The organism is Microcoleus sp. N3A4 (assembly GCF_036701805.1).
Taxonomy (GTDB): Bacteria; Cyanobacteriota; Cyanobacteriia; order Cyanobacteriales; family Microcoleaceae; genus Microcoleus.
Window position 1 is genome coordinate 1 of the sequence record NZ_JAUBRJ010000022.1, and the last position, 57,671, is coordinate 57,671.

Below are 57,671 nucleotides of genomic sequence, written 5' to 3' on the forward strand. Positions count from 1 at the left end.
ATCAGAATAATATATTTGGATCGTATTCAGTGCGAGCGTCTCGCTCGCGACCTATGCCGCGAGCGAGACGCTCGCACTCGTAAAAAACGCTTTTTACCAAATTGGGATGCTCCCTATAAACTTGGCAACTTCTCAAAAGTAAAAATCAAATGCCTGCATTAAATGCCGTTGTTTTTGATTCTGATGTCGAGCCTGGGTCAAAGCATTTGAACGCAGGGAAAGTCCGGTGGTTCCGCCGCCGGCTGAAAGCTTGGGCCGAGCAAAATTTCCGTGATTTTCCTTGGCGGCGCACCTGCGACCCCTACGCGATTTTAGTGGCTGAGTTCCTGCTGCAAAAAACTACTGCCGCTACAGTGGCTCCGATTTATCAAGAATTTGTCGATCGATATCCGACTCTCTCCGATCTAGCGGCCGCGCCTGCGGAGGAAGTTGCTAGTTTGTTGCAGCCTTTGGGTCTTTTTTTTCGGGCGCAAAAGCTGCGGGAATCGGTGCTGGTTATCCTAGAAAATTATCAGGGAAACGTTCCCCGCACGGAAGCTCAGTTGCTGGAACTTCCCGGAGTTGGCAAGTATATTGCGCGATCGGTTTGCGCTAATGCTTTCGGACAGCCGAAAGCGGTGCTCGATACGAATGTTGCTCGGATTTTGCAGCGTTTTTTTGGGATTGACGGCGGTAAGGTAAAATCGCGATCGCCCGAACTTTGGGAAGCCGCAGAACGAGTTGCTCCCAAACAGCAAGTCGGGCCGTGGAATCTAGGAATGCTGGACTTTGGGGCGGCAGTTTGCACTGCAAGAAACCCCCGCTGCGGCGAGTGTCCGCTGCAACAGCAGTGCGAGTACAAAATTAGCAGCGAAGTCATTCGATTTTAGATTTGAGATTTGAGATTTTGGATTGACCCCACGGATCGAGTCGGGGGCTTGAGGATTTTAGATTCCAGATGCTTTCGATTGATTCCACGGATCGAGCACGTGGCGGGTACCACCTTTGAAATTCGCTTGTCAATTCTCGGCTAATTGGCGAACTCAGTTGACAAATATTCTACCGCATTTGTAGGGCGGGTTCGCCAACAATCTCTGGCTAAAACCAACAATCTCAAAAACCCGCCCCCACCCAACGGTAAATACTATTAATTAACTGTGCCGCAGCGGAAGTTCTATCCTAAATCTAGTACCTTTACCCGGTTCCGAAAAACAGGTTAACTCTCCTTTGTGCTGTTCTACAATTATCCGATAACTGACAGCAAGTCCCAAGGCGAGGCTGTGTTCCACAGGTTTCGCCATCAACAATGGGTCAGAAATTTGCGCTGTGATATCTTCCCTGATTGCCATGCCGTTATCTCCAATTTCAATAGAAATCCGCCGCTCGTCAACCACCTGAGTGCTAATCCAAATCACAGGCTTAAATTTGACCGATTCCGACTCCTCAAACTCTTGAGTCAACTCTTCCAAAGTATCGATTTCGTGATTGATAATATTCAGAAAAGCTTGATTGAGCCGACCTGCATAACACTCAATCTGCGGCAAGTTGCCGAATTCTTTCATCACCTTGATGTCTCGCCTTCCCTCGCGAGCCGGCAAGCGGTGCTGCAACAACAACAGAGTATTTTCTAAACCGTCGGAAACATCGAATAACTGCCAGCCCGATCGATCGCTGCGGGAAAAATCCTGTAGCGACAAGATTATTTGGCGGATGCGATCGCTCCCGTTACGCATGGAACTCACAATTTTTAATAAATCGTCGAACACGAATTCCACATCCATATCTTGTTGTTTTTCCAGAATTTCCGAGCCTGGATTGACTAGCTCTTTTTGATACAATTGCAGCAGTTCTATTAAATCAGTAGCGTAAGTTTGGACGTGAGTGAGATTGCTGTAAATAAAAGTAATTGGGTTGTTAATTTCGTGCGCGAGACCAGACACCAATTCGCCCAAACTTGACATTTTTTCAGTTTGCAGCATTCGATCGCGCGACAGTTGCAATTCTTGCTGGGCGAGATCCAACTGTGCCCTCAACTCGCGCCCTCGCTTAGACGCGCGCACCCGCGCCAACAATTCCTGCTTAACTATCGGTTTAACCAGAAAATCGTCAAAAGGCGCATCCAATTCTTGAACTTCTTCAAATTGCTCGGGTGTTGTCAGCAGAATAAAATAGGCTGCAGCCAATTCTCGATCGGCCTTCAGCAGCCGGCACACCTCCAAAAAATTGATTTGAGGCGAAGTCCCGTCGCAAATTATCGCATCGGGGGACAATTCCCTCGCCAAGTCTAAACCCTCCCGACCGTCGGGAACGACTCTCACCTGATGTCCCTCTTGGCCGAGTAACTCTTGCACGACTTGAAAATTCACAGTATCCGCGACGATCGCCAGAATCTTTGCCATACTTCTACCAACTCCACAAATTACTTTTTAGGATACAACCGCTAGAATTGCGCCGACATATTTAAAATTCGCAAATAGTTCAATCCCACAAAAAACGGCCCGTGCCAGTTCCCTCAAACGCAAAAATAGCTCATACCATTTTAGATTTTAGATTTTAGATTTTAGAATTGGGAATGACTTACTGTATAATGGTTTGGAGCTTGCCTGCAGTTGCATATTTTTTGGGGAATGGTATCAGTAGAAGGTATAATTTTAGACGGTAATGCAAAAAAGCAAATTTTCGCCTTCGTAATTTGCGGTATAGCGGTTCTCAAGTAAGTGAGGTACGTAGTCGATGCTCTAGCCCTCTTAATTGTGCTTATGTAGTTAAGTGAGGTAAGCACCGCCATCAACTTCCATTACCAATTAATACTCATACCTCATCTACCTGAGAAAGGCTATACATCAGAGCTTTCTGCCGAAAGACTGCTGACAAGCGAATTTCAAAGGTGGTACCCGCCACGCGATCGATCCGTGGAATCAATCGAAAGCATCTGGAATCTCAAATCCTCAAGCCCCCGAATTTATCCGTGGGGTCGCCTCTAAAATCTCAAATCTAAAATCTAAAATCGAATGACGGCGATCGCAGATACTTTCTGAAGTTGCGCCAGGAAACAATAAAAAACTTTAAAATCAATTAATAGTACCGTCAAATTCACCTTCTAGGTCAGCGCCTGGAAATGCCAATTACCAACACCACCTCAACTTTGATTCAATCCGAAACACTAGAACTATTAGAATGGCCGCGCCTGTGTCAGCACTTGGCTACCTTCGCGGCCACCAAACTCGGTGTCGCCGCCGCCCTCGACTTGCAAATTCCGCCAACCATAGCTCAGACAGCAGAACTTCTAGCCCAAACTCAGGAAGCTTATCAGTTAGAAAGCCGCGCTGGCGGTGCTTTGAGTTTTGAAGGAATCCAAGACATCAACACTTCCCTGCAGCGAGCCGAACTGCAAGGTTTGCTCGGCGGCGAAGAATTGCTGGCAATTGCTACCACCCTCGCCGGAGCAAGGCAATTGCGCCGGATAATTGACTCTCAGGCAGATGTGCCGACACTCAAAGAACTGGCAGCTCAATTGCGGACTTATCCCGAACTAGAGCAAGAAATCCACCGCTGTATAGACGATCGCGCTCAAGTAGCAGATAGAGCAACTCCTAAATTAGCAGGAATTAGAGTTCAAATGCGACAGTTGCGCGATCGCATTTATCAAATATTGCAGGGGATTTTGCAGCGCCAATCCAACGCGGTACAAGAACAGCTAATTACCCAAAGAAGCTCGCGCTTTGTCATTCCCGTCAAAGCTCCCCAAAAAGATGCCATACCGGGCATCGTTCACGACTCCTCGGCCAGCGGCGCGACACTGTACGTAGAACCCCACAGCACAGTCAATCTTAACAACCAAATGCGGCAGTTGCTCAGGCAAGAACAAGCCGAAGAAGAAGCAGTCCGCCGCGCCCTCACGGAGCAAGTCGCAGCAGTCAAACCAGATTTAGACAGATTGTTGGTTGTAGTTACAACTTTAGATTTAGCTGCCGCTAAAGCCCGTTACAGTTTTTGGTTAGAAGCAAATCCGCCAAAATTTATCGAATTGGGAGAGCCTGAATTAGCACCAAAAAATAGAGAAAATTTAGATGAGCAAAAAGAAGATGAGGAAAACTCAGAAAACAGTCAATTATTAATTCGCAACCTGCGATCGCAAATTACCCTCCGCCAGTTGCGCCATCCTTTATTAGTTTGGCAGCAACAATACGAGCAAAGCTTTCCAGTCGTGCCGGTCGATTTAACCATCGCGCCGCACATCCGCGTCGTCGCCATCACCGGCCCCAACACCGGTGGCAAAACTGTCACCCTCAAAACTTTGGGATTGGCAGCTTTAATGGCGAAAGCAGGAATGTTTGTTGCCGCCCGGGAACCGGTAGAATTGCCTTGGTTTGACAATATTCTTGCCGATATCGGCGACGAACAATCTTTGCAGCAAAGTTTGTCTACTTTCTCCGGCCATATCCGCCGCATCAGCCGCATTTTAGAAGTTTTAGGCAATAAATCGGAAGGGGAAAGTGCAGGAGAAGAAGAAGAAGGAGAAGAAAATTCCCAATTCCCAATTCCCGATGCCCAATTCCCAATGCCCAATGCCCAATTCCCAATGCCCGATGCCCCATGCCCCATGCCCCATGCCCCATGCCCAATTCCCAAATCTTTAGTCTTGTTAGACGAAGTAGGAGCGGGGACAGACCCCTCAGAAGGCAGTGCATTGGCGATCGCCCTGTTGCAATATCTCGCCCAACATTCTCTATTAACAGTTGCAACTACCCACTTTGGCGAACTCAAAGCCCTCAAATATCAAGACTCGCGCTTTGAAAATGCCTCAGTAGAATTTGACGACAATTCCATGCAGCCAACCTATCGCTTGCTGTGGGGAATTCCCGGACGTTCCAACGCCCTCACCATTGCCAAAAGACTCGGTTTGCTAACAGAAATTGTCGAAGAAGCTCAAACCTATGTCGGGGGAGCGTCTCAAGATGTCAATCAAGTGATTGCCGGACTCGAAGCACAGCGCCGGAAACAGGAAACCAAGGCCAGAGAAGCAACTCAACTGCTACACCAAACCGAAAAACTGCACAGAGAAGTTTCTCAAAAAGCAGCGGCTTTGCAAGAGCGGGAGCGAGAACTGAAAATAGCTCAGGAAGTGGCAGTAAATGAGGCGATCGGGTCGGCAAAATCAGAAATTGCTCAAATCATTCGCCGCTTGCAGTCGGGCAACCAAACGGCTCAAAATGCCCAAGAGGCGACAGATACCTTAAATCAAATTTCTGAAAAACATCTGCCCTCGCGGAAACAACCGGCGAAACCGAAACCGGGTTTTATGCCGAAAACGGGCGATCGCATCCGCATTCCCAGCTTGGGCCAAACCGCCGAAGTGCTCAGCGGCCCCGATGCTAACGAAGAGTTGAGCGTCCGGTTTGGGATTATGAAAATGACTGTGAAACTGGGAGAAATTGAATCCCTCGACGGTCAAAAACCGGAAACTAAAGCTGAATTAGCCAAGGTTGCAGCCCAAGCACTCGCTACCGCTAAAGCCAAGCAAGCAGCGTCGGAACCTGCAAAACCCCATCCCGAAATCGCTATTCGCACTGCTAATAATTCGATCGACCTGCGGGGTGCGAGAGTCTCAGACGCCGAAATCGAAATAGACAGAGCTCTTTCCAAAGCCGTGGAATACGGAGTGCTGTGGATAATTCACGGTAAAGGTACGGGACAGTTGCGGCGCGGCGTTCACGAATTTCTGGCCACTCATCCCCAGGTTTCTCGCTATGAGTTGGCTACTCAAAAAGAAGGAGGTGGAGGTGTGACGATCGTATTTTTGAAGTAGTCAGGATTTACGCATTTCCGGTTGATTCGTAATTACAGCATATTCCAGGTTGATGAAGTAGGGACACGGCTCTTGGAGTGTCCCTACGGTGGGATAAATGGTTGGCACAGTTGTTTGAGGAACGAATGGGAAGCAATCTGCGTACATCAAAAACCACTGGTCAATAATTACTTGGAAACTCTACAGGAGTATGGTACTGGTCTATTTTAGACTAAAGATCGGTTCGGTGATTTTCAGTCAAATATTTTAGCTGAAACAGCAGAAGCCCCGCGCTCATCCGAAACGGATTGAGCGTCGGGATGAATGCACCAGACGCGCGTCGATTCCACCGGATGACAATCTGACAAGCTCCGCTCTGAGCAAGTCATCCGGTGGATGAGGGAGCAAACAAATCCCTTGATTGACCATTGACTTATTTGTTGTTATCATCGTTCTAAGCTGTTCGGCATTTAAATGAGGATAGTAGGGTGCGTCAGTAAATAACCGTTTCCCATGTATAGTCAGTGTTCTAGCTGACGCACCTTACCTGGAGCGTTAATGGTTTAAATGCTCCACAGCTTAATAACTACGATAAAATTCATTGTGTTGAAGGCGGTCAAAGTCAGAATTTATCCAAGCATTGAGCAACAAAGTCATTTGGCCGGGGCCTTTGGCTGTGTTCGATGGGTGTCGAATCAATCTCTGGCTACGATGTCCCAGACCTACAAAGAGACTGGAAAAGGCATCTCTGCTTTCACCATGAAGAAACAGATCCCAGTATGGAAGACCGAGCATGAATGGCTCAAAGAGTGCTACTCTCAATGTCTTCAATCGTCGGTACTTAATCTGTCTCAAGCCTTTATTAACTTCTTTGATGGTCGCGCTAGTTATCCAACCTTCAAAAAACGTCAGGGTAGACAATCGATGCAATACCCTCAGAACGTCAAAATTCTGAGCGATTCTGAAATTAAGTTCCCTGGCAATCTTGGAGTAGTTAAGGCTAAAATTCATCGGGATTGTGTTGGTACATTAAGGACTGTGACGGTATCTAAAATGCCTGATGGTCGTTACTATGCCTCGCTATTGATGGATGACGATGTTGAAAATCCGGTAGCTAGTGAAGAAGGTAAAGCCATCGGAATTGACCTTGGCTTGCTCGACTTTGTTGTCACTTCAGATGGATCGAAATACCAGAACCCTCGACACCTCAAAAAACACGAACGAAACCTTAAACGCAAACAGCGCAAGCTATCTAGGAAAAAGGATAAAACTACTAACAAGCGACGCAAAGCTAAACTAGCTGTAGCCAAAGTCCATGCAAAAATAGCTAGAGTACGTGAAGATTTCCGACACAAACTATCCCGTAAGATAGTTAACGAAAACCAAGTGATTGTGGTCGAAAATCTGGCAGTAAAGAACATGGTAAAAAATCATAATCTAGCTAAATCTATCAGTGATGCTGGTTGGTCCATGTTCTGCACTATGCTCAAATACAAAGCAGAAGCAGAAGGCAAGGTCTATCTAGAAGTAGGTCGATTTTTCCCGTCATCTCACCTATGTTCCAATACTTTACTTTCCCTGCAAAAGATGGATCTATCGGTACGTGAATTTGATTGTGCCCACTGTGGCAAACGACACGACAGAGATATCAATGCAGCTATCAACATCAAAAATGAAGGCTTACGGATATTGGCGTTGGGAACCAGCGTTACTGCCCTTGGAGGCAATGTAAGACCCAAACAGTATGGGCGTAAGTCTACTACTGTGGCGGCGGTTGCCCTTGAATTGGGAAGCCCACACTAAGAGCGCGTAGCGATGAGTGTGTGGTAGTTCACAAGGTATACAGCGTGAGAAAACCGAGGAGTTTAACGTCCATTGCACTGTAAAATCGATCGCTCTCATGAGAAAGCTGGTCGAAATATTTGTACCGCGTTTGGAAAATTCTATTCTAATCGATCCTTTCGCAGGATCGGGAACCACATTGCTGGCGGCGCAAGAATTTGGCATTAGGTATGTTGGCATTGAAATAGTACCTGACTACATAGAGATTATCAACAAGCGCCTTGATAGTTTCAGCGGTTTATCTCAATTCCGGCTGCACTGGAATGATATCGAGGACACGGCAATGCCGTTTCCCTACCCCAATTAATTGTAGGGAAACGGTACTGCCGTGTCCTGATTTCGGGTATTAATTCCGATGCTGGTTCGTAATTATAAGTACGAAGTAGTGGGCCATAAGATTTGAATTTTTTCAGTGTTCCAGAATCTCCTGAGCCAATACGATATTTTGTATCTATCGCGTACCCATCAACAATCAGATCGCACGGCTCATCGCTGCCAACTTTAAATGCTGGCTGAAAGCTACTGCAATATGTTTTACACGTTTCAGTAACTAACAATTGCCAACACATACCTAACTCACGTCCCCAATATTGCCTATTTTCTTTTTTTATTAGGGGAGAGATACCAAACACATCCATTAAAATATCGTGTTCTTCATTCTCTTCTGCATAAATTTTTTCGGTAAATGAGTTTTGGTATCTTGCTAAAATTCGCTCTAGTCTTATTTCAGTCATCATCAATTACCAGATCGGCTAGACTAACGGATAATGCCTTGGCTATTTTGCTGGCATTAAGCAGCGTTATATTCCTTTCACCTCGTTCAACTGAACCAATATAGGTGCGATGTAATTCAGATAGTTCTGCAAGCCTATCTTGGGAAAGATTTCTGAGCTTTCTGAAATGTCTAACTTTTTTACCAAATTGCTCGGTAATATCCATAGATTGCGCCAGATTAAGCAATGACAACTATAATCTGACAGACTATAAGTAGCGACAGACTATAAGTAGCATTCGAGAGCGCTAGGATCTTGGCATTGATATAAGTCCCGATAGTTTCAAAGCACTGATTTGATTTCGGTCACTTTGTGGCGTAGCATGGTTAGGGGTGAAAATTTATGGGTTTTGCTGGTTGCGACCGATCGAACTTGAAACGGCAACTTTTAACCCGCAACTCCGTCCAGCAGTTAGGATTGCCGGAATCAAAGCAACGAGCTATGGAGACAAATTAACAGATATGCTGTTGCCCAAAGGTTGCAAAGCTTTCATCACTGCATACTGTTCGATATCCTGCCTCAACCTGTCTTATTTCCTGTGCTGAAGCCATGCGCTCGACCGTAAAGTCCTCCGCTCCCACAAACGAAACGGGCCCATCTCCCAACTGGGAAGAATTGACCCAAAAAGCACCAGAACCTACCCAGTTGGACAACATTAAAGCCCAACTGGATTTAGTGCTGTTAGCCCTAGAAGCACTGGCAGAAATTGGCTCAGAGGCGATGCTCAAGGTAGCAGCCGAACTGAATTTAGAGCCAATGGTAGCCGATCGGGTAGCTTTGTGGCGGCTGCGCCAATCTAACCCGCTGCGGAAAGGCCAGGGAGGGCGCAAAAAACTCGATGTTGAGGAAGCTCGATCGCTAGTTTTGATAAGCTGTCATTTGGCAAAACAGCACCAAGCTTTAATCCGCCGCGCCGTTGCTTTGCTGGAACAAATGGCAGAGCAAAACCGCGAACCTCACACAGTCGCTTTGTTGGGAGATTATATTGACAGGTTCAGCAACACTTATGCCTCGCGCATGGAAGATGCAGAAAATTTATCGGCCCGAGAACTGACTGATTTGGCCCTCAAACTCCTGATCGATTTGCTGTTTTACAGCAGTCCCGGGGGCCACAGGCGACTCTGGCTGGCTCTTCTAGACCGTGCTAAGAATTAAACAGTCAGCAGTCAGCAGTCAGCAGTCAGCAGTCAGCAGTCAGTAGACAGTTGTCAAAAGTTAAAAGTTAACAGTCAACAGTCAACAGTCAACAGCCAACAGCCAACAGTCAACAGCCAACAGCCAACAGTCAACAGTCAACGGTCAACAGCCAACAGTCAACAGTCAACAGTCAACAGACTTTTTGCTATGGTTCTCAAACGGTTCACGCCGCCCACTTGCACGCTGGAAATTACAGCCAAAAGTTCGCCTCTATCTCGCTGGGCGGGCCAACCGGTGTTTAAATCTTTAAGTTTCGAGCTGCGACTCGACGACCCCAGGCTGCCAGATACCCAACACGTTACTCTCAGGGGCGATCGAATTCAACTCGAAACCCTCCACGAAGCTGTCAGCAACTACGTCCAAAACTTGCTCGGCGAATCCCGCGATTGGGAAAGCAACCTCAACTCTCAAACCGGCCTTACCGCAGCAGGCCCAGACTCGCCAGAAGCCGCGCATAACGCCGTCATATTCGATCGAGCCGTCAACACTTCCGAACTAGCAACTTACAACCCCTACTCTCTCCCAACTTCCTACCTTCCGGTTCCCCCCCGCTTAGAACCCCGCGGCTTGCTCGCCCACAACTTGTTTTTAGGCTCTTTGAGCGCCGCAGAATCCGGGCCGGTAGTTCCCTTAAGCACCCTGCAACTGTTTGACTTGGCCACAGCACTAGATGACAGCGCCGCCGAAGTGATGGCGCTTCCCAACCTCAACCGCGAGCCCCGACGGCCGCTGTCCTCACCCTGGCTCAAAGTGGCAGCAATGCTGGTCGCCAGCGCGGGCCTGACAGCAGGAATTATCAAAATGCTCGATCGGGCAACCACCACGCCACAAACCGCCTCCGCCCCCGCTCCAGGACAGCCCCAGCTAGCTGCCCGCGTCTCCCCCAGTCCCCTTCCCGCCCAACCTACACCCCCAGCACCAACACCCGCAGCAACACCCGCTTTACCGCCCCTGCCGCCCCCGCCCATCAACACCGCCGCCTCCCCCAGCCCCAGCTTGCCCCCCATAGCCCTCACCCCAACTCCCCCCACCAACAAACCCAGCCCCATTCAGCAGCCACCCCTGCTATTTCCCCCCAACGGCAGCGCACCCAGCTCCCCACAGAGCGCCCCAGCTTTCCCTCAAGGGCAAACAATCACCATTCCCGCCCCCGAAGAACCGCCCACTTCCGCCCCCCAATCACCCGCACCAGTACCCTACCTGCTGCCCCCCCTACCGCCGAGACTAGCTCCCGCCGTACCGCCCCCCCTGCCGCCCTCCCTGTCTGCTTCCCGATTTCCCGTTGCCGCGCCGCAACCCTTCCCCCGCTCCACCGAGCCGATTGTCCCCCCCGCCAGTACCGAACTCCCAGCCCTTGAGGACACTCAACCGCAACCCGAGTCTCAGGACAACAACCAGGCTGCGGCGAGCAAAAAAAACCGCACTTTATTTGATACAATTCCTCAAGTTTCAGAAGCTAGAACTTACTTTGAAGAACGCTGGAAGCCTCCAGAAGGAATGGAACAAACTTTGGAATACAGCGTGCTGATCGATGAAAATGGATCAATTCAAAGTATTGTGCCGATGGGAAAAGCAGCAGCAGATTATATCGATCGCACTAATATGCCATTAGTCGGCGAGCCGTTTGTTTCGGCCGTTTCTAATGGAAAGAACCCGAAAATTCGAGTTGTTTTGAGACCTAACGGTCGAGTACAAACCTTTTTGGAAGAGAGTGATTAAACGCTCTAAAACACATTGTCGAGATGGGAAATCCCGGTTAATTGCCAATGTTAAACAAGTTCAAAAAAATCAATTTTAACTGCGACAGCAGCCGCCAGCGTATTGACAGTTGCTCCTGTTTGTGCTGAAAATATCTCTTTGCCAGTGCGGTCATTCGATTTTAGATTTTAGATTTGAGATTTTGGATTGACCCCACGGATCGAGTCGGGGGCTTGAGGATTTTAGATTTGAGATTTTGGATTGATTCCACGGATCGATCGCGTGGCGGGTACCACCTTTGAAATTCTTGGTCAGAGTCGCCAGTAAACAATAGTTTAGCTACACAGGTGGGATTCTCGGGTCTCTAAAAATTCAGATATTCACCAGGGCGATCGTCTGAAAATGTAAAAATGAAAAATGACAGCTAAGATTTCGTTCTCAATTCCAATCCTAACTAAAGGTTAGGCACTGTTCACTTAAAAATTAACCGATCGGGGAGGATACCATGACATTCAAAATTCTCAGCTTAGATGGCGGCGGCATCCGGGGAGTATTATCTGCTACAATTCTCAAGCAGGTAGAGACAACCATACAAGAAAAGACTGGGCAGAAATTGCATGAATATTTTGACTTGATTTCTGGCACATCCACTGGCTCAATTCTGGTGGCGGCGATTGCCTGTCAGATGAATGTTGAGCAAATGATTGATTTCTACTTAGAAGAGGGAAAAAATATATTCCTACAGTCAGTTCGTGAGGCTCGAAAATGGAGAAAACTAAGTCAAGCTCTCGGCAGTAATCTCTTATACCCTCACGAACAGGGAGAGCAGGGTTTAGCTAAAATATTGCAGAAAAAATTGATTCACCCGGAGTTGGGTTCTCCGAAAATTAGCGAGATCTATCGACCCTATATTCTGATACCTGCTTATGACGTTTATTCCCGAAACACAACGTGGTTTGCGAATAATAAGCCTGCCGATGAAAAAACGTGGTACAACAACATTGAACTCTGGAAAATCTGCACTGCCTCAGCATCAGCACCCACGTTTTTTCCCCCTTACAAACTCCCCTATAACGAGGAGCAAAGTCTTCCCCATATCGATGGCGGTGTCTCAGCTAATAACCCGGCGTTAGTGGCGATCGCCCAGGCTTTGTTGATTGAAAAACAAAACAAATTACAATTGAGCGATATTGCTGTCCTCTCCATTGGCACTGGCAATACAACTCGTCCCTACAGCTATGAAGACATCAACAGTTGGGGACAGTTGGGCTGGGCCGAACACCTACCGGATATGTTCATGAATCCTGCTGCCCAAAATTCTGAAGCTATCTGTTACCAAATCATGGAAAGTACAGGGGGGGATTATCTGCGTTTGGATTTCGATCTAAACCAGCGCTTCCAAGGAGAACAACAGCCCGGTCGTCTGCGACGCACACTGACCAAGCGAGAAAAGCCCTACAACGAATACATTAAAACACAGAAGAATCAGTCTAAAGAAATCAGCGAAGAGATTGACAATCCTGACAATTGTGAAGAACTGAAAGATGCGGCTGAATGCTATCTCGATTGTGGAGAAGTTTACTATATGAACCAAAAGGTTCCAGTTCTAGAGGCAATTCAACAGTTTATCAAGTTGGATTAGCATTGCTGCTTTAACCACCGGGAGCATCTCACTTTGGCAGCCCAGATAGAAATCTAAGTTTTGAGGCCCGAGGCAGCGAGGCAAGAGGCAGAAGGAAGGAGGCAGAAGAAGTGTTTTTACAAATATGAGATGCTCCCGGTGGGAATCCCCACACTATACCGCAATACGCTTGGGATCTGACACTCATGGAGACAAAACCCTGTGAAAAATAGATACTCCGAAGGCGCGTGCGGGCCATTAGGGCTTATGCTTCGCCCAAAGCTCTCTTCGGACAAAAAAACATTAACCCAAGCGTATTGACATTCACAATTCAATTCTACTAATCTTCCTTCCCATTTTTCCATTAGATTCTCAAAAATTTCCTCAAGTCTTGCCAGCATTAAATCAGTCCCAGCTTGCTGTGCTGATGTTTCAGACTTTTTAACTTACCCCCGCGGGGGTAAGTTCAGTTTAGCTTTTTATGTCGGTAAAAAACCCGGTTTCTTGAGTATTGGTGCGTAAGTCCTGAATTACCAATTCCCAGCAAATTGAATTAATATCTGTTCAAAAGCTTTAGTAATTCCAGTTTGAAAACGCTGTCGGTGCTTCAGTTTCAAAACAGGTTTAATTATTTCAAGACATACATTTGAACTTGGTTGGCTATCTATAAATTTAATCGATCGCAGTGTAGATAGCTGCAATTCTTTTTTGACCATCAATTCAGGAATAGCCGCTGCACCTACGCCACTTTCTACAACGGCTTTGACCATTTCACTGCTGTTCAAAACTAAAGTTACATTCAATTCATGGGGATTAATGCCCCAACTTTGCAAAGCTTGTTCCAACATTTGCTGGACTCCAGAACCAGCTTCTCGCATCACCCAATCCGTTTTCGGAATTTCCGTTAAACTCACATCTACACGTTCAAACCAAGGGTGAGATTTGCCAACTACAATCAGCAAGCGTTCGCTGCCTACAATTTCTTCCTCCAGAGTGCTCTTAAGCGAAGCTTTGATGTCTCCCGTCACTAAACCCAAATCAAATGTTCCCGTCGCCGTCCCCGCACAAATTTCTTCGGCATTTGCGAGAGTACAATTCACGCAAATACCGGGATATTTGTGTTTGAACTTGCTAATTTTGTCCGGCAACCAATAATTGCCAATTGTCAGACTGCAACCCAAGTTTAAATCGCCCCGCTGCAAGTCGTTCAACTCCCGCAAACCTCTCTCAGTCAAAGCAACATGATCGATAATTTTCCGCGTTTCGACTTGCAGCAACTTCCCGGCTTCCGTGATTTCGATGTGGCGGCCCATGCGGTGAAATAGTTTTACTCCATATTGCGCCTCTAAGCTTTGAATTGCCGCACTGACAGCGGGTTGAGTGATGTAAAGTTCTTCCGCCGCGCGGCTGAAGTGCAGGTGTTCCGCTACAGCTAGAAAAACTCGCAGTTGGTCTAGCGTCATTCCGGCCATTCTGAGTACCTCTTTAGCAAATACAGTTATTTTTTGAGACTAAAATCTATTGCGGCTAAGCTTTGACCTGAACTTGTCGATCGACTATATTGTACAGGTTGCAATTCCCAATAAATAACGGTTTCCAGCAGTTATTTAAATTTCCTTTTAATGTCAAGGGTTTGAGCTTTTGGCGACCGCTCGCTCCCGTACCGCCAACAGTTCTTTTCCGGGGCGCTGCATCACTTGCATTTATTAATTCAATAAAAAAGAACATTTGATTCTACTCCTGAAGGGAGTTATGCTTACACTCAAGCTTTTAACGCAGAGCCCGATGCTGAAGCAGAACCAATAAGTTTAAGCCGATCGCCAAAAGTCGACCGACAAAAATAGAGAAGATAAATGACCAAGAAAACGCAAAAAAATCAGAGTGCCCACGGCTTAAAGCCGGACTGCCTCTCCTTCGGGGAGGTTTTAGCTCAATCCTTTGCCGTCATTGCACCTACAACTATACCAGCATCTAATATAGGTTTAATCGTCGCTCTTTCAGGTAACGGGGCTTGGCTGAGTTTTCTCATCGGCTTGATCGGCCTAGTATTTGTCAGCATCAATATCAACCAATTTGCGAGTCGATCGGCTTCTGCTGGTTCTCTTTATTCTTACATTGTTAAAGGACTTGGCCCTACTGCCGGCGTAATTTGCGGCTGGAGTTTGGTACTCGCTTATCTATTTACTGCGATGGCCGTTTTGTGTGGTTTTGCAAACTTTACGGGTACTTTCATCGGCCATTTAGGCATCCATCCGTCACCGATTACGCTGTTATCGATCGGGGCTGGCATTGCTTGGTATGCAGGTTACAAAGATATCCAGCTTTCAGCTATGGCGATGCTGTGGCTAGAGGGGGCATCAGTGGCGGCGATCGCACTTTTAGGAATTATCATCTGGGCCCATAAAGGTTTTGCCTTAGATATATCCCAATTAACTTTGGAAGGCGTAACTCCGGGGAACATAGCGACGGGACTTGTCTTAGTAATGTTTGGTTTCTCAGGTTTTGAAAGCGCTACATCTCTGGGCGACGAAGCGAAAAAACCCTTAAAAAATATCCCCAGGGCTGTCATGGGCAGTGCTGTCATGGCAGGCTTATTCTTCATTCTGATGACCTATATTGAGGTTTTGGGTTTTAGCGGTACGGGAGTTTCTATTACTAATAGTGAAGAACCTCTGAGTTTTCTGGCGCAGCAAGTGGGCATGGGTTGGCTGGGAGAGTTAGTGGCTTTCGGCGCTTTATTTAGCTTTTTTGCTTGCGTGCTCGGCAGCATCAATCCAGCGGCGAGAGTGTTTTTTATGATGGCGCGCCACGGTTTGTTTCACTCTTCATTAGGTGTAGCGCATTCGTCTAATAAAACTCCCCACGTTGCAGTAACGATGTGTACATTTCTGACATTTTTGGTGCCTGCTGTGATGTCTCTGTTTCATATCAAACTGTTCGATTGTATGGGTTATTTGGGGGCAATTTGCAGCTACGGATTTTTAACAGTTTACGTCTTAATTTCGATCGCGGCTCCGGTTTACCTGCACAAAATTGGTAAATTGCGCGTGCGAGATGTGCTGTTCTCGGTGGTGGCGATCGCATTTATGATGATTCCGATTGCGGGCAGCGTCGGCATTCCCGGCAGCACTATGTTCCCACCTCCAGAAGCTCCTTACGATGCGTTTCCTTACTTGTTCTTGATGTACTTGGTGGCTACTTGCGGGTGGTTTGTCTTGCAGCGGCTGCGATCTCCTGAACTTGTTGGTTCGATGGAGCAGGGTATTGACGCAATTCATGCCAAGTTCGACGAAGAAAATACAATTTACGGCGGTGTTCGGTTGAAGGCAGTATCCATTGACAGTGAGGGTTTTTGATTAGCAGTTACCAGTTCGCAGTCAGGACGAATAGTTTTTAGCAACTGGGTTTTTACTGAAATATTGCAGCATTGTCGATCGGCCTTTCAAGAGTGGGTGAGGGGCAATTGCCCACAAGAAAATTGAATTTTTGTGGAACGTGCCCCAGAGCCATTTCCTAAGATACGCTGCCAGCGAGTACAACCAAATAAAAAATATGAGGAGACACAGCAATGAATGAATTACTAACAGCAATTTCAACTGGTATGACAGCTTTTACAGCTACGAATCTTGACGATATTCTGATCCTGCTGCTGTTTTTCTCGCAGGTAAATGCAGTATTTCGGCGCAGGCATATCGTCTTCGGTAAGTATCTGGGCTTTACTGCACTGGTTTTGGCTAGCCTTCCCGGCTTTTTTGGCCGCTTAATCTTTCCGCCAGATTGGATCGGAATGCTGGGTTTGCTGCCAATTGCGATCGGGATTAGCCGCTTGCTGAATCCAGAAACTGACGATTCGGAAGTTGAGGCAGAATTAGAGCAATCTGAGAAATCTTTTTTTAGCAGTTTTCTGTCTCCTCAAACTTACAGCGTAGCAGCGGTGACGGTGGCAAATGGAGGCGATAATATCGGGATATATGTGCCGCTTTTTGCTAGCAATACTTTAGAAAATCTGGCGGTGATTCTCGCTGTATTCTTCGCGATGGTGGGCGTTTGGTGCTACGCTGCTTATCGGTTAATTCAGATGCGGGCGATCGCAGATACTCTGACTCGCTACGGCAATCAGCTTGTGCCTTTTGTTTTGATCGGATTGGGAATTGCGATTCTGGTGAAAAGCGGCACTCTGGCCAGTCCAACTTTAAGTATAATATCTTTAGTTGGTTGCGGTTTTTGTCTGATAACTATGAGCAGAAGTAACGCCAGCGAACCGGAAGTTTAGGAAAGTTGAAGGAACAGCACATGAGTTGGATTGCAGCAGCGATTATTACCGGGATTACATCTTTTGCCGCAACCAATATCGACGATATGGTGATTTCGATGCTGTTCTTCGCCCAGGTAAACGATACTTTCCGCCCCCGGCATATCTTTGTCGGTAAGTACCTCGGATTTGCAGCACTCATCGCTGCGAGTTTGCCCGGTTTTTTTGGCGGCTTAATTGTGCCGAAAGCTTGGATTGGCTTGCTGGGTTTGGTTCCGATCGCGATCGGCATCACTCACTTATTCAAGAAAGATCGTGAGGAAAATGACGTACAAGCGGTATCGGGCGAATTTAACCGCAAATCTAATTCACCTGTGTCAAAACTAGCAAATCTTTTCAACCCCCAAACTTTGAATGTAGCTGCGGTAACAGTGGCTAACGGGGGAGACAACATCGGCATTTATTTGCCGCTGTTTGCTAGCAGCGATTTGCCGAGATTGGTGGTGATTTTGGCAGTTTTCTCGGTGATGGTAGGTGTTTGGTCTTATGCCGCTTACCGGTTAACTCGCCAAAAGGCGATCGCCCGTATTTTGACTCGCTATACCAAGGCTGTTGTCCCTTTTGTGTTGATTGGTTTGGGAATATTCATCCTGATTGAAAGCGGTAGTTATCGGCTGCTCCCGCCATTTTAACATAACTAATAATTAGCAAATATTCCGCTAATTTCATCCGTCTATAGGTAGATAAATAGTCATAAGTAATAACTCCTAACTCATTACTTTCACCTCAACAATTATTTGCTTAAAAAAATCGCTAGCTCGCTTGAAATATATCAACAAATATGCTAAGGTAATAATCAAGTGAGTGACCAAGCTAAAAGCAGCTTCAAACTAATTTAGCCTCTAGTCTTTACAAAAGTTGAAGCCATCTTTTGAGCTAGCAAATTGCCAGACTTAGGCAACAATCTACCTGTGGTTTCAATAAATCCTGTAGTGGTGAATCAAACGGAGCAAAAAAATTGAGGATCGATCGATAAAATATCGCCCGAACACTTCGCCACTGCCCCACGCCGATCGACTTGGACAATAGGTATAATGCTAAAAAACCTGATTTTTCGATTCTGCAAAATTTGGTTTTTCAGGCAAAAAAGTTAAAGAGAGCTGGTTTTTGTCTAAGTCATAAAATAGCAAGCAAACAGAAAGTTGGAAAAAACCAGACAATCTAGAAAAGGAGAAAAATTGTGAAAATCTTCAAATTTGTTTTAGTGCTCTTGGTAATGGCCGCCAATTTAGTATTCGTTCCCCCCTCTTGGGCGGACGCTCCAAAAACGCCTAAATATGCGAAAAATCCCGACTACATAGAGGTGACTCAAACTCTTAACACTCTGTTATCGGCGAAAAACTCGACCGAACAAAATGAGAGTTACACGCCGGAAGAACTTCAGAAAAAAATCTCTCAATTGGAGTTTCAAAAGTATACTTTAGAAACAGGTGAAAGCTGGGGTCAGTGCCGCAATGACACTGGAAAAACACTAGCTATTTACGGCCCGAAACGTAAAAAATCTCCTGACTCTTACGAGAATGCTCTTTATTTTCTAGCGCCCGGTCAAACAACAGGGGATAGATGGGATTGTGACGGAGTTTATTTGCCTAGTGATGTCAAAGTAACAGATTTAACCGCGACCGACAAAGCTGCACAAACTTTAACTGGCGGTATAGCTGTTAAGATAGTTAACGGAACTCAATTAGTAGCGACAGCTAATCCCGATACCGGGGCTGTGGAATTCAACGTTCCTACTGCTAAAGTTTTTAAACCGGGCGAGGTTAATTGGTTTGTTCCCGACGTGTCGCAGGCCTACATAGATACGCAACTTCCCAACGTACCTACTGAGGAAAATGATTAGTTTGGGTTAATGCCCGCCGGGGTCAATTCCCCGGCTGCTCGTCGGCCAATCGAAAAACAAACTCTATTGCCATTGATAATTTATCGGGAAGATTAATATTTTATCTATGCTGTTAGGATTTAAATTAACCAAAGCAGATACGCAACAAGCCAAGCGGCAAAATCCGTCGCGGGTACGCGATCATTTAGCAAACGAGCGCACTTATTTAGCATGGATGCGAACAGCGATCGCCCTGATGGGTTTTGGCGTTGTCATCGTCCGCCTTCGGGCCTTCCATCCGCCTCTGTTGCCCACTCCCGGCGCTGGCTGGAAGTTGGGTTTGCTCTTTTCGGCGGTGGGTTTGTTAACCGTGTTATTTTCAACTAAACACTACTTTGCTGTCCGCCACGATATCGATTACGATACTTACGAGCCTACAGACAGGTGGGTACTGCTTTTTAGTTTAGCCATCACACTCTTGGGAGCTGGAGTAATTTATTTTATCTTCTCAGTTCCCGGCAGCCAAACTACTTTAATGAGTCCCGAATAATCCTAGTTTTTAGGAAAAATATTAATATCCAAGAGTTCGATCGATGCAATTATCGTTCAAACTAATGAAAGTAGATGACGAGAAACTCAAACAGAAAAATCTGTCCAGGGCGATCGATCGCTCTGCAAACGAACGCACCTTTTTATCGTGGATTAGAAGCGCGATCGCACTGATGGGTTTTGGCGTCGTCATCGTCCGGTTTCGCGTCGTGCAAATCCCCGTACAGCACCGTCACGGCACGGGTTGGAAGTTGGGTTTAGTCTTCTCTCTGGTAGGTTTAGCAACAGTGTTAATCTCAACTGGAAAATACTTTATCGTTCGCCGCCAAATTGACGAGCATACCTACGAACCGTCAGATTTGTTTATCTTCGTCTTCAGTTCGGCTGTCGGCTTATTGGGGATTGGAGTAATTTATTTTATCTTTGCAGCCGCCGTGAGCCCGAGTAGTTTTGTAATACCCGATTGATTGTCAACAGGAGTTTACCATGAACAGCGATACAGTTGCCGCGATCGCTTCCATTCTCATCTTAGGTGCTGCTATCTGGGCAGCATTCGCAGTGCTGGAGAGTGTCGCGAAAATAGTCCCTAAATTGCTCGGCGTGACAGTCGCGATCGGGCTGTTGCTCGTTTACCTGCAATATTACTGGGGGATCGATGCCGCATATCTTTGGCAAACTGTCAAGCATTTGCCAGAAGCTTTCAATTTCTCGATCGCAGCCTAAACAGACACCAGCCAGCATTCTCAACAACATCTCCCGGATAGATATTTTTGTCTCGGAAACAAAGTATATTTAGGCGATCCCCATAAAACACGGTAAGTCGATGGACTTACTAGACATAGCTCTGTTGAAATGCTAAACTACGGTAAGTCGATCGAGTTATGAGCTATTAACGTGGAAAACACCAAAAAAGTCAGTCAAGAGTACCAGCTTGCAGGACAACAGACCCAACAGTTGCCAGAAGCTAAAAGCTTTCAGGAAGTCTGGTTTAAAAAAATCAGAGGCGGGTTACTTCTGGGAATTGGATATTTGCTATCACCGCTGTGTTGGTGGAACGACATATTTTTCAATCTGCCAATTGCCTACGCCTTTGGGTATATCTGTAGTGGGCTTTCCCCAGATTTACTGTTTCCTTGCACAATTGTCGGCTACTGGCTTACCAATATTGCTGGAATTCTGTTGATGCAATTCGGGGCTGTAGATGTTTTTGCAGACAAACCCAAGGAAAAAAACCTCAAAAAAGAGTTATTGACGGGTTTAGTTTCCTCAACCGCCTTCACTATTGTCGTTGTGGCATTGATTCATTTTAATGTTCTGGATACTCCCGATTTTTTTTCCAGCCAGCAGTCGGTTAACCTCCGCTCTGTTTTACCTGTGACGCTCGTCACTTCAAGGTAGAAAGCAGAATCTAAACCATCAATGAATCGAGAATTTTCAATCAGTTGCACAGGTAGATTTAAGAAAATCAGGGAGCTTTTACACTACAAATTTTGTAGCTTTGTTTATTTGCATTTACTTCCTTTTACCAATAATTTTGTAGCTGAATGCGCGGAAAATCTCAAGCGTTGAAAAGCAAAATTTATAGCGGTAAATATTGAAATGCGAGGATCTTTGCCTGTGTTGCTGTGTTGCAGGAGCCACCAAAGTTATCTATTTGTTGGTTGGCAGCGATTAAACACACAGTTTTTGGGCATAACCGTGAACTACTTATTACTATCATTTCTCAGTTTTTTCGTGGGCATTATCGTTGGTTTGACCGGAGTTGGCGGAGCGTCGCTAATCACCCCAATGTTAATTTTTGTCTTCCAGGTTCCGGCATCAGTTGCTATTAGTTCGGATGTCGTAGCTGCTACACTGATGAAAGTTGTTGGCGGCTTCAAACACTGGCAGCAAAAAACGCTCGACTTGCAAGTAGTTAAGTGGCTGGCTTTGGGTAGCGTACCCGGTTCGCTGGCCGGCGTGGGAATTTTACACTGCATCAAATCCAGCGGAAATCAGAACTTAGATGGCATATTGCTGCGCTTTCTCGGAGTAGCGATCGCCCTAATTGTCGCTTTATCGCTGACCCAATTAGTTCTCAAAACATTTTTCCCTAATTTTAAATTGCCTGCACCCCCAGAATGGGACTTAAATACTAATTATGGCCGTATTTGTACTGTGAGTGCGGCAGCAATTTTAGGCTGCATAGTGGGAATCACTAGCGTGTCTTCCGGTTCGATGTTTGCACTGTTGCTGATTGCTTTTTTCCGCCTGGATACTTCTAAATTGGTGGGTACAGATATTTCGCAGGCGGCAATTTTGTTGATGTTTACATCTCTGGGACACCTCAGCCTCGGAACAGTAAACTGGAGTTTAGTTTTGCCAATTTGGTTGGGTTCGGTGCCGGGAGTTTTGGTAGGGGCTAAATTCTGCCAAATTATGCCTCAACGCCCGCTAAAGTTTGTGATTTACGGAATGTTGGCGATGGCTAGTTGGAAGTTGTATCAAGTCTGAAAATTAAATCGATTTTGGATTTTAGATTTTATATCAAATCCGGTAGCATCGGAGTTGATGTTACCCACAATTAGGACACGGCAGTGCCTAAGTCCCTACAATTAATCCGGGTAGGGACAGGGCACGGCGCCGTGTCCTCTTAATTGCTAATTAATGCTTCGAGTTGGCTGACTGTCGGCAATTCTAAGTCTTTGAACAAGACTGTACTGAGGTAGCGTTCGCCATAAGAAGGCTGCACAAAAACTATCAATTTTCCAGCATTTTCGGGACGCTTGCCGACTTGAATTGCAGCAAACAAAGCCGCGCCTGCTGAGATTCCTGACAACAATCCTTCTTCTCTGGCTAGTCGGCGGCTGTAGGCGATCGCATCTTCGTCGCTAACTGCGATCGTTTCATCAATTAACTCTGGTTTCAACACTTCCGGGATGAATCCTGCACCAATCCCTTGAATTTTGTGAGCACCAGATTTGCCTCCAGAAAGCACGGGGCTCCTGGCGGGTTCAACTGCGATCGCCCTAAAACTCGGTTTCCGCTGTTTAATTACCTCAGCAACTCCAGTAATCGTACCGCCGGTGCCAACTCCAGCCACGAAAAAATCTACTTTACCCTCTGTATCTTCCCAAATTTCCTCGGCCGTGGTTGCCCGGTGAATTTTTGGATTAGCGGGGTTGCGAAACTGTTGCAGCATGAAAGCATCCGGGGTTTCTTCTACAATTTCTTCCGCACGGGCGATCGCGCTTAACATCCCTTCATGTCCGGGCGTCAATTCCAACTGAGCTCCGTAAGCTTTCAGCATCGATCGGCGTTCTAAACTCATCGTATCCGGCATCGTTAAAATCAGACTGTAGCCTTTCGCCGCCGCAATCATAGCCAAAGCAATTCCAGTATTGCCTGAAGTCGGTTCAACTAAAATAGTTTTCCCCGGTTGAATTAACCCCGCATCTTCTGCCGCCTGAATCATGCTCGCCGCAATCCGATCTTTCACCGAAGCAGCGGGATTCATCCCTTCCAATTTTGCCACAATTTGAGCAACTACTCCTTCGGCTTGGGGAATTTTATTGAGCTGAACTAAAGGAGTTCTGCCAATTATTTCTGTAACATCCTTAGCAATTTTCATGGCTTAATTTCTCTCCTATTAAATGTAGTACATGGGATGTGCTTGTTTGCGAACATCCCGCTGTTCGCACAAATCTTGTAATGTGTATTTGCCCAAAACATCCCAAGATGCCTTTTGAGCTTCCTGCCAGATTTCTAGCACCGCAGTTTTTTCTATTGTTAGAGATTCCGAAACTTTTTGAGTCTGGCCGTTGCCGTCGCCTTCGAGAGTCGAAAACACCTCTAGCAAAGTAATCTGCCAAGGCTCTTTCGCCAGTAAATAACCGCCTTTAGCGCCCCGCAGACTCTGGACGATACTCGCACGCCGCAGCACGGCAAGAATTTGGTCGAGATAGCGTTCCGGTATCTCTTGAGAAGCAGTAATTTCGTTCACTGTTAGGGGCGAATCCTTCGGGTAGTGGCTCGCCAGTTCCAAGAGCGCTAACAGGGCATATTCTACTCTAGAAGATAGTTCCACATTCCCCACTCGCGATCGAATTTAAATTGTACATTATATCATAGTACACAATTCCGGTAGGTGTACAGGTGTTAGTATCTTTTTATTACAAAAACGGTTGGAGAAATCCCGTGAGCAACGTAAATGTAGGTTTAAGCTGTCGGCACTGTCGGTATTACGAGCAGCACGGGCACAGGGGCGGAAACTGCCAGATGCTCGGCGTGGCGGTACAGGGTGGGTGGAAAGCTTGCCCCTTATTGGTTCCGCCCTTTGCACCCTCTTGGGAACACCCAGAAGCGGGTAGAGCCCGAAACTCTCAAATGTTGCAGGGAGCAACTATTTTACAGGCAATACCCCCACCTTGAAGTAACTGCTAAGTAGGTAGCTGGATATACAGCATATTCGGTGGTTCGTGAAGTACACTATAAAGCTCTATTGTGTGGTACGTGTTATGTAGGGTGCGTCGCTGCTCATGTTTAATGGAACTTGCAGATTGACTGGTGGCGACGCACCTTACTTACGACCCTTGTTGTGTGTACCGCATATACATGGAATATGCTGTATGCTCTGTCATAGTTAAGTTTATTCATACTCACCTACTTGGGGACAGTCAACAGGTGCTAGATATCGCATCTGTTGGCAGTGAGAAGAAAGAAATCAAGAGAAATAAAAAAGCAAGGGCGACGATCGCACTTGCCTTTAAACTTATTGAGTAGTCGAGGAGAAAATTTAATTAACCCAATTTCGCTCTCGATTATCTCCGGCCCAGACCATTCTCAATTTGATCGAAGATTGCACCGTCAGCAAAGAACTTGCTTTGCGCCCCCTTCCAGCCACCCATATCGCTGATTGTAAACAGTTTGCCAACTCTGGCAAACTGACTGCTAAATTGTCCGGCTACCGTCGAGTTAACAGGCCGAAAACCCACTTTAGCAAATTCTTGCTGAGCTTCCGGCGTGTAAAGATATTTCACAAAAGCCTCCGCCACTTTAGTAGTTCCGTGTTTGGCTGCGTTTTTATCAACTACAGCCACGGGGTTGTCAATAGAAATATTCACTTGGGGGATGATGAAAGGTTCGGTTTCGCCCTTCTGTTTCGCCAACAGAATTTCGTTTTCATAGTTGATCAGCACATCCCCTTGGTTTTGTTTGTAGAAGACATCTGACGCTTCGCGGGCATCTTTAGGAAGCACTGGCACGTTTTTATAAACCTGAGTGACAAAGCTGCGGGCTGCTTGTTCGTTTCCTCCGTTTCGAGTTACCGAACCCCACAAAGCTAAGAAGTTCCAGCGCGCGACACCAGAGGTTTTGGGATTAGCAGTAATTACTTTGATACCCGGTTTGGCTAAATCCGCCCAGCCTTGGATTTTTTTAGGATTGCCCGATCGCGCTACTAATGCTACGACTGATTTGCTAACAATTCCGTTATTGGGTACTTCTCGTTCCCAACCCGCTTTAATTAAACCGGCTTGTTGGATGCGATCGGTATCAAAAGCTAAGGCTAAGTGTACGACATCGGCTTCCAAACCATCAATCACAGCGCGAGTTTGGGAACCGGAACCGCCGTAGCTTTGGCTAAACTTGACATTCTGGTTGTTTTCTCGTTTCCACTTCGCTACAAAGCCGGGAATGATCCTGTCGTAGGCGGATTTGGTAACAGCAAAGGAAACTAAGGTGAGTTCGACATCTTTTGGTTTTGGCTGGCTGATTGCAGGCTGAGGAATTAACCAGCTCAAGCCTAAACCTACTGCAAAAAAGAAAGTAAAAGCTTTGAACAGTGACGATTTCAGGAAGTTTGCTGACTTCAGAGAAAAACCTGCCGAACCAGTCTTTTTTTCCGAGAACCACAAAATTCTACTTTTTAGACGTTCATACCACATTAAGAAGAGTTCCTATTGTTATTTTAGTTTCAGGTGAATTGAGCGCAAAACTTAATGTCATGCGCTGGCAAGCAGTGCAAATGCAATCCAATAATATTTGCCACGAACATCTATAACATTTCGCTATGGCAGTAATTTTTGCTAATGGCAACAATGGCACTATTGAGAGAGTTTTTTCCCGCAGTTGGGCTTCGCACTCAAGGAGCGATCGCAAACGATCTCTACTTGATTTAACAGACTACACCATTAAATACTTAATGTCTATAGGTAAACAGTAGTTTTTTGGTAGCTTAATTCTGGAGTCGCAGGATCGATCGCAATTTAACTCCCGTAACACTACCCACTTCATCATCAGCAATCCACAGCCAACCGTGCAAACTGATGGAAGCAATGCCGCTAAAAAAAAGCGCCGAAGCAGCCAAAAGCTAGCAGCGCTCAATAGCCCATCACAAATACCTCACAAACTCCATCCATATAATTTTTTGTGAAACATGATACAATATCTGGAATTTAAAAGGTTAACAGTTAACAGTTAACTGTTAATATCCTTTTATATTTCGTAGTGCCACACCTCTGAAGGTTGCAGAATAATCCGGTGGAGCGGCAGACGATTAATTAAGCCTTGCTGCTGAAAATTACCGAGGGTGCGAGTGACAGTTACGCGACTTGTACCGAGAATTTCTGCAATGTCCTGATGCGTTAAAATCATATCGATCAGATGTCCTCGCTCTACCTCAGAACCAAACCTCTTAGCCAGCCAAGTTAAGAGTCGATAGAGCATAAAATCAACTCTTTTGTAACCTCGCATTACCATAAAATCTTCAGCCTGCTGAATGTGACTGAGCAAAATATCTCTATTTAGCCAGCGATCGCCAGATAGTAAAATTGCTTCGACTTTAGTGAGGCATTCAATTTGAAAAGGATCGCATTTTGATATCGGTTTGCCGATCGTATCACCAGGCCCCCACAATCCCAAGGTGATAATTGTGCCATCTTCAAGCCACGTTACAGTTCGCACTACTCCAGTTTCAATTCGCCACAGAGCATTGCTTCTGTTGGGCAAGTGCGAGCGGCGAGAAAATATATGTCGGCTCGTTTCATCAAAAGTTGTAGTGGAAAGAGAAGCAATAGTCATAGCGAGTTACTGAAGGAATCAAAGTTAGTTTGCACAATGGCAGCAGGATAGTGTTGCTGGCAAAAATCTATATAAATTAAAGCTTTACTAGATTCCTGCACCGTCTAAAAACTGTGTAATGAATAAATCGGAAGACAGGAATAATTCATGTTTTTCTGCCTCTGCTTGCTCTAATTGAGTTGTTGTGAGCGGAGATGATTGAGATTTTAAAATATTAACCTGGTCTTCTAAATCCTTAATTCGATCGAACAAAGCTCGAATCGCTTGAGCTTCCAAATCCGGTATGCCTTGAGAATTTTCAGCATCTTCTAACTGCTTTTTGCGAGGGATGATGCGGCCGGGAATTCCCACAACTGTGCAATCGCTAGGGACTTCCCGCAGCACTACCGAACCCGCACCAATCCGAACATTATTGCCAATTTGGATATTGCCTAAAACTTTAGCACCGGCTCCCACCACTACATTTTCTCCCAGCGTCGGATGCCGTTTTCCTATTTCTTTGCCCGTGCCGCCAAGGGTCGCTCCTTGATAAATTACAGCATAATCTCCAACGATCGCAGTTTCGCCAATTACCACCCCCATACCGTGGTCGATAAACACGCCCCTACCAATTTTTGCTCCTGGGTGGATCTCAATACCTGTTAAAAAGCGGCTAAGTTGGGAAATCATGCGCGGTACAAACGGCAGGCCCGCAGAATAAAGCCAGTGTGCTGTCCTGTGCAAAAAAAGTGCTTGGAGTCCGGGATAGCAAAATAATACTTCCAGCCAGTTGCGCGCCGCGGGGTCGCGTTCGTAAATAATTTGCAAGTCAGTGAACATATTTAGTCTCGCCGTGTTTTGGTTATACAGTATCGGCAGTGCCGACAGTTTAAGCTGCCTAAAGCAGTCTTGATTGTGGCATTATTACATATAATACTGTAATCCGACCTAATTACAGTAGTTTATGGAAAAAAATTTTTCTTCCCCAGCCGTTTCTAAGCTGCCTCCGATATTTTCCGCGAAACAAACGGTACAGCTTGTCTGACTTCTTGCAGCAGCGGAATCTCGATCGAGAATTCCGTCCCCAATCCCGGTGTCGAATCGCAGCGCAGCGTACCCTTGTGCTTTTCTACGATAATTTTATAGCTGATTGACAGTCCCAATCCTGTCCCTTTTCCGACTGGTTTAGTCGTAAAGAACGGGTCGAACAGCCGTTTTTTGACATTTTCTGCCATACCGGGGCCGTTGTCAGATATCCGCACAATTATTCGATCGGGGATCGAATATTCTGTGGTTATGGCGATCGCGATCGGATTGGCTTTCGCTGCTGTGGGCCCGCGATCGAGGTTGTAACTCTCAAGGGCGTCGATCGCATTAGCCAGAATATTCATAAACACCTGATTTAATTGTCCGGCATAGCACTCTACTAAAGGTAAATTGCTGTAGTTTTTAACAATCTCGATCGCCGGGCGATCGGCTGTAGCTTTTAGCCGGCTTTGCAGGATTAGCAGAGTGCTGTCAATGCCTTCATGGATGTTGACAGGTTTCATTTCGCTTTCGTCTAAGCGAGAGAAATTACGCAAAGATTTGACAATTTGAACAATGCGATCGGTTCCTATTTTCATCGAGGACAGCAGTTGCGGCAAATCTTTGCTGAGAAATTCAAAGTCAATATTTTCTAAATACTCTGAAATTTCCGAGGGAGGGTACAAATAGTGTTTTTGGTAGAGTTTTACCAACTCCAACAAATCGCTACTATATGCGCTGGCGTGTTGAATATTGCCGTAAATAAAACTAATAGGATTGTTAACTTCGTGGGCGACACCAGCAACTAATAAACCCAAACTAGACATTTTTTCCTGCTGAATCAGTTGAGTTTGAGTTTGCTGCAACTCTTGCAACGTTTGCTCTAGCTGTTGAGATTTAGCCGTGCGTTCTGCTGCTATTTTTTCAATTTTATCGGTATAATTCCACAAGCTCGTTAGATAAAGTGTCGCCGCCAAAGTTAAGATTGTCCCGCAAATTAAAACAGTCAAAGAACGCCAAAACCTTAGAGGATTAATGTACTCTGGCGTTAGTCGCAGTTGCAGCAACCACCTGCGATTTTCAATATTGAGAATGCGGGTGCAACTGCTGCCGTCCGGGCAGTAAGCTCTTTCCCCAATATCGAGTTTATTTTTAATATTTTCGTCGGTGACGATCCTTTTAGTCTTCGCTTCGTAAAAAGCGAGAAATCTTTCTGGTTCAGGAGCCATAGCATCTTGAAGATACACGTTAATAAAGTTGAGTTTAGTTTCCTGCAAAGCAGATTTAACAATAGCATCAACCAGCAAAACCCCGAGAGTAAAACCTTTCAATTTTTCTGGTTCCCTAGCAGGAAAGTTTGGCTGCAATGCTGCGGTATCACCAGCAGAAATTTGATTAAAAATTGGCATGAATACAAAGACGATGGGTTGATTTTGTGAGGGCATTTTTTGGCTGCCAGTCGCGGTAATTTCTTGTCTTTTTGCGGCTTTTTCTAACGCTAGCCGATTGGCAGTCAAATCTAAACCTAAATCTATTTCATCAGTCAGGAATTGCGGCGAGTCAGAAACACGGGGCAGCCAAGCGATCGCCTTCAGGCTCGGATGGCGGTAGAGGGCAGTACCAACAAATGTATTAATTTCTGGTTTTTTAACGCCGTCAAATACGCTGTAAAATGCTCCCGCTGCCCGAATTATTTCTAAATTGCCGCTAACATCTCTCTGAATGTCTGTAGCTATTTTGTCCAGCCGCTCTTGCAGTTCCGCTTGCATGAATTTGTATTCCCAATTGTACGCGACTGAAGAGGCGATCGCAGACAGTCCAAATCCTGCACAAAGTGTTAATCCTGCCTGGATGTAACGGCGATAACCAACTAAAGTGCTAGTTGCTAAATTCAACAATTTGTTAGCATTCATATTCTTCGCTGACCTTTTTTTATCGTTCCCAGTCACAGCCTGGGAATGAATTTCAGGAGCAAGCTCCTCCGATTTGGAGCCACGAGACAGCATTACCAGGCACGAGCCTGGTAATGATGTAGCAGCAGTGTTTTGTAGAAGCTCCCCGATAGTATTTTGAGTAAGATCCAGCCGCTGATTTTAAATTGAATAAGCAGGGAAAGTCATCGCGTGTTTGGGCTTGACGTAAACCTGCTGATCTCGCGTTAACTGTAGAGAATCGAAGCGCTCGCGACTCACGTAAGCTGTTACTACCTGATCCGATTCTAACACTAACTCGGTTTGAATTTCCCGCCCTAAATGAATGATGCGGCTGACTTTTGCTAATGCAAAACCAGACTGCGGCTTAGTTTGAATTTCCACATCGTGGGGGCGCAAAAACACTACTTCAGAATGGGCGGCTCCGTTCTTGTGAGCCGTTGTGCCGTTGCTAGCGAACAAACCCGCAGTATTCGGCAGCACATTGACAGGCCCAATAAAACTCATCACAAAAGCTGATGCGGGTTTGTCGTAAATTTCAGCAGGAGTGCCAACTTGTTCGACTTTACCTTTGTTCATCACCACAATTTCATCGGCTACTTCCATAGCTTCTTCTTGGTCGTGAGTCACAAAAACTGTGGTGATGTTAACTTCTTTGTGAAGGTTGTGCAGCCACGATCGCAATTCTTTGCGGACTTTAGCATCTAATGCTCCAAAAGGTTCGTCTAGCAGCAGCACTTTCGGTTGAACTGCTAGAGCTCTCGCCAAAGCCACCCGCTGCCGCTGCCCCCCGGAAAGTTGCGAAGGATAGCGATCGCCCAAACCTGTCAACTGCACTAAATCCAAAAGTTCATCAACCCGCCTGCTAATTGAGCCTTTAGGAGCTTTGCGAATTTCCATCGCAAAAGCAATATTTTTCTTAATAGTCATGTGTTTAAACAAAGCGTAGTGCTGAAACACAAAACCGATATGCCGTTCCTGCACCGACTGCTGGGTAGCATCCTCGCCGATCAGGTAAATATGACCCGTGTCAGGCGGTTCGAGTCCCGCAATCATCCTCAGCAGAGTCGATTTCCCGGAACCGGAAGGCCCCAATAGCGCGACTAAAGAGCCGCTTTTAATTTCCAAATTCACGTTGTCAATTGCGTGAAAGGAGCCGAAGTGTTTAGATACGTTCTGAACTGTAATGCTCATGAGTTTATTTACCTATTTTAGGAGTTTAACAAATAAACCCCACTTAGCTGACAGATTTACAGTAGTATATCCTTAAAATAATATTTTGCAAGGTCTGTAACTTTTTATATTTTATTTCCAGCCCTCCTGATGGGGACGGCGCTTGAAAGTTGACGCTGGCGGGCAGTCCGAGTTAACCCGGGAGGGTTTCCAGAGGTGGGACGATCGGTGGCGGGCGATCGTCCGAGAATAAGCAATGCTGAAAATACGCAGAAACCGGGTTTGATGGACGAAAAAACTGCATCAAAACCTTTAAAACCTTTAATCCCCCTCAAAAACCCGGTTTCTTTGCTGTCGATCTATATTTTACGGCAGCCGACAATTCCCCGACTCCCGGCGATATTGAAGATTTCAGGTAGGAATTGCTCAATCTGAACTGCGATCGCACACAATTTAGATCACAATAGTTTATTCAGAAGCCCGCCAGCTTCACCTTTGAGAAACTGACAGAATAGTAAATTCTAACAGAGACACCACTATGGGAAAACCAACAGGCTTTATCGAATTCTTGCGCGAATTGCCCTCCGAACTCTCACCAGTCGAGAGAGTCCACAACTGGGACGAATTTCACCTGCCGATGGATGAGGACAAACTCCGCACCCAAGGCGCGCGCTGCATGGACTGCGGCATCCCATTTTGCCACACCGGAAACCTGATTAGCGGCATGGCAAGCGGCTGCCCGATCAACAACCTCATCCCCGAATGGAACGACCTTGTATATCGCGGACTCTGGAAAGAAGCCCTAGACAGACTCCACAAAACCAACAACTTTCCCGAATTCACCGGCAGAGTCTGTCCCGCACCCTGCGAAGGCGCTTGCGTGCTCGGCATCAACAACCCGCCGGTGACAATCAAAAACATCGAAGTCGCAATTATCGATAAAGGCTGGGATGAAGGCTGGATTACCGCCGAACCGCCAGCCAAACGCACCGGCAAAAAAATCGCCGTCATCGGTTCCGGGCCCGCCGGTTTGTCCGCCGCCGCGCAACTCAACAAAGCCGGTCATTGGGTAACTGTATACGAAAGAGCCGATCGACCAGGCGGCCTGCTAATGTATGGCATCCCCAACATGAAGCTAGACAAAGAACAAGTCGTAATGCGCCGCCTCAAAGTCCTCGAAGACGAAGGCGTGACATTCGTTTGCAACACCGAAGTCGGCAAAGACTTGCCAGCAGAACAACTGCTAAAAGAATACGACTCCGTTGTCCTCTGTACCGGCGCCACCAAACCCCGCGACTTGGGCATCCCCGGCCGGGAATTAAAAGGCATCCACTTCGCAATGGACTTTTTGACTGCGAACACCAAAGCAGTTTTAGACAAGAGTACAAACGATAACTTCATCTCCGCCACCGACAAAGATGTCGTCATCATCGGCGGTGGCGACACAGGCACCGACTGCGTGGGCACCTCCATCCGCCACGGCTGCAACAGCCTGGTACAGCTAGAAATCCTCCCCAAACCGCCCTCGGAACGCGCGGCCAACAATCCCTGGCCCGAATGGCCGAAAGTCTACCGCTTGGATTACGGCCAAGAAGAAGCAGCAGCCAAATTCGGCGACGACCCCCGCGGCTATCTCACCACGGCGACAAAGTTCGAGGGCGACGAAAACGGCAATGTCAAAGCCGTGCACACCGTTGAGGTGGAGTGGGCGAAAAACGAAAAAGGGCAGTTCATTCCGAAGCAAATCGCAGGCACCGAAAAAGTCCTACCCGCACAGCTTGTCTTGCTGGCGATGGGCTTCCTCGGCCCGGAACAGCCCTTGCTGGATGACTTGGGATTGGAACGCGACGCGCGCAGCAACGTGAAAGCGGATCATGAAAAATATACAACCAGCATTCCGGGAGTTTTCGCGGCTGGGGACTGTCGCCGGGGACAAAGTTTGATTGTTTGGGCGATTAATGAAGGGCGCGGCGTGGCCCGGGAGTGCGACCTTTATCTGATGGGGAGCACGGATTTGCCTTAGTTTGTAGGTGTGGGTTTATTAGATTGTTGGTTTCTCACCTAAATGGTTGGTGAAACCCGCCCTTACGATGGGCTGTAGGGGCGGGTTTTACCAACAATATTTGATGCTCACAAACCATCTATATAAACCCGCCCCCACCCAACCAATAACCCAGATTAACCTGATGTTCGATCGCATAAAAAAAATGTAGATTCGGATTTACCGTTGGGCGGGGCGGGTTTATTATATTGTTTTTTTTAGGCATAGATGGTTGGTGAAACCCGCCCCTACAAATCGATCGACATAATATTACACGACGATCGACTGTATATAAGATTTGCCATTCCATTCGATCGCCAGCGGACTAAATTCATTAATTTTGACTGAATTATGAGGAGACAATTCATCTTTTCCCCACAACAAAGGATTATTAACAATATATTCACGAATGGCAACTAATGATTCTTCATTGCGGATGATATGTTCGTAATAACCCCGCTGCCACACCGAGATGCCTGTCAAAGATCGCATTTGGTTAATTCGCCGCGCCGAAGATGTTTTTAAACCCCGCACAATTTCCGACAAAGGATGGATTGTTGATTTTCTGTGCCCAAATTTATCGGATTCTGTATAATTTATTTCTGGGCTGCCTTTCAAAACAATAATTCCATGAACGTGATTTGGCATCACAATAAAATCGTCTAATGCTACGTTTTTGTAACGTTTGGGAAGAATGCTCCAATGGAATAAAACAGTTTTACCATAGGGACTCAATTGCATTTTATCATTAATAATTTCGCCGAATAAACATTCGCGCTGCCAACTGCAAATAGTGATAAAATACGCGCCGGGAGCCCTGTAATCATATCCTGGCAGGCGAATTGAGCGGCGGTGGTGTTTGTTAGGATCGTATTTCATAATTTAGTCCCCATAAAACAGTTGTTCGTTGGGCGGCGGCGGGTTTATTATATTGTTGGTTTCAGGCATAGATAGTTGATGAAACCCGCCCCGACGACGGCCGGTAGGGGCGGGTTTTACCAACAATATTGGAGGCTGATAAACAATCTATAAAAACCCGCCCCCACCCAACCAATAACCCAGATTAACCTGATTTTAGAAATCATCCAAAAAATGTAGATTCGGATTTGTCGTTGGGTGGGGGCGGGTTTATTATATTGTTTGTTTTCGACATAGATGGTTGGTGAAACCCGCCCCTACAATGGCCTGTAGCCCCACCAATCAACCAAAATTCAACGGATCGACATCAATAGTTAAACTAACAGAACGCGGCGTGCGATCGCGCAACCCGATCAAATCCGACAAATCCACCGACTCATCCAAAGGCAACTTCAGCAAAATCTGCCACCGATACCGATTTGCCACCCGCATAATCGCCGCAGGTGCAGGCCCCAACAACTCACATCCCGGTACAGACAATCGCTCAATATACTCCTGACAAACAGACGCTAATTGTACCGCCGTCACCGCAACTTCTGCCGCATCAGCACTACTCAACCGCAACAATACCAGCCGCCCCGAAGGAGGATAATTCAGCGCCGCTCTTTCTGCTAATTCTGTTTCCACAAAACCCGCATATTCGTGCCGCCTAACTGCTTGAATAACCCGATGTTCTGGAGTGTAAGTTTGAATAATTACCCGCCCCGGATCGTCGCCTCTGCCCGCACGGCCCGCGACTTGAGTTAATGTTTGAAAAGCTCGTTCGCTTGCCCGATAATCGGATAAGTTTAGCAACCCGTCAGCAGACACAACTCCCACCAATGTGACTCCCGCTAAATCTAACCCTTTAGTCAGCATTTGCGTACCCAACAAAATGTCAGCTTCCCCATTCGCAAATTGCGTTAACAATCGGCGGTGGTCGCCCTTATTTCTAGTCGTATCGCTGTCAAACCGAATTGCCCGCAATTCGGGAAACAATCTCGTTAATTCCTGTTCGACTCGCTGAGTGCCGCTACCAAAGTTTTTGAAGTAAGGAGAACTGCATTCCGGGCAGTTTTGAGGGTGTCGTTCCGTGTGGTTGCAGTAGTGACAGCGCAATATTTCTGCTGTTCCTTCACCGACGTGGTGATAAGACAGGGAAACATCGCAGTTCGGGCATTCCATCACATAGCCGCAACTCCGACAAGAGACAAAGGTACTGTGTCCTCTTCTGTGAATAAACAGGATACCTTGCTGTTGTCTTGCTCGCAATTGTTCCAGGGAGTTTTGCAGGGAAACACTGAAAATTGAACGGTTTCCTTGCCGCAGTTCTTGGCGCATATCGACTATTTCCACAGGCGGCATCGGGCGGGAATAAATGCGATCGGGCAAGGATAAATAATGGATATTTGGTAACGAGTAATAATCTCGGCGCGTCCCCACCAAAGTCTCTAAAGCTGGCGTTGCAGAACCTAAAATTAAGGGACAATTTTCTAATTCGGCGCGCCATTTGGCAACGGTGCGGGCGTGGTAGCAGGGGGCTGGTTGGTCTTGTTTGAAGCTGCTGTCGTGTTCTTCATCGAGGATAATTAAGCCGAGGTGAGGTAATGGCGCGAAAATGGCCGATCGCGTGCCGATGACAATTTGCGGGGTTCCAGTCAGCATCTGACGCCATGTATCGTAACGTTCGCCGTCGGATAGGGCGCTGTGGTATACGCAAATTTGCTCGCCAAAACGGGCTCGGAATCGATCGGTAAGTTGCGGTGTCAAACCGATTTCGGGAACGAGTACGAGGGCGGATTTGCCGCTGGCTAAGATTGGGGCGATCGCCTGCAAATACACTTCGGTTTTCCCGGAACCTGTAACGCCGTGCAGCAGCACTTGACGGAATCCCGAAAAAGTGTTAATAAACGCTAAAGCTTCAGCTTGAAAATGAGTTAAAGTTTTTGGTGCATCGGGCAATTGAGAAATTCCGCGATCGCCCCTGAGAACTTCCCTTTGGTCAATTACAACGCTACCTTTTTGTTCCAAATTTTTGACAACGGAAGAACTCGCGCTGCAAATTCTCAGCAAATCGTTCAGCCACATTTCACCGCCGCCGCGCCGCAAAACTTCCAATACTTCTTGTTGCCGCTTGGTTAAATCTGTGACAAATGCACTAGCAATTAATGTCACTGCAGGTTTGAGTTGTGGTTTGGGAGGATTGGGAGGTTCTAAATAACTTTCTACCCAACCGCGTTTCAATAAATCTTTCAATCCCCGATAACTTCCCTTGACTTGGCGCTGGAGGTATTGCCAATTGTAATCGCCGTTTTTTTGAGCTTGCAACAATTGCAAAATTTGACTGGCTGCGGGATTGAGAAATGTTTCGGCATTCGGAGAAATTGCGTGCTTAATTAAGCGAATTCGGCGCACGGAACGGCTTAACAAACCGGGCGGCAGCGAGGCTCTAATTACTTGAATTAATGGTGTGCAATAATAGGTGGCAGTGCGATCGAGCAATTCCCAGTAAGTCGGCGGGAAAAAGCCCGTACTGACAACATCTTCGACATCTTTAACCCGCGCCGGATCTAAGTCTGGCGGCAGTTGAGAAATGAACCGAATCGCGATCGCGCCTACCTGTTGACTGCCAAAGGGTACACTCAAAATATCCCCCGGTTGCACGGTAAGTTCCGCAGGTAAACCATAGGTAAATAACTTGTTTTCCTCCCCAGCGGAGTCCCCCGCAACCCTGAAAGGAGAGTCCACCAATACCTCGATCCACTCTGCCCGCACGGTAGGGCGCTGTGGCGGTTCGCTGCTGCCGTAGGATGCCCCGGGCTCTGCCGCTACAGGGGTTGACAAACCAAAAGTGACAGTAGACATAAGGTTGCACATCAAACTAGGAGGAGCCGCGGTCAAAGGGAGTTTTTATTATCCCTCAGTTTAGCTCGATCGATCGAGACTTACGCAGAACCTATATATGTAAAGTGCTTCAGGGCGCACCTTACGGCTGTAATTCTCGCGTCAAATTACTTTTTGCCTCTGGGGCTGTCAATATTAAGCTGTTCGACAGCTAAGTTGTATATAGCAATGCCGTATTCCCCAAAGAGTCAAATCCTCTCCCCATCGTACCCTCGCGCAGCAGTTTAAGTGCGGGATTTGGCGGCGATCGGAATCTCGATCGCCAACTCAGTCCCTTCTCCAACTGCGGATACGCACTGCAACTTCCCACCGTGTCGATCCACAACAATCTGATAACTAATTGACAATCCCAATCCTGTACCTTGACCTACTGGTTTCGTCGTAAAGAAAGGGTCAAAAATTTTTTCCTTCACTGCCTCATCTATTCCCGGCCCATTATCCTTAATACTAATTTTTACCCCATCGGGTTCTTGAATAGATGTACTAATTATAATCTGACTAGAATAGTTAGTTCGGGGAGTTTGTGATTCCTGCTTTTCTTGATTGTGCAAGGCATATATGGAATTACTCAAAATATGCATAAATACTTGATTGAGCTGTCCGGCATAACATTCGACAGGGGGCAAATCTCCATAATTTTTAACAATTTCAATTTCATCCAAATTAGGTTTAGCTTTTACCGCATTTTGTAAAATCAAGAGCGTGCTGTCAATTCCGTCGTGAATATTAACTGGTTTTAGATCGGATTCATCCAACCTAGAAAAATTTCGCAAACTCAGTACAATTCCACGAATGCGGTCAGTACCCACTTTCATTGAAGATAAGATTTTAGGCAAATCCTTTTTGATAAAATCTAGGTCACTATCCTCTATCAATTCTGCAATTTTAGGGTTGGTATTAGGATATTCCTGCTGGTACAAATTAGTAAATTTTACTAAAGTTTGAGTGTATTGAGTAACGTAGGCGATATTGCCGTGAATGAAATTGACTGGGTTATTAATCTCGTGAGCCACACCAGCGATCAGTTGCCCGAGCGAAGACATTTTCTCTGTTTGAATGAGTTGAGCCTGGGTTTGCTGTAAATTTTGTATAGTTTTTTCTAGTTGTTGAGCTTGAGCAGTGGCTGTGGCAGCAAGTTCATCCTTAAGTTGCAAGGTTTGATGAAGTTCTGCTTCAGCGCGCTTGCGCTTGGTGATGTCAAATATTATTCCGTCAAGCCACATAACCTCGCCGTTTTCATTGAATATGCCTTGACCTTTTTCTGACACCCACCTCACAGTTTTATCTGGTCGAATGATGCGGTACTCAATCGTATAATCTCGTTTTTTTAAAACTTTATTATGAAGAATTTCTTCTACCATTGCTGCATCTTCAGGATGGATGATTTTGTTAAAAACCAAAACTTGATTGTTAATAAAATCCGTGGCGGGATAGCCAGAAATTTCTGCGATCGCATCACTAATGAACTGGATTTTCCAGTCGGAATCGAATACCGATCGATAAACAGCACCTGGAATATTAGAAACCAAGGTTCTGAATCGTTGCTCGTTTTGTTGCAGCACCTCCGTCTGAGACTGAATTCGATCGGCCATTTGATTAAAAGCAACTGCAATCTGAGCAAGTTCGTCAGAACCTCCCAGTTGGGCGCGATCGCCCAATTTTCCTTTGCTGAAGCTGTTGCTCGCTGCTACCAACCTAGCAGCGCGCCCAGTCAAGGTTTTATCAAAAAATAACCAGACAATCACACAAAATAAAGCTAACTCAATGCTGGTTTCGAGCGATCGCTGTAAAGCATCTGCATAAGCTTGCTGCTTCACTAACAAAAGATCGTACTCTACCACAAGAATACCGACTCTCGAAGGGCGAATTTCTCCCGGCTTAGCCCCCAACAAAACCGGATAAATTGCCCTGGTACTGTCTCTATTTTGAGAAAGCTTGACTTCTCCTGACATGATTTCCCGAACTTTGGAAAATTCTGCTGGTAAGTAGTTAGGTAATGAGGTGTCGCTGACAGGGCGATTCCGCAATTCGTAACGGGTTGCCAAAATTATTCGGTTATTTTCATCACAAAGTAAGGCTAATCGGATATTTCGATCGCTCCCCAAATTACTAATGGCAATTTCGGCTTCCTCAACATCTCCTCTGCGGTACAAATATTCCAGCATTTCTGAGATTTGATTTGCGGAAAACTTTAAATTGCTAATTCCATATTCTTCTTGTCGGCGGTATGACTGCTCTACTTCCCGTTGAAAAGAAAATACACCCAGCACACTACCGCAAATCATCAGAATCACAGGAATTGAGAAACGTAGAGGAAAAGGAAATCGTTTCATATTTAGGAATGATATCAAATTTTAGTCCCTAGATTATTGTTGCTACTTGCCACAAAAAACACAAAGGTAAATGGTCAATTTTACACTGACATTTATTCATCACACACCCGAATTTTTTTCCGATCTCAAAGCTTCACATTTTTGACCAGCCTATCGTCCAACAACGGAGCGGTATCTACAGCTTTTGGCAGTAATTTATTGTCTAACATCACTTGAGACAGTCGCTTTACGCTCTTCAGCAATGAGTGGTCTGTTTTTCCTAGTAATCTTTGGTTTTCTTGCAGGTCTGGACTTCTCAGCCCTTTTAAAGATTCTAAGAATTGCTCTGGAGTAACTCCTGTACGGGGAGCAATCCTAATAGCAGCATCCTGGGGATGTTTTGTCAAGTAATCTAGGGCGCGGAACCGACCGTCAACTAAGGCTTGTAAAGCCTTTGACTGGTTGTTAATTAGATTTTCACGCACTACAATAACATCGATAACTTCACCCGGAATTTGCGAAGTGTCAAACAGTAGTTTGGCGCCGGATGCTAGCAGATTTGTCCGAGCAGAGCCAAAGGTAACAACAGCATCTACAGTTCCATTTTTAAATGCTCGTTCGTGTTCGGATACTCCTAAAGAGACAATTTTTATATCTTTAGCTGACATACCTTTTTGTTCTAAAGCGCGGGTAATTAGAAAAGCTCCTAGTGCAGTCGATTCCACGCCTACTGCTCGGCTTTTTAATGCTTGCAAATTTTGAATCTCGGGTTTTCCTATAATCACATCCCCGCCGTTAGAAAAATCCATAATAATTACAATTTTTACGTCTGGATTGGTGACTGCCAATACCAAACATTCATCGATAGATAGGGCTAGCGCTTCAATTTCTCCATTTCGATACGCTCGTACCTCTTCTGTCGCAGAAGGGTAATCTACTAATCGAATGGGGGTACGATTGTAGTAGCCTAAACTGCGAGCCAAGTACAAAGTTTCAAATCCAGCCCAAACATTGACACCGACTCGCAAAGGGGGTTCTGCTTTGCTGCAACTAGCTAATATGGCCGTACAAAGAGTTACTGCCGCAATGCCAAGGGTAAAGCTTTTTTTGAGTTTTTCGCTCAATTTTCTCCAAAATTTGAGGTCAAATACTAGAGGATTTCTCAACATATACTTAGGTACGATCGTGGTAATTTATTGGGAAATTGTACTTGTAGGTTAGCACTTAATTTAATTTGCTGCGATCGCCGATATTTACTAATCTAGTCAGTCGATTTGAGATTTGAGACGTTCGGCGAGACGTTCGGCGATCGCTCAGTCGAACGATTTGAGATTTACTTGCAGCATTGAATTTGGGAGCTTGAACAATAGCGTTGCCCGATCGCCGGTCGTTGGGTCTAAAATTTCGATCTCTCCACGACATGAGTACGTCGCACGGTATCCGTTTTTGGGCGGGGTCAATAGAAACCTCGATCGGAAACTTGTAGTTGCTGGCCCAGCACCAGACAACATTTGCACGAAACCAGCAGGCTTTGCTTGCCAAAATATTAAATGTGGCGGCGAGCGGGCGGGGGATGGGAAAAGTACGATCGGCTGGGCGCGCGATCGAGCAAGCAATCTTAAGTAGCAAGCAAATTGTTCTCTCTCAGAACGCAATCACACTATACCATTGCTGAGAAATCTCACTCCAATGTGTCGATTTTACTCACATACCCGCACCATTTTGTGCTAATAACTACTACTTGTGACAACATCGACACAGCAGTTTATATTTGGAGAGTATTGGATGTCAGGTAGCGAAGTTCGTGCAGACTTTTGGATGAGCGAGTACATTACCCCTTGGGATATTTACGTTCACGGCATCATCGCGGTGCTCGCTTACAAAAAAACTGCCTATCAGGAAATGTATGTCGTTCAAACCGGTACCTACGGCAAAGGCTTAGTTTTGGACGGTAAGTGGCAATCTTGTACAGGCGATGAGTTTCTATACCACGAACCGCTGGTGCACCCAGCCATGATTTGTCACGGTTCACCCAAAAAAGTCCTGGTTCTCGGCGGCGGAGAAGGAGCTACAATTAGAGAAGTGCTGCGCTGGAAAACAGTTGAAAAAGTCGTGATGATCGACATTGACGGCGAAGTAGTAGAAGCTTGTCGCGAACACCTGCCAGAAATGCACCAAAATGCCTTTGACGACCCCCGCTGCGAAGTAGTAATCGGCGATGCTTTGGACTATTTAGACAAAACAGACAAAGATTGGGATATTGTCATTTCTGACTTGTCCGATCCCATTGAAGAAGGCCCATCTTTCCAGTTGTTTACCAAGGAGTATTTTGAGAAAGTTCGCAGCGTCATGTCGCCCGACGGATATTTCGTAGTGCAAGCGGGCCCAGTTTCTCCGGCCGAAATGAAAATGCACGCCCGCATTGTCAATACCCTGAAATCGGTTTTCCCCAACGTTCAATCCTGCACCAGCTTTATTTCTACTTACGGAGCTCCTTGGGGTTTTGCGGTAGCTTCAACTCAGGCAATAAACACCCGTCCCGATCCCGAAACTACTGACAAATTACTCGCCGAGAAAACAACTGGCGGGTTGCGGATGTTTGACGGGATTACGCTGTTGGGATTGATGCAAGTTCCCGGTCACTTGCGGCAGGTAATCGCCGCTGAAACCGAAGTTTACACTATGGCGGCACCGCCTAAGTTTTTCGGGAAAGGCTCTGTCAATCAGTGAAGTAAAATTGAAAGAGAAAAGTAGTTTGGAGTAACTGAGATGGACAATTTAATTCGCATAGTCGCTGCCATTTTTCTTCCCCCGTTGGGCGTATTTTTGACTGTCGGCATCGGTACTGATTTTTGGATCAACCTGGTTCTCACCTTTTTGGGCTTTATCCCGGGGATCATTCACGCTATTTGGGTGATTGCTAAGCACGATCGAGCTTAAGTTCTTTTTGTAAGGTGCGTCGCTGCGAAATTTTCGAGTTGATGAGGAGATTGTTGATAGCGACGCACCGGCTCGGTATGTACAAGGTTTTATGATTGCTCTAAGGTGCGTCGCTGCGAAATTTTCGAGTTGATGAGGAGATTGTTGATAGCGACGCACCGGCTCGGTATGTACAAGGTTTTATGATTGCTCTAAGGTGCGTCGCTGCGAAATTTTCGAGTTGATGAGGAGATTGTTGATAGCGAAATGTTACACCATTGTCAATTACTTGTTTAGGAACAGGCAAGATGCCTGTTCCACAAGAGATCAGTTTTATTGTGGAACGGGCCGGAGAGCCCGTTCTTGACAATGGTGCAAGATGTCAGTTGATAGCGACGCACCCTACGGTATGTACAAGGTTTTATGGATTATTGCAAATCAAGTTCTTCACAAACCAATTCAGCAATTTTTTTCGCCGCCCCCGATTCTCCTCGAACCGCACGCAAACGATCGCCCATTTGTGCTAATTTTTCAGGATGGCTCAAATAGTCGATCGCCAACCCGGCTATTACTTCCGGTTCCAGCTTCCCAATTAACTCCGGCACAATCTCCTCCTGTGCCCAAATATTCGGCCAAGCATAAAGCTTTCCCTTCCCTAATAGCAAGATTAGCCAATTGATCGCAGTCGCAAAAACAGAACCGACTAACGGCAAATTTGCCAGCAATCCCGGCAATCCGTCCCAAGCTTTCATCGCATCCAATTGCTGCGTCGGAATCAAAACAATCATCGGTACAGCTAAAGATCCCAATTCGGCAGTATTCGCTCCCACAGTAGTTAAACACAGGCTGCATTCTGATAGCAAATCGTAGGCAGGCGTCTGCATCCAAAGTTCTACTTGCAAGTTATTTGCTGTCTGCAAAAACGGCGGTTCTGTTAAATGAAGTTCGGCGCTAGCGTTCTCAAATAAATGCAGGCAAGGATTTTGTTTGGGGTCGGCAAAACGTGCTAGAGTTTGCACATCTAAGGTAGGAGCAACGGGAATTACAAAGCGAGTTTCAGGGCGGATGCGGTGGATGGATTGGGCGATCGACAAACATAACGGTACACCTAAAGCTAATTTGGCGGCTTTAGAACCGGGCAACAATCCAATTAGTTCTATTTTTGTACGAGGCAGAGCCTCTGGATATGCGTTTCCAGGCAAAGCCTGGGAACGAGCAACTTCCGCGATCAAATCTCCCACAACTGTAAATTTATTAGCATATTTTTGGGGAATTTTAGCAAAAACTTCTGGTTTCATCGCCGCAAATTTGTCAATCCAGCGATACCACCGCGCGTCCCATTCAGCATAAATAACAGTGCGATATTTTAGCCTTTTGCCAATAACAACTGTAAAAAATTGGTCGCCGCCTAAAAACAAAACAACTCCTTTTTCGTGCCAATCCCAATTTTCAGCAGTTTTGCCAGATAATAGGAATGGAAAAAAATGCTCCGGTGCTTGCACTCTGTCAACTTCTGGGTAGGAAGATGCGATTTGTGCTTCTTTCCCGGTGGCGTGCGGACAGGGGGACAGCACCACAGAGATGCGCGCTTGAGTGCCCGCATTCCCCAATTGCTCGCGCAAAGCTTGCACGGAGGGACGCACCCAAGTTGCCAATTCTCCGGGGCCGTTGGAGAGGATTAAAATATCTACTGCCATAGGATTTAATATTTGAGAGGATGCAAGGGAGATTTTATGACAGATTTAATTAATGCCGTCAAGACGGGTGATGTTGCGGCTGTAGAAAGTGCGATCGAACAGCGTGCAGATATCAATGCCAAAGATGATGAAGGCGCGACGGCTTTGACGGCTGCGGCTGAGGCTGGCAATTCGGCGATCGTCAAAAAATTGCTGGCTGCAGGTGCCGGGCCCAACAGTCAGGATAATGACGGGTGGACGCCGTTAATGAGTGCCGCTGCTGCGGGACATACCGAGATTGTACAGCTTTTGCTGGAGGCGGGGGCGGATGTGAATGCTAAAACTAATTTTGGTTTGACGGCTTTGATGAGTGCTGCAGGCAGCGGGCGCACTCAAGTTGTGGAATTTTTAATCGATAAAGGAGCTGATATCAAAGCTAAGGATAATAATACTTGGACTGCCTTAATTTGGGCGTCTTCCGAAGGTCATAAAGATGCGCTTGAGGTTTTGAAGCTAGCGCGCGATCGGGCTTAATTATTCACAGGAATTACGCATTAAGGCCAGAGAAACCGGGTTTTTCATCTAATCTGTGGACTCTAACGAAGGATTTTTGTAAAAAAACCCGGTTTCTGATTACCCCATGCGTCCAGAACTACATTCAGAAACTGGGTTGATTCAAGAAACCGGGTTTATGATTAAACCCGGTTTACGAGAGTCTGTGCGTAAGTCCTGTTAAAATTTCATCAACCCGGTTTCTAGCCAAGCAAGAAAGGAAAATTATAAATGTCAGCAAGTTGAGGAAAAGTCTGTTGTTTCAAATTTAATCCAGCACCTCCCTCAAGAATTGCAATTCTATCTCCTCCTTTTGATATGACTAAATCTCCACCCACTGGAGATATTTGATAGTTACTGAGTTTGCCTGATAGCTGGAGTGCATCTCCCTGACTGGGATTGAAGCCGCGAATCCGAGCCTCACCCGGGCCTAAGTACAATTCTTGAGTGCTAGGTTGACCGCCCGGTGGTGGCGAAGTATTGTCATAAGCCAAAATAAAAGTATCAGCACCTTCGCTACCAATCAAGGTATCAAATTCGTTGCTGCCGTCGCTGAAATAACGCTCATCAAAATCAACTCCAATAATTGTCGATTTTCCCTTGCCAAAACCAGTCACAATATCATTCCCAGAAGTCCCCACAAAAGTTGCAGATCGATTGTTTTCAAATTGACCAACTTTTGTATACTGATCCAGACCTGAAGCAAAACTTCCTGCTTTAACAGCCGCAGCCACATCAGGATTGCTTGCTAAATATCCAGTTTCCCAAAAGTTATCTAATACAGAAGGTTTATCAAAAATCAAGAAATCGGGCCCCCGATTTGCTAGAAACGGCATATTCGCAAGGCCCTCGACTACAGCGAAGATTCTGCCAGCTCGAGTTCCGTCACTCACCAAAAACCCTCCAAACGTGTTACTAAACCCATAAGAGTAGTTGCCTCGCGTTCCCGCTAGGCGAATCTTATCGGCTTCCGGGTTAAAGTTTTTAATAGTAGCGTATTTGCTCCCGCCAACCCCACCGTAGAAGCTCTCTCCACCACCACTCAACACGAAAGTATCACTACCCTGACTGCCAATTAGGGTGTCACGATCGGATGATCCACTTGTTTCATAAACTCGATCGCCCGCTGTATTTAGAGATACTTGAACGCCAGTGATTTCAACTTTTCCCACACCAAATCCATTTACAATGTCACTGCTTTTAGTCCCGACAAATGTAGCCGATCGCGTTGGCTCAAATTGTCCAAACTTTCGGTAGTGTTCTCCGCCTGTTTTGAAAACTCCCGCTTTGACTGCTGCTGCAACATCGGGGTTTTTCAGCAAGTATTCGGGTTCAAAAAAGGTACTCGCATAGAGACCTTCTTTGGCTCCGAATTTGATAAAGTGTTCCAAACCCGATTTAAAAGTTCCGTTTTGTACAAACGGCACAAGTACCGGGTATCGTTTTAAATAAATCGCTTCGTCGTAGTCAGGCGATACTTGGGTGCGGCCTTCATCGTAGCCAAACTGGATAAAGTGGTCTAAACCAGACGCAAAAGGCGCGTTTGGATTGTTTTGGGTGCGAACAAAGGGAGCAATATCTGGATTTTGAGCTAGATAGGTTTCTTCGTCAAAATACCGCGATACTTTGGTTAAACCGCCGGCTTCACCGAATTTTTCAAAGTGTTCTAATCCCGATTTGATGACTCCTGCATCAATGGCGGGTTTGACCCAAGGATATTGAGCAAGGTAGTATTGTTCGTCAAAAATGTCATAATTTGTCATAATTATTGCTCCAAGCTTAGTCTGCTTACTTGTCGGTTAAACTTGACCCACTATAACTAACTCTACTAACTCACTCTGTCAAGTTAATTATTGTTAAGCCTCTTTTACTATTTTTATGGCAAACACAAAAGTGCGATCGCCCTTTTTGCGAATGTGCGATCGCACTCCCCAGCAGCCCAAGCCAAATCTCCAATAGCTTCGAGATTTCTACCCAAGTGAAAATCTAGTAACTCTAGATTCTGGTAATAAATTCAACTTGAGATTTCCGCCACCTTCAATAACAGCGATCGTGTCAAACGGAGCCGTTCCGGGAACAGCGAGGAGTGAAGCTTTGTATTGGATAGCTAAATCTCGATTGTTGTTGATGGGCAATATCAAGTATTGATCTGAGAAAGGTAAAAACGCATCTCCTAGCACGATGCTATCCTGACCTTTTGTAAAGTTCCGAATTGTCGCAAAACCCGGCCCAATATAGAATATTTCGGTTCCGGGCGCAGAACTTTTACCGCCTTCTATAAGGTCTCCGAGTACGAATATATCGCGGCCGCTACCGCCAATGAGAGTATCGAATTCATTGCTGCCGTCACCTTCATACACTCGGCCTTCGCCAAAGCCATTACCTGCACGTAAACCTACTTCAACTCCAATTAATTCGCTATTCCCCACCCCAGGACCGGTAATGATGTCATTCCCAGGAGTTCCGACAAAAGTCGCAGAGCGGCTTGGATCGCTTTTGCCAAAATTGAAGTAGTGTTCCCGACCTGTTTTCAAGGCTCCCGATTCGACAAAAGGCCGAACATCGGGATTTTTTTGTAAGTATTCTGTTTCAAAAAATGAAGTCCCAAACTGACCGTCTTTGAGGCCGAATTCAATGAAATGCTGGTAGCCGTTTTTAAAAGTTCCATTCTGAATAAACGGCTGCAACTGTCGGTTATTTGCTACATAAAACGCTTCGTCATACTCAGGCGATACGCGAGTGCGACCTTCTTCGTAACCGTATTGAATAAAGTGGTCTAGCCCGGTCGCAAAAGGAGCGTTTGGGTTGTTGGGAGTGCGGACTAAGGCAGCGATGTCTGGGTTGCCAGCAAGGTAAGTAGCTTCGTCAAAATACCGCGATACTTTGGTTAAGCCGCCTGCTTCACCGAATTTTTGAAAGTGTTCTAATCCCGATTTGATGACTCCTGCATCAATGGCTGGTTTGACCCAAGGATATTGAGCGAGGTAGTATTGTTCGTCAAAAATTGCGTAGTTAGCCATGTTTTCCTCCTGCGGCTATAATGAGCTGTTTATGCAATTTATCAATCATCTGGAACTTACACAATACCCGATCGGGTGATTTTTTCCAAGTGTCAAATCTCACTTAAGCTCTATGCTTTCTAGCCGAGGAAAGTGAGACCGACTGGAGGACTAAACGGATTTATCATCCCAATCGGTTGCAGAGTTAGATTTGAGCCGCCCTGAACTCTGGCAATTGTATCTCCCGATTTTTGAATTAATAAGTCCGCCCCTGATGGAAATATACTCAGTTCATTAAAGTTTTCCACCAACTGAATAAAATCTTTTCCTTTTTCAAAATTGACAATCCTTGCCTCGCCACTGCCCGTATAGAAATCTACCCGGCTAATCAAACTACGTCGGTTGTTGGGAACAGCATCTCCGAGCACGAAGTAATCAATGCCAGAAGTGCCAATCAATGTATCGAATTCAGTGGTAGTCAGAAAAGGCTCTCTCGTGATGTCATCCGAGTTCAAAGCGTCATACTTATTCTTATTAATGCCCAAGGGTGGATTTGGGCCGGCGAAAGCTACTTGCAGTCCGATAATTTGATTTTTTCCCGCTGTAAATCCCGTGACGATATCATCACCGTTGGTTCCTGTAAAAAATCCGTATCGATTTGACTCAAATTGCCCAAATTTTAGATAGTGTTCTCGACCAGTTTTTAAACTTCCAGCCTCCACAACTGCCGCCACATCTGGGTTATCTCCCAAGTAACGCGGTTCAAAGAAACTTGTCCCGTACCTACCTTCTGTTTTTCCGAATTGGATAAAGTGCTGAAAGCCGGATTTAAAAATTCCGTTCTGCACGAAGGGAGTTATTTCCGGGTGGCGCTTTAAATAAAAAACTTCGTCGTAGTCAGGCGATACTCGCGTGCGGCCTTCTTCGTAACCAAACTGGATAAAGTGGTCTAAACCTGAAGCAAAGGGTCGGTTTTGGTTGTTGGCGGTGCGAACAAAGGGTGCAATATCTTGATTTTGAGCTAGATATGTATCTTCGTCAAAATACCGCGATATGTTTGTGAGACCGGCGGCTTGACCGAATTTTTCAAAGTGTTCTCTTCCAGATTTGATGATTCCTGCATCAATGGCTGGTTTGATCCAAGGATATTGGGCGAGGTAGTATTTTTCGTCAAAAATTGCGTAGTTAGCCATGTTTTCCTCCTACTGTTTTGAGGATTTGGAGCGTGAATACCCATCAGCTTTCCATTCGCTCGATCGCCTATCAATAATTTACAGCATATTCCATGTATAGCGGTTCGAGCGAAAGATGAGGTACGTAGTTGGGCTTGGGCCCTCAAGCGTCTGGGTGGTTATGTAAGCTGTCAGTCATACCTCATCTTTTTGAGAAAGGCTATATATGTAGTACACACAATCTTGTAGTAAGGTGCGTCGCTTTCAGAGTCAATCTGCAAGTTCCATTTAAAAAGTCGCAGATCCGCACCCTACATATTAACATCACACAATATAAATATAGCGGCTACTGTACTTCATCAACCTGGAATAGGCTGTATACAATGCAGACTTTATGAAATGGTTTTAAGTTCCTGGTTAATATTAATATTTTGACAAAATAAGGATCGGAAGACTTTATTTTGGTGGCGGTAATTATACTTTTTTCTATCAGTTACAGCGTATTCCAGTGAAGTGTAGGGACACGGCAGTGCCGTGTCCCTACCACGGGGAAGCTCACTAGAGGCGGGTGTACTTCCTAAATGTGGAATCTGCTGTAATTGCTCGACATAAAAAAGTCATCAATCATCAGTATTAACTAATGACTGATGACTGATGACCAATGACCAATGACCAATGACCAATGACTATCCAATTAAGAAAGTACCGTTACCGTTAGATTCTTGGAAACTCAAATTCAAACTCGATCCTCCTTCAATCACGCCGAGCACATCTCCAAAACGCTGGATTGACAAATTGTTGCCAATGGGAATCAGGTTGTAGCCGTTTAAAGAAGTTCCTTGCAGTTGGATAAAGTCGCTTTCTATGTCGAAGTTGCGAATGGTAGCTTGACCGTTACCCAAATACAGCGGTGTCGGGGTGACATTCCCGGCTGTAGCAGGAACTCCGAGTACGAATGTATTAGTTCCCGCGGCGCCAATCAGGACATCGAATTCATTGGTGCCAAAGCTTTCATACTGCCGGTTGCCTTGGGGATCTATACCTACTTCGACTCCCACAAGTTCGACATCCCCCACGCCAACACCAGTTATAACATCGTTGCTGCGGGTGCCGACAAAAGTTGCGTCGCGGGCAGGCTCAAATTGCCCGAAATTGAAGTAGTGATCCCGACCAGTTTTCAAGGCTCCTGAGTTGACAAACGGCACGATGTCGGGGTTTTCTTTTAAGTATTCCGGTTCAAAAAATGAAGTTCCAAAACGACCTTCTTTTGCCCCGAATTGAATGAAATGCTGGTAGCCTGATTTGAAAGTTCCGTTCTGAACGAACGGTTGGAGTTCAGAGTTGTTTGCTAAATAAAAGCTTTCGTTGTATTCGGGTGATACTTGGGTGCGGCGCTGTCCTTCATCGTAACCGAACTGAATAAAGTGATCGAGGCCTGTCGCAAAAGGTGCGTTTGGATTGACTGTGCGGACAAAGGGTGCGATGTCTGGGTTGGCGGCAAGGTAAGTATCTTCGTCAAAATAACGCGATACTTTAGTTAGGCCGGCGGCTTCACCAAATTTTTGAAAGTGTTCTAGTCCTGATTTGATGACTCCTGCATCAATGGCTGGTTTGACCCAAGGATATGAGGCGAGGTAGTATTGTTCGTCAAAAATTGCGTAGTTAGCCATGTTTTTATGCCTAGGTTTTGATGAGTTTGATTGTGAATGCCTATTAGCTTTTCATTCCTTCGATCGCCGATCGGGAATTTACACAAAACAGATGTTATAAAATGGTTTTAAGTTCCTGGTCAAATGTCAACTTTTTTGACTCAGCAATTATCCGAAGGCTACATTCTGCCTTCACAAATTATGCCTTTTTTCCATCTGTTACAGCGTATTCCAGGTTGATGAAGTGTAGGGACAAAGGCCAAAGCCTTAGTCCCTACGGGGATAGAACGATAGGCGGGCGGTACTTCATAAACGTGGAATCTGCTGTTAATTGCTCGATCGCCTGTTCGATCGGTTCTACAAAACTTGGAACTTTTTTCAGGATTTCTTCCTCAATGGTTGGTTAATTTTTAATTATTTTTATCTAACTATTAATCGTATACATAGTTTGACATAAAAGTCAAGTAAAATTTTGTAAATAAAATATGGAGTATTTGCTCAAGGAATTTATCAAAAAATGTAACGAAAAGTTGCCATAAATTTGTCGAATTGTGTCATGTGCAGGCTCAAATCGCCTAATGGCAAGCGTTTTCTGGTAAAAATGCTTATGGGATAAAAAATTCCCGATTCCCGAAAACAGCATCTTAAAGGAGCCTAACCGGATGTTCACTCACGTCAAGCCCACCATTCGCCACGTTGTGCCGGAAAACTTGCAGGGGCGATCGCTCATGAAGGTGGTCTATGTCGTACTGGAACCGCAGTATCAAAGCGCCCTGTCGGCAGCGGTTCGATCGATAAACCAGAAAAATCCGAATCTGGCAATAGAAATCAGCGGCTACCTGATCGAGGAACTCCGCAGCCCGGAAAATTACGAGGCCTTCAAGCGGGATGTGGCAGATGCCAATGTATTTATTGCTTCTCTAATTTTCATCGAAGATTTGGCCGAAAAAGTGGTAGCGGCAGTTGAACCGCTGCGCGACAGCTTGGATGTCGCCGTCGTCTTCCCGTCGATGCCAGGGGTGATGCGGCTCAATAAAATGGGCAGTTTCTCGATGGCACAGTTGGGACAAAGCAAAAGTGCGATCGGCGAATTCATGAAAAAACGGAAGGAAAAATCCGGGAGTTCCTTCCAAGACGGAATGCTGAAACTGCTGCAAACTTTGCCGAAAGTGCTGAAATATTTGCCGATCGACAAAGCCCAAGATGCGCGCAACTTCATGCTGAGTTTCCAGTATTGGCTGGGCGGTTCCCAAGAAAACTTGGAAAACTTCTTGCTGATGCTGTCACATAAATATGTATTCAAAGGCCAGGAACAGCTAACTTTTCAAGATCCCGTTGTTTACCCGGACATGGGAATTTGGCATCCTTTGGCACCAGAAATGTTTGAGGATGTAAAAGGATATCTCACCTGGTACAACGCCCGCAAAGATATTTCGGCAGACCTCAAAGACCCCCTCGCACCTTGCATCGGGTTGGTGTTGCAGCGGACTCACTTAGTCACGGGAGATGACGCGCACTATGTAGCAATGGTGCAGGAATTGGAGGCAATGGGGGCGCGGGTGGTGCCGATTTTTGCCGGCGGTTTGGACTTCTCGAAACCCGTCGAAACTTTTTTCTTGGAAGTTGGGGCGAAAGGTGTTGCACCGCTGCCAATAATTGATGCGGTGGTTTCTCTGACTGGTTTTGCGCTGGTGGGCGGCCCGGCGAGACAAGATCACCCGAAGGCGATCGAATCTTTGAAAAAATTAAATCGCCCTTACATGGTGGCTTTGCCGCTGGTTTTCCAAACGACGGAAGAGTGGGAAAATAGCGATTTAGGCTTGCACCCGATTCAAGTTGCTTTGCAAATTGCCATTCCCGAGTTGGATGGCGCGATCGAACCGATTATTTTGTCGGGAAGAGACGGCGCAACTGGCAAGGCGATCGCCCTGCAAGATAGAATCGAAGCAATTTCCCAGCGGGCAATGAAGTGGGCAATGCTGCGCCGCAAACCGAAATTAGATAAGAAAGTTGCGATTACAATTTTCAGTTTTCCCCCCGATAAAGGCAACGTCGGAACAGCAGCATATTTAGATGTTTTCGGCTCGATTTATGAAGTAATGAAAGGCTTAAAAGGCAACGGCTACGACTTGCCAGAATTGCCAGATTCCGCCGAAAAACTGATGCAAGAAGTCATCCACGACGCAACAGCCCAATACCAAACTCCCGAATTGAATATTGCTTACCGGATGTCCGTAGCCGAGTATGAAGAATTCACTCCTTACTCGGAACGCTTGCAAGAAAATTGGGGCCCGCCTCCGGGACATTTGAACAGCGACGGACAAAATTTGCTGATTTTCGGCAAACATTTCGGCAATGTGTTTATCGGAGTGCAACCTACTTTTGGATACGAAGGCGATCCGATGCGGTTGTTATTCTCTCGTTCCGCCAGCCCGCACCACGGTTTTGCTGCTTACTACACATATTTGGAGCGCATTTGGGGTGCGGATGCGGTGCTGCATTTTGGCACTCACGGTTCCCTAGAATTCATGCCCGGTAAGCAGATGGGAATGTCTGGGGATTGTTATCCCGACAGTTTGATCGGCAAAATTCCCAATATCTATTATTACGCCGCCAACAATCCCAGCGAGGCAACAATTGCCAAGCGCCGCAGTTATGCTGAAACAATCAGTTATCTGACTCCTCCGGCTGAAAATGCTGGTTTGTACAAAGGTTTGCAGGAACTCAGCGAGTTAATTGCTTCTTATCAAACGTTGAAAGAGACTGGGCGCGCTGTGCCGATTGTGGATGCGATCGTCGAAAAATGCCGTTTGGTGAATTTGGACAAAGATATTGCGCTACCTCCCGAACAAGAAAGAGGGGTTGCTGCGGGCATGACTGCCGAGGAACGGGACAATTTAGTTGGCTTGGTTTACCGCAAGTTGATGGAGATTGAGTCGCGGTTGTTACCTTGCGGTTTGCACATTATCGGTAAGCCGCCGACTGCTGAAGAGGCGATCGCAACTTTGGTGAATATCGCCAATTTAGACCGCGAAGAAGATGGACTGATCGGCTTGCCGCGAATTATCGCTAACAGTCTGGGACGCGATATCGGCGAAATTTACACTAACAGCGACAAAGGCATTTTAACTGATGTTGAATTGCTGCAAAATATCACCTTGGCTTGTCGGGATGCCGTTTCTGCTTTGGTGAAGGAACAAACCGATGCTGATGGTAGAGTTTCCCTGGTTTCCAAGTTGAATTTCTTCAACATGGGCAAGAAAACACCTTGGATTGATGCCTTGCACGGCGCCGATTACAAAAAGGTCGATCCAGAACCGATTAAACCGCTGTTTGAGTATCTGGAATTCTGCTTGCAGCAAGTTTGTGCCGACAACGAATTAGGCGCTTTGTTGCGCGCGTTAGAAGGCGAGTATATTCTGCCTGGCCCCGGTGGCGATCCGATTCGCAACCCGGATGTTTTGCCGACGGGCAAGAATATGCACGCTTTGGACCCGCAGTCAATCCCTACAACGGGGGCGGTTAAGTCTGCTAAGCTTGTAGTCGATCGGCTGTTAGAAAGACAGCGCGTTGATAACGGCGGAAATTACCCAGAAACGATCGCCGTTGTGTTGTGGGGAACCGACAACATCAAGACTTACGGTGAATCCCTCGCCCAAGTAATGTGGATGGTGGGAGTGAAGCCTGTTCCCGACGCATTGGGCCGGGTAAACAAACTCGAATTGCTTTCTTTAGAAGAGTTAGGACGCCCTCGGATCGACGTAGTAATTAACTGTTCCGGCGTATTCCGCGACTTGTTCATCAACCAAATGAATTTGTTAGATAAAGCCGTGAAAATGGCAGCGGAAGCCGACGAACCGTTAGAGATGAACTTCGTCCGCAAACACGCATTGAAGCAAGCCGAAGAAATGGGAATTAACCTGCGACAAGCAGCAACCCGCGTATTTTCCAATGCGTCCGGTTCCTATTCATCTAACGTCAACTTGGCGGTGGAAAACAGCACTTGGGAAAGCGAAGCCGAGTTGCAGGAAATGTATTTAGCCCGCAAATCCTTCGCCTTTTCTTCCGACAATCCCGGAACAATGGAACAAGACAGGCAGATTTTTGAATCATCCTTGAAAACTGCGGAAGTTACCTTCCAGAACTTGGATTCTGCGGAGATTTCGCTAACCGACGTGTCGCACTATTTCGACTCAGATCCGACAAAATTGATCGGCAGTTTGCGCGGGGATGGGAAGCAACCGGCATCCTTTGTTGCTGATACAACTACAGCCAACGCGCAGGTACGGACGCTATCAGAAACCGTGCGTTTAGATTCGCGGACTAAGCTGCTGAATCCGAAGTGGTACGAGGGGATGTTGTCGCACGGTTATGAAGGCGTGCGGGAGATTTCTAAGCGTCTGGTGAATACGACTGGATGGAGTGCGACTGCGGGCGCGGTGGATAATTGGGTGTATGAGGATGTCAACACTACGTTTATCCAAGATGAGGAGATGCAGAAGCGTTTGCTTAATTTGAATCCTCATTCTTTCCGCAAGATTGTGAGCACTTTGCTTGAGGTGAATGGCCGGGGTTATTGGGAGACTTCGGAGAGTAATTTGGATCGTCTGCGTGAACTTTATCAGGAGGTGGAAGATAGGATTGAGGGGGTAGAATAGAGTTATAATGTACTAGAGCAGGCATCTGGCCTGCTCTCCCTTTTATTTGGGTGGATAAAATGACTGTTTGCAACTACTTGGAGTCGATTACGATCGGTGTATGAGGGAACCAACGGCAGAACAGTTACGGAGTTTATATCGGCTGTGTCATCTACTTACGAACGTTATGTTCCACCCAATTCACATAGTGCGTTTAGATGAACGGACTCTTAATCTATTTATCTTAGCAGGACAAAGCGAAGAAATTGAGCTTGAAATTCAACCTGATGGGAGTATTGAGCCATGAGTAATCTCAATTATGCTGCAATGAGCGATCGGGAACTAAAGCGATACATTCTCACCCATCGAGACGATCGCGAAGCTTTCTATGCCTATATGGATCGGCGGCATTCCCGCCCTCGCAAAGTGACTGTAAAACTTGACGATCCAGCTTGGCAAGAGAAAATAATATCAGCTATTGGGGTGCAGTTAAAGTCTGCTAATTAATGCAGACAATGGTTTACATTGCCCTTAAACCTACCAGCGATCGCCCTCGCAACTCAGTCAATATGCTACAATCCCCAATAAAGGTCGTTTAGCCACGATAAAATACCGCTATGACTACCCTCACCCTCAACCTGAATCCAATTATTAAGCTGACAGACGATCAGTTTTTCCAACTCTGTCAGGAGAATGAAAATATTAGATTGGAACGCACAGCTAAGGGAGAATTAATTATCATGTCACCAGCAGGAGGAGAAACTGGAAACAGCAATGCAGGATTAACAGCACAAATTTGGAATTGGAATCAGCAAAATAAATTGGGTAAAGTGTTTGATTCCTCAACAGGATTCAAACTTTCTAATGGGGCCGATCGCTCTCCTGACTCTTCTTGGGTAAAATTAGAACGCTGGGATGCTTTGACTCCCGAACAACAAAAGAAATTTCCGCCGATTTGTCCTGATTTTGTCGTCGAGTTAAGGTCTCCCAGCGATAGTTTGAAAGAAACTCAGGATAAGATGAAAGAATATCGAGATAACGGTGCAGTTTTAGGTTGGTTAATTAATCGAAAATCACGGCAAGTAGAAATTTACCGTCTGAATCAAGAAGTTGAAGTGCTAGAATCTCCAGCCACTGTATCAGGTGAAGATGTTCTCCCCGGATTTATTTTGAATCTTGAATCAATCTGGTAATGTCCGTGAAGCGAAGCTATCCCGCAGGGAATCGCACCTGTCCAATGTTGAAAAGAGTAAAATAGAGTTAAAGTTCTCGTGGAGTATTTGCAATGGTTCAAACCCTGGCGTACAGTAAAGAAGAGCTTGCAGGTTCTCACCTGGTTTTACATGATATCAGTTGGGAAACCTACGAACACTTGTTAGAAATATTTGCCGAACGTTCAACGCCGCGAATGACTTACTACCAAGGAACTTTAGAACTTATGGTACCTTTACCAGAACATGAAAGGTATAGCTGGACTCTCGGTAGGCTAATCGCAGCACTTTCTGAGGAAATTGGGATTGAAATTTTCGGCTTGAAATCATCAACTTGGCGTTCGGAACCCAAAAAAGCTGGTAACGAAGCTGATGAATGTTTTTATATTCAAAATGAAGCTTTAATGCGGGGAAAGTTAACTATTGATCTCAAAAATGACCCGCCGCCAGACTTAGCTGTGGAAATTGATTTGACTAGCTCATCTATCCATAAAATGGCGGTTTATGCGGAACTTAAAGTGCCGGAGGTTTGGATTTGGAAGCAGGGGAAACTAATAATTAACATTTTAAATGATACGGGTTATATCGAGTCGGAAACGAGTTTGGCATTTGCCTCGTTTCCTGTCAAAGAACTCGCACAGTTTATGCACCTAGACTCAGAAAAGGGAGAGAATGCGAGAATTAGAGAGTTTCGGGAATGGGTGCGATCGCACTTAAATTAAATCCGGGTTTGTTACCCGCTTTATGAAATACGATCGAATTTATTCTATCGAATAAAGACGGCGGTTGAAACCGCAACTACACGAACAAAGTCCGCCTGCGCGGACTAAGAATATTGAGTCCGATCGTCGAATAAAGACGGCGGTTGAAACCGCGTCTACACAAACAAAGTCCGCCTGCGCGGACTAAGAAGACTGAGTTTTTACATACTGTTTCAATACGGGATTCAAACTAAACAAAGTTATCTTTTCCTCTTCTATTGCTTCCAATAAAAAGCGATTTCCAAGAGCTCGCACTGCATTGACTATTTCTGACGGCGAAAAAGGTATTTTGTTGAAAATTTGCGACACAGCAACGGGTTCAGGTTGATTAGCCAGGTGAACCATCACTGCCAATTCTGGCTGTGTCAAACGCCCAAAAGGTTGAGATAACTGAGATTGCAACCCTTCATCTAAAATCGGCATCTCGCACTGCAAAAACTCAGAAACTCTCCCCCCAAACAAGTCTTGAATCAGCGTTGCAGTGAACTCCAACCACAGGGGATTGCCTTGATAAATGTCAATCAAAGTTGACCATGTTTCCTCATCGGATAACTTTTGTGAGTTCAAAATCTCTTTAGCTGCTTCTCCTAAACTTCCCAATACAAAACATCGCACGGGATGATTATCTTTTGATAATCTGGCTATTTCTCGGGGTTTTTCCCAACTATTCAATATCAAACAACTTTGATGACAAACTTCGGCAATTAGTTTAAAAAATAACTGATAATCTTCATGTCCAGTTTTATATTGTCCCGCTAGTTGCCCGCTGCCGAAAAGCATCTGCACGTCATCGAGGACAATCAGACATCGGTTTTTTCGCAGGTAATCGAGGATTTGGGCAATTTTGGTTTCGATGTTTTGGGGAATTTCTGATTGTTGGGAAAAGATTTGCAGCAGGTTGGTGAGGGTTGCATCGAGGGTTGGGGAAAAGCGGAGGCTGCGATAGATGACGTAATCGAATTGGGTTTTGATGCGATCGATCAGGCTTAGGGAGAGGGTTGTTTTGCCGATTCCGCTGATTCCGAGGAGGGCGATGAGGCGAGTGTGTTCCTGTGTTATCCAGTTTTCGAGGCTGGAGAGTTCGGAAGTGCGATCGAAGAAGCTGAAGATTTCGGGTGCATCGCCTAAGTCTATGTGGGGTTTTTTAGAGGTTTGTTGGGGGTTTTGGGGTTCTGTTGGACTTCTCGCCCTT

At 46.0% G+C, this 57,671-nt stretch carries 49 protein-coding genes (1 of these 49 running past the window's edge); 26 read left to right on the forward strand and 23 right to left on the reverse strand.

From position 1 onward, the window contains the following. Window positions 1-149: 149 nt before the first annotated feature. On the forward strand, window positions 150-869 hold the full coding sequence (locus tag QUA56_RS14890) for an A/G-specific adenine glycosylase (RefSeq protein ID WP_333358823.1): 720 nt from the start codon (window positions 150-152) through the stop codon (window positions 867-869). 261 nt (window positions 870-1,130) lie between these two features. Here QUA56_RS14890 and QUA56_RS14895 read toward each other — a convergent pair whose 3' ends face one another. Beyond that, complete coding sequence (locus QUA56_RS14895; RefSeq protein ID WP_333358825.1) at window positions 1,131-2,378, reverse strand: ATP-binding protein; 1,248 nt, start codon at window positions 2,376-2,378, stop codon at window positions 1,131-1,133. Between the two features lie 746 nt (window positions 2,379-3,124). Here QUA56_RS14895 and QUA56_RS14900 point away from each other — a divergent pair. The 3 genes from QUA56_RS14900 to QUA56_RS14910 all read left to right on the forward strand — a co-directional run bounded on the left by QUA56_RS14900 (window position 3,125) and on the right by QUA56_RS14910 (window position 7,916). Further along, on the forward strand, window positions 3,125-5,788 hold the full coding sequence (locus QUA56_RS14900; RefSeq protein ID WP_333358978.1) for an endonuclease MutS2: 2,664 nt from the start codon (window positions 3,125-3,127) through the stop codon (window positions 5,786-5,788). Window positions 5,789-6,370: 582 nt separating this feature from the next. Then, window positions 6,371-7,570 carry an RNA-guided endonuclease InsQ/TnpB family protein gene (locus QUA56_RS14905; protein ID WP_445242911.1) on the forward strand — a complete coding sequence of 400 codons (1,200 nt, stop codon included), beginning with the start codon at window positions 6,371-6,373 and terminating at the stop codon, window positions 7,568-7,570. A gap of 16 nt (window positions 7,571-7,586) precedes the next feature. Further along, window positions 7,587-7,916: a DNA methyltransferase gene (locus QUA56_RS14910; RefSeq protein WP_333358829.1), complete on the forward strand. Its 330-nt coding sequence runs from the start codon at window positions 7,587-7,589 to the stop codon at window positions 7,914-7,916. A gap of 419 nt (window positions 7,917-8,335) precedes the next feature. Here the strand turns inward: QUA56_RS14910 and QUA56_RS14915 are convergent, their stop codons facing one another. Then, complete coding sequence (locus QUA56_RS14915; RefSeq protein ID WP_333031862.1) at window positions 8,336-8,548, reverse strand: helix-turn-helix transcriptional regulator; 213 nt, start codon at window positions 8,546-8,548, stop codon at window positions 8,336-8,338. 383 nt (window positions 8,549-8,931) lie between these two features. Here QUA56_RS14915 and QUA56_RS14920 point away from each other — a divergent pair, with 383 nt between their 5' ends. The 3 genes from QUA56_RS14920 (at window position 8,932) to QUA56_RS14930 (ending at window position 12,919) form a co-directional block, all read left to right on the forward strand. After that, window positions 8,932-9,537 (forward strand): DUF3038 domain-containing protein, encoded by a 606-nt coding sequence (locus tag QUA56_RS14920; RefSeq protein WP_333358830.1) that lies wholly within the window; start codon window positions 8,932-8,934, stop codon window positions 9,535-9,537. A 189-nt stretch (window positions 9,538-9,726) separates the two neighbouring features. Further along, window positions 9,727-11,298, forward strand: a complete 1,572-nt coding sequence (locus QUA56_RS14925) for a DUF4335 domain-containing protein (protein ID WP_333358832.1) — start codon at window positions 9,727-9,729, stop codon at window positions 11,296-11,298. Between the two features lie 484 nt (window positions 11,299-11,782). Beyond that, entirely contained in the window at window positions 11,783-12,919 is a 1,137-nt protein-coding gene (locus QUA56_RS14930; RefSeq protein ID WP_333358834.1) for a patatin-like phospholipase family protein, read from the forward strand. A gap of 509 nt (window positions 12,920-13,428) precedes the next feature. On the opposite strand, the gene QUA56_RS14935 is transcribed toward QUA56_RS14930, so the two are convergent. Beyond that, a complete protein-coding gene (locus tag QUA56_RS14935; RefSeq protein ID WP_333358836.1) occupies window positions 13,429-14,361 on the reverse strand; it encodes a LysR family transcriptional regulator in 933 nt (310 codons plus the stop codon). 64 nt (window positions 14,362-14,425) lie between these two features. Continuing rightward, window positions 14,426-14,626, reverse strand: a complete 201-nt coding sequence (locus QUA56_RS14940; protein WP_333358838.1) for a hypothetical protein — start codon at window positions 14,624-14,626, stop codon at window positions 14,426-14,428. A 125-nt stretch (window positions 14,627-14,751) separates the two neighbouring features. Here QUA56_RS14940 and QUA56_RS14945 point away from each other — a divergent pair, with 125 nt between their 5' ends. From QUA56_RS14945 to QUA56_RS14985, 9 genes are all read left to right on the forward strand, one after another. Continuing rightward, window positions 14,752-16,254 (forward strand): APC family permease, encoded by a 1,503-nt coding sequence (locus tag QUA56_RS14945; protein ID WP_333358841.1) that lies wholly within the window; start codon window positions 14,752-14,754, stop codon window positions 16,252-16,254. Between the two features lie 212 nt (window positions 16,255-16,466). Next, complete coding sequence (locus tag QUA56_RS14950) at window positions 16,467-17,171, forward strand: cadmium resistance transporter (RefSeq protein ID WP_333358843.1); 705 nt, start codon at window positions 16,467-16,469, stop codon at window positions 17,169-17,171. A gap of 20 nt (window positions 17,172-17,191) precedes the next feature. Beyond that, entirely contained in the window at window positions 17,192-17,842 is a 651-nt protein-coding gene (locus QUA56_RS14955) for a cadmium resistance transporter (protein WP_333358845.1), read from the forward strand. Window positions 17,843-18,390: 548 nt separating this feature from the next. Next, complete coding sequence (locus tag QUA56_RS14960) at window positions 18,391-19,053, forward strand: hypothetical protein (protein ID WP_333358847.1); 663 nt, start codon at window positions 18,391-18,393, stop codon at window positions 19,051-19,053. 106 nt (window positions 19,054-19,159) lie between these two features. After that, on the forward strand, window positions 19,160-19,582 hold the full coding sequence (locus tag QUA56_RS14965; RefSeq protein WP_333358849.1) for a DUF202 domain-containing protein: 423 nt from the start codon (window positions 19,160-19,162) through the stop codon (window positions 19,580-19,582). 64 nt (window positions 19,583-19,646) lie between these two features. Then, window positions 19,647-20,048 (forward strand): DUF202 domain-containing protein, encoded by a 402-nt coding sequence (locus QUA56_RS14970; protein ID WP_333358851.1) that lies wholly within the window; start codon window positions 19,647-19,649, stop codon window positions 20,046-20,048. A 19-nt stretch (window positions 20,049-20,067) separates the two neighbouring features. Further along, window positions 20,068-20,304 carry a hypothetical protein gene (locus QUA56_RS14975; protein WP_333358853.1) on the forward strand — a complete coding sequence of 79 codons (237 nt, stop codon included), beginning with the start codon at window positions 20,068-20,070 and terminating at the stop codon, window positions 20,302-20,304. A gap of 171 nt (window positions 20,305-20,475) precedes the next feature. Further along, window positions 20,476-20,979, forward strand: coding sequence for a hypothetical protein (locus QUA56_RS14980; protein WP_333358855.1), 504 nt, complete (start codon window positions 20,476-20,478; stop codon window positions 20,977-20,979). Window positions 20,980-21,279: 300 nt separating this feature from the next. Then, on the forward strand, window positions 21,280-22,074 hold the full coding sequence (locus QUA56_RS14985) for a sulfite exporter TauE/SafE family protein (RefSeq protein WP_333358857.1): 795 nt from the start codon (window positions 21,280-21,282) through the stop codon (window positions 22,072-22,074). A 139-nt stretch (window positions 22,075-22,213) separates the two neighbouring features. On the opposite strand, the gene cysK is transcribed toward QUA56_RS14985, so the two are convergent. Both cysK and QUA56_RS14995 read right to left on the reverse strand, forming a co-directional pair. After that, on the reverse strand, window positions 22,214-23,191 hold the full coding sequence (gene cysK, locus QUA56_RS14990) for a cysteine synthase A (protein WP_333358860.1): 978 nt from the start codon (window positions 23,189-23,191) through the stop codon (window positions 22,214-22,216). A gap of 18 nt (window positions 23,192-23,209) precedes the next feature. Then, window positions 23,210-23,647: an Rrf2 family transcriptional regulator gene (locus QUA56_RS14995; RefSeq protein WP_333358861.1), complete on the reverse strand. Its 438-nt coding sequence runs from the start codon at window positions 23,645-23,647 to the stop codon at window positions 23,210-23,212. Window positions 23,648-23,757: 110 nt separating this feature from the next. On the opposite strand from QUA56_RS14995, the gene QUA56_RS15000 reads away from it, so the two are divergent. After that, window positions 23,758-23,991 (forward strand): hypothetical protein, encoded by a 234-nt coding sequence (locus QUA56_RS15000; protein ID WP_333358863.1) that lies wholly within the window; start codon window positions 23,758-23,760, stop codon window positions 23,989-23,991. A gap of 389 nt (window positions 23,992-24,380) precedes the next feature. Here the strand turns inward: QUA56_RS15000 and QUA56_RS15005 are convergent, their stop codons facing one another. The 6 genes from QUA56_RS15005 to QUA56_RS15030 all read right to left on the reverse strand — a co-directional run bounded on the left by QUA56_RS15005 (window position 24,381) and on the right by QUA56_RS15030 (window position 30,770). Further along, a complete protein-coding gene (locus tag QUA56_RS15005) occupies window positions 24,381-25,505 on the reverse strand; it encodes a sulfate ABC transporter substrate-binding protein (RefSeq protein ID WP_333358865.1) in 1,125 nt (374 codons plus the stop codon). Between the two features lie 290 nt (window positions 25,506-25,795). Continuing rightward, window positions 25,796-25,927 (reverse strand): hypothetical protein, encoded by a 132-nt coding sequence (locus QUA56_RS15010; RefSeq protein WP_333194887.1) that lies wholly within the window; start codon window positions 25,925-25,927, stop codon window positions 25,796-25,798. A gap of 128 nt (window positions 25,928-26,055) precedes the next feature. After that, on the reverse strand, window positions 26,056-26,640 hold the full coding sequence (locus tag QUA56_RS15015) for a Crp/Fnr family transcriptional regulator (protein ID WP_333358867.1): 585 nt from the start codon (window positions 26,638-26,640) through the stop codon (window positions 26,056-26,058). Window positions 26,641-26,727: 87 nt separating this feature from the next. After that, window positions 26,728-27,459 carry a serine O-acetyltransferase gene (gene cysE, locus QUA56_RS15020; protein WP_333358869.1) on the reverse strand — a complete coding sequence of 244 codons (732 nt, stop codon included), beginning with the start codon at window positions 27,457-27,459 and terminating at the stop codon, window positions 26,728-26,730. A 155-nt stretch (window positions 27,460-27,614) separates the two neighbouring features. After that, the gene (locus QUA56_RS15025; RefSeq protein ID WP_333358871.1) at window positions 27,615-29,558 is read right to left on the reverse strand and encodes an ATP-binding protein; all 1,944 of its coding nucleotides are present in this window, start codon (window positions 29,556-29,558) and stop codon (window positions 27,615-27,617) included. Window positions 29,559-29,738: 180 nt separating this feature from the next. Beyond that, window positions 29,739-30,770 carry a sulfate/molybdate ABC transporter ATP-binding protein gene (locus QUA56_RS15030; protein WP_333358872.1) on the reverse strand — a complete coding sequence of 344 codons (1,032 nt, stop codon included), beginning with the start codon at window positions 30,768-30,770 and terminating at the stop codon, window positions 29,739-29,741. Between the two features lie 517 nt (window positions 30,771-31,287). On the opposite strand from QUA56_RS15030, the gene gltD reads away from it, so the two are divergent. After that, entirely contained in the window at window positions 31,288-32,772 is a 1,485-nt protein-coding gene (gltD, locus tag QUA56_RS15035) for a glutamate synthase small subunit (RefSeq protein WP_333358873.1), read from the forward strand. 288 nt (window positions 32,773-33,060) lie between these two features. On the opposite strand, the gene QUA56_RS15040 is transcribed toward gltD, so the two are convergent. The 5 genes from QUA56_RS15040 to QUA56_RS15060 form a co-directional block, all read right to left on the reverse strand. Further along, complete coding sequence (locus QUA56_RS15040) at window positions 33,061-33,669, reverse strand: transposase (RefSeq protein WP_333358875.1); 609 nt, start codon at window positions 33,667-33,669, stop codon at window positions 33,061-33,063. 321 nt (window positions 33,670-33,990) lie between these two features. Further along, the gene (gene priA, locus QUA56_RS15045) at window positions 33,991-36,552 is read right to left on the reverse strand and encodes a primosomal protein N' (protein WP_333358877.1); all 2,562 of its coding nucleotides are present in this window, start codon (window positions 36,550-36,552) and stop codon (window positions 33,991-33,993) included. 263 nt (window positions 36,553-36,815) lie between these two features. Beyond that, window positions 36,816-38,924 (reverse strand): ATP-binding protein, encoded by a 2,109-nt coding sequence (locus QUA56_RS15050; protein ID WP_333358878.1) that lies wholly within the window; start codon window positions 38,922-38,924, stop codon window positions 36,816-36,818. A 125-nt stretch (window positions 38,925-39,049) separates the two neighbouring features. Then, on the reverse strand, window positions 39,050-40,072 hold the full coding sequence (locus QUA56_RS15055) for an ABC transporter substrate-binding protein (RefSeq protein WP_333358880.1): 1,023 nt from the start codon (window positions 40,070-40,072) through the stop codon (window positions 39,050-39,052). Between the two features lie 55 nt (window positions 40,073-40,127). Beyond that, window positions 40,128-40,532, reverse strand: a complete 405-nt coding sequence (locus QUA56_RS15060; protein WP_333358882.1) for a hypothetical protein — start codon at window positions 40,530-40,532, stop codon at window positions 40,128-40,130. Window positions 40,533-40,688: 156 nt separating this feature from the next. Between QUA56_RS15060 and QUA56_RS15065 the strand changes: the two genes are divergently transcribed. Next, complete coding sequence (locus tag QUA56_RS15065) at window positions 40,689-41,633, forward strand: fused MFS/spermidine synthase (RefSeq protein WP_333358980.1); 945 nt, start codon at window positions 40,689-40,691, stop codon at window positions 41,631-41,633. A gap of 39 nt (window positions 41,634-41,672) precedes the next feature. Next, the gene (locus tag QUA56_RS15070) at window positions 41,673-41,843 is read left to right on the forward strand and encodes a YqaE/Pmp3 family membrane protein (RefSeq protein WP_332979828.1); all 171 of its coding nucleotides are present in this window, start codon (window positions 41,673-41,675) and stop codon (window positions 41,841-41,843) included. A gap of 407 nt (window positions 41,844-42,250) precedes the next feature. On the opposite strand, the gene QUA56_RS15075 is transcribed toward QUA56_RS15070, so the two are convergent. Further along, window positions 42,251-43,519: a lipid-A-disaccharide synthase gene (locus QUA56_RS15075; RefSeq protein ID WP_333358883.1), complete on the reverse strand. Its 1,269-nt coding sequence runs from the start codon at window positions 43,517-43,519 to the stop codon at window positions 42,251-42,253. A 36-nt stretch (window positions 43,520-43,555) separates the two neighbouring features. Between QUA56_RS15075 and QUA56_RS15080 the strand changes: the two genes are divergently transcribed. Next, entirely contained in the window at window positions 43,556-44,032 is a 477-nt protein-coding gene (locus QUA56_RS15080; RefSeq protein ID WP_333358885.1) for an ankyrin repeat domain-containing protein, read from the forward strand. 221 nt (window positions 44,033-44,253) lie between these two features. Here QUA56_RS15080 and QUA56_RS15085 read toward each other — a convergent pair whose 3' ends face one another. The 4 genes from QUA56_RS15085 to QUA56_RS15100 form a co-directional block, all read right to left on the reverse strand. Further along, window positions 44,254-45,813, reverse strand: coding sequence for a hypothetical protein (locus QUA56_RS15085; protein ID WP_333358887.1), 1,560 nt, complete (start codon window positions 45,811-45,813; stop codon window positions 44,254-44,256). 207 nt (window positions 45,814-46,020) lie between these two features. Next, a complete protein-coding gene (locus tag QUA56_RS15090; RefSeq protein ID WP_333358889.1) occupies window positions 46,021-47,070 on the reverse strand; it encodes a calcium-binding protein in 1,050 nt (349 codons plus the stop codon). A gap of 119 nt (window positions 47,071-47,189) precedes the next feature. Further along, window positions 47,190-48,242 carry a calcium-binding protein gene (locus tag QUA56_RS15095; protein ID WP_333358891.1) on the reverse strand — a complete coding sequence of 351 codons (1,053 nt, stop codon included), beginning with the start codon at window positions 48,240-48,242 and terminating at the stop codon, window positions 47,190-47,192. A 665-nt stretch (window positions 48,243-48,907) separates the two neighbouring features. After that, the gene (locus QUA56_RS15100) at window positions 48,908-49,891 is read right to left on the reverse strand and encodes a calcium-binding protein (protein ID WP_333358893.1); all 984 of its coding nucleotides are present in this window, start codon (window positions 49,889-49,891) and stop codon (window positions 48,908-48,910) included. A 641-nt stretch (window positions 49,892-50,532) separates the two neighbouring features. Here QUA56_RS15100 and QUA56_RS15105 point away from each other — a divergent pair. The 5 genes from QUA56_RS15105 (at window position 50,533) to QUA56_RS15125 (ending at window position 56,440) form a co-directional block, all read left to right on the forward strand. Beyond that, window positions 50,533-54,528, forward strand: coding sequence for a magnesium chelatase subunit H (locus QUA56_RS15105; protein ID WP_333358895.1), 3,996 nt, complete (start codon window positions 50,533-50,535; stop codon window positions 54,526-54,528). A gap of 67 nt (window positions 54,529-54,595) precedes the next feature. Next, complete coding sequence (locus tag QUA56_RS15110) at window positions 54,596-54,814, forward strand: DUF6888 family protein (protein ID WP_333237949.1); 219 nt, start codon at window positions 54,596-54,598, stop codon at window positions 54,812-54,814. Then, the gene (locus QUA56_RS15115; protein ID WP_333358897.1) at window positions 54,811-55,014 is read left to right on the forward strand and encodes a DUF6887 family protein; all 204 of its coding nucleotides are present in this window, start codon (window positions 54,811-54,813) and stop codon (window positions 55,012-55,014) included. Before QUA56_RS15110 ends, QUA56_RS15115 begins: the two co-directional genes overlap by 4 nt. Before the next feature lie 110 nt (window positions 55,015-55,124). Beyond that, a complete protein-coding gene (locus tag QUA56_RS15120; protein WP_333358899.1) occupies window positions 55,125-55,700 on the forward strand; it encodes a Uma2 family endonuclease in 576 nt (191 codons plus the stop codon). A gap of 92 nt (window positions 55,701-55,792) precedes the next feature. Next, the gene (locus QUA56_RS15125) at window positions 55,793-56,440 is read left to right on the forward strand and encodes a Uma2 family endonuclease (RefSeq protein ID WP_333358901.1); all 648 of its coding nucleotides are present in this window, start codon (window positions 55,793-55,795) and stop codon (window positions 56,438-56,440) included. 183 nt (window positions 56,441-56,623) lie between these two features. Here the strand turns inward: QUA56_RS15125 and QUA56_RS15130 are convergent, their stop codons facing one another. Further along, a protein-coding gene (locus QUA56_RS15130; protein ID WP_333358903.1) for an ATP-binding protein crosses the window boundary here: on the reverse strand, window positions 56,624-57,671 show its 3' portion. The gene runs 329 nt beyond the window's last position; 1,048 of the gene's 1,377 nt are visible here — the last part of the coding sequence; its start codon lies off the right edge, out of view — the gene reads right to left on this strand; its stop codon occupies window positions 56,624-56,626.

Bases quoted from the DNA above. Each gene is read 5' to 3' on its own strand.
- QUA56_RS15030 (WP_333358872.1), bottom strand. From the start codon at position 30,770: ATGAGCATTACAGTTCAGAACGTATCTAAACACTTCGGCTCCTTTCAC.
- QUA56_RS14895 (WP_333358825.1), bottom strand. From the start codon at position 2,378: ATGGCAAAGATTCTGGCGATCGTCGCGGATACTGTGAATTTTCAAGTC.
- QUA56_RS14890 (WP_333358823.1), top strand. From the start codon at position 150: ATGCCTGCATTAAATGCCGTTGTTTTTGATTCTGATGTCGAGCCTGGG.
- QUA56_RS15105 (WP_333358895.1), top strand. From the start codon at position 50,533: ATGTTCACTCACGTCAAGCCCACCATTCGCCACGTTGTGCCGGAAAAC.
- QUA56_RS15040 (WP_333358875.1), bottom strand. From the start codon at position 33,669: ATGAAATACGATCCTAACAAACACCACCGCCGCTCAATTCGCCTGCCA.
- QUA56_RS15025 (WP_333358871.1), bottom strand. From the start codon at position 29,558: ATGAATGCTAACAAATTGTTGAATTTAGCAACTAGCACTTTAGTTGGT.
- QUA56_RS15120 (WP_333358899.1), top strand. From the start codon at position 55,125: ATGACTACCCTCACCCTCAACCTGAATCCAATTATTAAGCTGACAGAC.
- QUA56_RS15125 (WP_333358901.1), top strand. From the start codon at position 55,793: ATGGTTCAAACCCTGGCGTACAGTAAAGAAGAGCTTGCAGGTTCTCAC.
- gltD (WP_333358873.1), top strand. From the start codon at position 31,288: ATGGGAAAACCAACAGGCTTTATCGAATTCTTGCGCGAATTGCCCTCC.
- QUA56_RS14945 (WP_333358841.1), top strand. From the start codon at position 14,752: ATGACCAAGAAAACGCAAAAAAATCAGAGTGCCCACGGCTTAAAGCCG.
- QUA56_RS15005 (WP_333358865.1), bottom strand. From the start codon at position 25,505: ATGTGGTATGAACGTCTAAAAAGTAGAATTTTGTGGTTCTCGGAAAAA.
- QUA56_RS14975 (WP_333358853.1), top strand. From the start codon at position 20,068: ATGAACAGCGATACAGTTGCCGCGATCGCTTCCATTCTCATCTTAGGT.
- priA (WP_333358877.1), bottom strand. From the start codon at position 36,552: ATGTCTACTGTCACTTTTGGTTTGTCAACCCCTGTAGCGGCAGAGCCC.
- QUA56_RS14935 (WP_333358836.1), bottom strand. From the start codon at position 14,361: ATGACGCTAGACCAACTGCGAGTTTTTCTAGCTGTAGCGGAACACCTG.
- QUA56_RS14920 (WP_333358830.1), top strand. From the start codon at position 8,932: ATGCGCTCGACCGTAAAGTCCTCCGCTCCCACAAACGAAACGGGCCCA.
- QUA56_RS14970 (WP_333358851.1), top strand. From the start codon at position 19,647: ATGAAAGTAGATGACGAGAAACTCAAACAGAAAAATCTGTCCAGGGCG.
- QUA56_RS15080 (WP_333358885.1), top strand. From the start codon at position 43,556: ATGACAGATTTAATTAATGCCGTCAAGACGGGTGATGTTGCGGCTGTA.
- QUA56_RS14915 (WP_333031862.1), bottom strand. From the start codon at position 8,548: ATGGATATTACCGAGCAATTTGGTAAAAAAGTTAGACATTTCAGAAAG.
- QUA56_RS15070 (WP_332979828.1), top strand. From the start codon at position 41,673: ATGGACAATTTAATTCGCATAGTCGCTGCCATTTTTCTTCCCCCGTTG.
- cysK (WP_333358860.1), bottom strand. From the start codon at position 23,191: ATGAAAATTGCTAAGGATGTTACAGAAATAATTGGCAGAACTCCTTTA.
- QUA56_RS14955 (WP_333358845.1), top strand. From the start codon at position 17,192: ATGAGTTGGATTGCAGCAGCGATTATTACCGGGATTACATCTTTTGCC.
- QUA56_RS14965 (WP_333358849.1), top strand. From the start codon at position 19,160: ATGCTGTTAGGATTTAAATTAACCAAAGCAGATACGCAACAAGCCAAG.
- QUA56_RS15065 (WP_333358980.1), top strand. From the start codon at position 40,689: ATGTCAGGTAGCGAAGTTCGTGCAGACTTTTGGATGAGCGAGTACATT.
- QUA56_RS15090 (WP_333358889.1), bottom strand. From the start codon at position 47,070: ATGGCTAACTACGCAATTTTTGACGAACAATACTACCTCGCTCAATAT.
- QUA56_RS14940 (WP_333358838.1), bottom strand. From the start codon at position 14,626: ATGTTCTTTTTTATTGAATTAATAAATGCAAGTGATGCAGCGCCCCGG.
- cysE (WP_333358869.1), bottom strand. From the start codon at position 27,459: ATGTTCACTGACTTGCAAATTATTTACGAACGCGACCCCGCGGCGCGC.
- QUA56_RS14925 (WP_333358832.1), top strand. From the start codon at position 9,727: ATGGTTCTCAAACGGTTCACGCCGCCCACTTGCACGCTGGAAATTACA.
- QUA56_RS15100 (WP_333358893.1), bottom strand. From the start codon at position 49,891: ATGGCTAACTACGCAATTTTTGACGAACAATACTACCTCGCCTCATAT.
- QUA56_RS15075 (WP_333358883.1), bottom strand. From the start codon at position 43,519: ATGGCAGTAGATATTTTAATCCTCTCCAACGGCCCCGGAGAATTGGCA.
- QUA56_RS15095 (WP_333358891.1), bottom strand. From the start codon at position 48,242: ATGGCTAACTACGCAATTTTTGACGAAAAATACTACCTCGCCCAATAT.
- QUA56_RS14950 (WP_333358843.1), top strand. From the start codon at position 16,467: ATGAATGAATTACTAACAGCAATTTCAACTGGTATGACAGCTTTTACA.
- QUA56_RS15085 (WP_333358887.1), bottom strand. From the start codon at position 45,813: ATGACAAATTATGACATTTTTGACGAACAATACTACCTTGCTCAATAT.
- QUA56_RS15050 (WP_333358878.1), bottom strand. From the start codon at position 38,924: ATGAAACGATTTCCTTTTCCTCTACGTTTCTCAATTCCTGTGATTCTG.
- QUA56_RS15115 (WP_333358897.1), top strand. From the start codon at position 54,811: ATGAGTAATCTCAATTATGCTGCAATGAGCGATCGGGAACTAAAGCGA.
- QUA56_RS15015 (WP_333358867.1), bottom strand. From the start codon at position 26,640: ATGACTATTGCTTCTCTTTCCACTACAACTTTTGATGAAACGAGCCGA.
- QUA56_RS14930 (WP_333358834.1), top strand. From the start codon at position 11,783: ATGACATTCAAAATTCTCAGCTTAGATGGCGGCGGCATCCGGGGAGTA.
- QUA56_RS15055 (WP_333358880.1), bottom strand. From the start codon at position 40,072: ATGTTGAGAAATCCTCTAGTATTTGACCTCAAATTTTGGAGAAAATTG.